This window comes from Streptomyces camponoticapitis (assembly GCF_014646115.1).
Classification (GTDB): Bacteria; Actinomycetota; Actinomycetes; order Streptomycetales; family Streptomycetaceae; genus Streptomyces; species Streptomyces camponoticapitis.
On the sequence record NZ_BMMV01000037.1, the window covers coordinates 1 to 52,625 of the forward strand.

Annotated in this window: 43 protein-coding genes; 9 read left to right on the forward strand and 34 right to left on the reverse strand. The window is 71.8% G+C overall.

The features are described from left to right. The first annotated feature begins 170 nt into the window (after positions 1–170). On the forward strand, positions 171–824 hold the full coding sequence (locus IEY79_RS34915; protein WP_229701397.1) for a response regulator: 654 nt from the start codon (positions 171–173) through the stop codon (positions 822–824). A 310-nt stretch (positions 825–1,134) separates the two neighbouring features. Further along, the gene (locus IEY79_RS34920) at positions 1,135–2,175 is read left to right on the forward strand and encodes a lytic polysaccharide monooxygenase auxiliary activity family 9 protein (RefSeq protein ID WP_189111679.1); all 1,041 of its coding nucleotides are present in this window, start codon (positions 1,135–1,137) and stop codon (positions 2,173–2,175) included. Positions 2,176–2,239: 64 nt separating this feature from the next. On the opposite strand, the gene IEY79_RS34925 is transcribed toward IEY79_RS34920, so the two are convergent. The 8 genes from IEY79_RS34925 to IEY79_RS34960 all read right to left on the reverse strand — a co-directional run bounded on the left by IEY79_RS34925 (position 2,240) and on the right by IEY79_RS34960 (position 13,936). Further along, positions 2,240–3,157 carry an esterase/lipase family protein gene (locus IEY79_RS34925; RefSeq protein ID WP_189111680.1) on the reverse strand — a complete coding sequence of 306 codons (918 nt, stop codon included), beginning with the start codon at positions 3,155–3,157 and terminating at the stop codon, positions 2,240–2,242. A gap of 175 nt (positions 3,158–3,332) precedes the next feature. Then, complete coding sequence (locus IEY79_RS34930) at positions 3,333–4,175, reverse strand: class I SAM-dependent methyltransferase (protein WP_189111681.1); 843 nt, start codon at positions 4,173–4,175, stop codon at positions 3,333–3,335. Between the two features lie 83 nt (positions 4,176–4,258). Next, entirely contained in the window at positions 4,259–5,266 is a 1,008-nt protein-coding gene (locus IEY79_RS34935; RefSeq protein WP_189111682.1) for a DNA polymerase Y family protein, read from the reverse strand. Further along, on the reverse strand, positions 5,263–8,715 hold the full coding sequence (locus IEY79_RS34940; protein ID WP_189111683.1) for a DNA polymerase III subunit alpha: 3,453 nt from the start codon (positions 8,713–8,715) through the stop codon (positions 5,263–5,265). Before IEY79_RS34940 ends, IEY79_RS34935 begins: the two co-directional genes overlap by 4 nt. Before the next feature lie 461 nt (positions 8,716–9,176). Continuing rightward, a complete protein-coding gene (locus tag IEY79_RS34945) occupies positions 9,177–10,262 on the reverse strand; it encodes a S1 family peptidase (RefSeq protein ID WP_189111684.1) in 1,086 nt (361 codons plus the stop codon). A gap of 389 nt (positions 10,263–10,651) precedes the next feature. After that, positions 10,652–11,551, reverse strand: coding sequence for a S1 family peptidase (locus IEY79_RS34950; protein ID WP_189111685.1), 900 nt, complete (start codon positions 11,549–11,551; stop codon positions 10,652–10,654). A gap of 310 nt (positions 11,552–11,861) precedes the next feature. Beyond that, on the reverse strand, positions 11,862–12,662 hold the full coding sequence (locus IEY79_RS34955; RefSeq protein ID WP_189111686.1) for a DUF1684 domain-containing protein: 801 nt from the start codon (positions 12,660–12,662) through the stop codon (positions 11,862–11,864). A gap of 41 nt (positions 12,663–12,703) precedes the next feature. Further along, complete coding sequence (locus IEY79_RS34960; protein WP_189111687.1) at positions 12,704–13,936, reverse strand: DUF5685 family protein; 1,233 nt, start codon at positions 13,934–13,936, stop codon at positions 12,704–12,706. Between the two features lie 277 nt (positions 13,937–14,213). Here IEY79_RS34960 and IEY79_RS34965 point away from each other — a divergent pair, with 277 nt between their 5' ends. Further along, positions 14,214–14,648 carry a cell division protein SepF gene (locus IEY79_RS34965; protein ID WP_189111688.1) on the forward strand — a complete coding sequence of 145 codons (435 nt, stop codon included), beginning with the start codon at positions 14,214–14,216 and terminating at the stop codon, positions 14,646–14,648. A 27-nt stretch (positions 14,649–14,675) separates the two neighbouring features. Here IEY79_RS34965 and IEY79_RS34970 read toward each other — a convergent pair whose 3' ends face one another. Together IEY79_RS34970 and IEY79_RS34975 are read right to left on the reverse strand one after the other, a co-directional pair. Further along, positions 14,676–15,920, reverse strand: coding sequence for an acyl-CoA dehydrogenase family protein (locus tag IEY79_RS34970; RefSeq protein ID WP_189111689.1), 1,245 nt, complete (start codon positions 15,918–15,920; stop codon positions 14,676–14,678). 44 nt (positions 15,921–15,964) lie between these two features. After that, complete coding sequence (locus tag IEY79_RS34975; RefSeq protein WP_189111690.1) at positions 15,965–17,698, reverse strand: MFS transporter; 1,734 nt, start codon at positions 17,696–17,698, stop codon at positions 15,965–15,967. A 437-nt stretch (positions 17,699–18,135) separates the two neighbouring features. On the opposite strand from IEY79_RS34975, the gene IEY79_RS34980 reads away from it, so the two are divergent. Next, on the forward strand, positions 18,136–19,122 hold the full coding sequence (locus tag IEY79_RS34980) for a phosphatase PAP2 family protein (protein WP_189111691.1): 987 nt from the start codon (positions 18,136–18,138) through the stop codon (positions 19,120–19,122). Positions 19,123–19,200: 78 nt separating this feature from the next. On the opposite strand, the gene IEY79_RS34985 is transcribed toward IEY79_RS34980, so the two are convergent. The 3 genes from IEY79_RS34985 to IEY79_RS34995 form a co-directional block, all read right to left on the reverse strand. Then, positions 19,201–19,416: an I78 family peptidase inhibitor gene (locus tag IEY79_RS34985; protein WP_189111692.1), complete on the reverse strand. Its 216-nt coding sequence runs from the start codon at positions 19,414–19,416 to the stop codon at positions 19,201–19,203. Between the two features lie 422 nt (positions 19,417–19,838). Beyond that, entirely contained in the window at positions 19,839–20,645 is an 807-nt protein-coding gene (locus IEY79_RS34990; RefSeq protein WP_189111693.1) for a transferase, read from the reverse strand. Beyond that, complete coding sequence (locus tag IEY79_RS34995; protein WP_189111694.1) at positions 20,642–21,925, reverse strand: glycosyltransferase family 4 protein; 1,284 nt, start codon at positions 21,923–21,925, stop codon at positions 20,642–20,644. Before IEY79_RS34995 ends, IEY79_RS34990 begins: the two co-directional genes overlap by 4 nt. Positions 21,926–22,645: 720 nt before the next feature. Between IEY79_RS34995 and IEY79_RS35000 the strand changes: the two genes are divergently transcribed. Then, positions 22,646–23,428, forward strand: a complete 783-nt coding sequence (locus IEY79_RS35000; protein WP_189111695.1) for a DUF8842 C-terminal domain-containing protein — start codon at positions 22,646–22,648, stop codon at positions 23,426–23,428. After that, complete coding sequence (locus tag IEY79_RS38550; RefSeq protein ID WP_373292688.1) at positions 23,425–24,003, forward strand: hypothetical protein; 579 nt, start codon at positions 23,425–23,427, stop codon at positions 24,001–24,003. Before IEY79_RS35000 ends, IEY79_RS38550 begins: the two co-directional genes overlap by 4 nt. 122 nt (positions 24,004–24,125) lie before the next feature. Here IEY79_RS38550 and der read toward each other — a convergent pair whose 3' ends face one another. The 5 genes from der to aroH all read right to left on the reverse strand — a co-directional run bounded on the left by der (position 24,126) and on the right by aroH (position 28,690). Beyond that, the gene (gene der, locus IEY79_RS35010) at positions 24,126–25,595 is read right to left on the reverse strand and encodes a ribosome biogenesis GTPase Der (RefSeq protein ID WP_189111696.1); all 1,470 of its coding nucleotides are present in this window, start codon (positions 25,593–25,595) and stop codon (positions 24,126–24,128) included. Positions 25,596–25,646: 51 nt separating this feature from the next. After that, positions 25,647–26,378, reverse strand: a complete 732-nt coding sequence (locus IEY79_RS35015; protein WP_373292689.1) for a lysophospholipid acyltransferase family protein — start codon at positions 26,376–26,378, stop codon at positions 25,647–25,649. Then, positions 26,336–27,061 carry a (d)CMP kinase gene (gene cmk / locus IEY79_RS35020; RefSeq protein WP_189111697.1) on the reverse strand — a complete coding sequence of 242 codons (726 nt, stop codon included), beginning with the start codon at positions 27,059–27,061 and terminating at the stop codon, positions 26,336–26,338. The genes IEY79_RS35015 and cmk overlap by 43 nt, the downstream gene beginning before the upstream one ends. Before the next feature lie 184 nt (positions 27,062–27,245). Further along, a complete protein-coding gene (locus IEY79_RS35025; RefSeq protein ID WP_189111698.1) occupies positions 27,246–28,331 on the reverse strand; it encodes a prephenate dehydrogenase in 1,086 nt (361 codons plus the stop codon). Then, positions 28,328–28,690, reverse strand: coding sequence for a chorismate mutase (gene aroH, locus IEY79_RS35030; RefSeq protein WP_189111699.1), 363 nt, complete (start codon positions 28,688–28,690; stop codon positions 28,328–28,330). Before aroH ends, IEY79_RS35025 begins: the two co-directional genes overlap by 4 nt. A 163-nt stretch (positions 28,691–28,853) precedes the next feature. On the opposite strand from aroH, the gene IEY79_RS35035 reads away from it, so the two are divergent. Then, complete coding sequence (locus tag IEY79_RS35035) at positions 28,854–29,540, forward strand: nucleotidyltransferase domain-containing protein (RefSeq protein WP_189111700.1); 687 nt, start codon at positions 28,854–28,856, stop codon at positions 29,538–29,540. A gap of 93 nt (positions 29,541–29,633) precedes the next feature. Here IEY79_RS35035 and IEY79_RS35040 read toward each other — a convergent pair whose 3' ends face one another. From IEY79_RS35040 to pyrG, 14 genes are all read right to left on the reverse strand, one after another. Beyond that, positions 29,634–30,374 carry a nucleotidyltransferase domain-containing protein gene (locus IEY79_RS35040; RefSeq protein ID WP_189111717.1) on the reverse strand — a complete coding sequence of 247 codons (741 nt, stop codon included), beginning with the start codon at positions 30,372–30,374 and terminating at the stop codon, positions 29,634–29,636. 108 nt (positions 30,375–30,482) lie between these two features. Next, on the reverse strand, positions 30,483–31,505 hold the full coding sequence (locus IEY79_RS35045) for an ADP-ribosylglycohydrolase family protein (RefSeq protein WP_189111701.1): 1,023 nt from the start codon (positions 31,503–31,505) through the stop codon (positions 30,483–30,485). Continuing rightward, entirely contained in the window at positions 31,502–32,272 is a 771-nt protein-coding gene (locus IEY79_RS35050) for an NUDIX hydrolase (protein ID WP_189111702.1), read from the reverse strand. The genes IEY79_RS35045 and IEY79_RS35050 overlap by 4 nt, the downstream gene beginning before the upstream one ends. Then, positions 32,269–33,351: an AAA family ATPase gene (locus IEY79_RS35055; RefSeq protein ID WP_189111703.1), complete on the reverse strand. Its 1,083-nt coding sequence runs from the start codon at positions 33,349–33,351 to the stop codon at positions 32,269–32,271. The genes IEY79_RS35050 and IEY79_RS35055 overlap by 4 nt, the downstream gene beginning before the upstream one ends. After that, positions 33,348–34,001 (reverse strand): nicotinamide riboside transporter PnuC, encoded by a 654-nt coding sequence (pnuC, locus tag IEY79_RS35060; RefSeq protein WP_189111704.1) that lies wholly within the window; start codon positions 33,999–34,001, stop codon positions 33,348–33,350. The genes IEY79_RS35055 and pnuC overlap by 4 nt, the downstream gene beginning before the upstream one ends. A 125-nt stretch (positions 34,002–34,126) precedes the next feature. Then, entirely contained in the window at positions 34,127–35,329 is a 1,203-nt protein-coding gene (locus IEY79_RS35065; RefSeq protein WP_189111705.1) for a pseudouridine synthase, read from the reverse strand. After that, complete coding sequence (gene scpB, locus IEY79_RS35070; protein WP_189111706.1) at positions 35,329–35,964, reverse strand: SMC-Scp complex subunit ScpB; 636 nt, start codon at positions 35,962–35,964, stop codon at positions 35,329–35,331. Before scpB ends, IEY79_RS35065 begins: the two co-directional genes overlap by 1 nt. Further along, positions 35,961–37,286, reverse strand: coding sequence for a segregation/condensation protein A (locus tag IEY79_RS35075; RefSeq protein ID WP_189111707.1), 1,326 nt, complete (start codon positions 37,284–37,286; stop codon positions 35,961–35,963). The genes scpB and IEY79_RS35075 overlap by 4 nt, the downstream gene beginning before the upstream one ends. 48 nt (positions 37,287–37,334) lie before the next feature. Beyond that, positions 37,335–37,934 carry a hypothetical protein gene (locus tag IEY79_RS35080; RefSeq protein ID WP_189111718.1) on the reverse strand — a complete coding sequence of 200 codons (600 nt, stop codon included), beginning with the start codon at positions 37,932–37,934 and terminating at the stop codon, positions 37,335–37,337. Then, entirely contained in the window at positions 37,931–39,055 is a 1,125-nt protein-coding gene (locus tag IEY79_RS35085; RefSeq protein ID WP_189111708.1) for a ParA family protein, read from the reverse strand. Before IEY79_RS35085 ends, IEY79_RS35080 begins: the two co-directional genes overlap by 4 nt. A 369-nt stretch (positions 39,056–39,424) precedes the next feature. Beyond that, positions 39,425–40,540, reverse strand: coding sequence for an alanine dehydrogenase (gene ald, locus IEY79_RS35090; protein WP_189111719.1), 1,116 nt, complete (start codon positions 40,538–40,540; stop codon positions 39,425–39,427). A 140-nt stretch (positions 40,541–40,680) separates the two neighbouring features. Then, positions 40,681–42,729 carry a tetratricopeptide repeat protein gene (locus tag IEY79_RS35095; protein ID WP_189111720.1) on the reverse strand — a complete coding sequence of 683 codons (2,049 nt, stop codon included), beginning with the start codon at positions 42,727–42,729 and terminating at the stop codon, positions 40,681–40,683. Between the two features lie 508 nt (positions 42,730–43,237). Continuing rightward, positions 43,238–43,864 carry an NUDIX domain-containing protein gene (locus tag IEY79_RS35100; protein WP_189111709.1) on the reverse strand — a complete coding sequence of 209 codons (627 nt, stop codon included), beginning with the start codon at positions 43,862–43,864 and terminating at the stop codon, positions 43,238–43,240. A 104-nt stretch (positions 43,865–43,968) separates the two neighbouring features. Then, complete coding sequence (pyrG, locus tag IEY79_RS35105) at positions 43,969–45,627, reverse strand: CTP synthase (RefSeq protein ID WP_189111710.1); 1,659 nt, start codon at positions 45,625–45,627, stop codon at positions 43,969–43,971. Between the two features lie 710 nt (positions 45,628–46,337). Here pyrG and IEY79_RS35110 point away from each other — a divergent pair. Continuing rightward, positions 46,338–48,146 carry a glycoside hydrolase family 15 protein gene (locus IEY79_RS35110; RefSeq protein WP_189111721.1) on the forward strand — a complete coding sequence of 603 codons (1,809 nt, stop codon included), beginning with the start codon at positions 46,338–46,340 and terminating at the stop codon, positions 48,144–48,146. A gap of 48 nt (positions 48,147–48,194) precedes the next feature. Here the strand turns inward: IEY79_RS35110 and IEY79_RS35115 are convergent, their stop codons facing one another. Next, on the reverse strand, positions 48,195–49,196 hold the full coding sequence (locus IEY79_RS35115; protein WP_189111711.1) for an SLAC1 family transporter: 1,002 nt from the start codon (positions 49,194–49,196) through the stop codon (positions 48,195–48,197). 293 nt (positions 49,197–49,489) lie between these two features. Here IEY79_RS35115 and IEY79_RS35120 point away from each other — a divergent pair, with 293 nt between their 5' ends. After that, entirely contained in the window at positions 49,490–51,121 is a 1,632-nt protein-coding gene (locus IEY79_RS35120) for a PucR family transcriptional regulator (RefSeq protein WP_189111712.1), read from the forward strand. A 43-nt stretch (positions 51,122–51,164) separates the two neighbouring features. Here the strand turns inward: IEY79_RS35120 and IEY79_RS35125 are convergent, their stop codons facing one another. After that, positions 51,165–52,271, reverse strand: a complete 1,107-nt coding sequence (locus tag IEY79_RS35125; RefSeq protein ID WP_189111713.1) for a glycosyltransferase family 4 protein — start codon at positions 52,269–52,271, stop codon at positions 51,165–51,167. Positions 52,272–52,625 lie beyond the last annotated feature (354 nt).

A 52,625-nucleotide genomic window follows, 5' to 3' on the forward strand; every position in this document is an offset into this window, starting at 1 on the left:
CGTCAAACGCCCCGAGACCCTCAGGGCCATCGGCAAGCCCGGAAGATCTTGGTAGATAAAGAACAAGTTAAGAACCTGTCTCTCTTCCGGAATCAACGGACGTTGTGGTCGTTGCGGTCGCGGCCTAGCGTGACGGCGTGACAAAGGTGCTGGTGGTGGACGACGACTTCATGGTCGCGAAGCTGCACGGCCGCTATGTGTCCGAGATGGACGGGTTTGAGGTCGTCGGTCTGGCGCACAACGGCGCCGAGGCGCTGCGCGCGGCCGAGCACCACCGTCCCGACCTGGTGCTTCTCGACATCTATCTGCCCGACATGGACGGGATCGCCGTGCTGCGTGAGCTGCGGGCGGCGGAGGAGCGGGACGCGACCCGTACGAGCGTGGACGCCCTGTTCATCACGGCGGCGCGGGACGCGGGCGTCATCCGCGCCGCGCTGCGGGCGGGGGCGCTGCACTATCTGATCAAGCCGTTCAGCCGCTCGGCGCTCCAGGAGCAGCTGCGGCACGTGGCGTCGGTGCGGACGCGGCTGGACCGGCTGGGCGAGGCGCGGCAGGAGGACGTGGACCAGATCTTCGGCACGCGCCCGCCGGGCTCCAGGGAGCTGCCGAAGGGGCTGGCCGCGCACACGGCGGAGCTGGTCGAGCGGACGCTGCGGCGGCACGAGGAGGGGCTGTCGGCGACGCAGTGCGCGGACGAGGGGGCGCTGTCGCGGGTGAGCGCGCGGCGCTATCTGGAGTACTTCGCCGATACCGGCCGCGCGGAGGTGACGCTTCGGTACGGCGGGACGGGCCGACCCGAGAGGTGCTATCGCTGGGTCGGCTGACGGGCCGGGTCGGTACCGGCGAGCGCGCCTTCGGGGGGCGGTTCTCGGGCCGGTCCCGGGGTCGGTTCCGGGGTTGGTCCCGGGGTCGGTCCCGGGGCAATCTCAGCGGTCTCTTAGCCGTGTCTTAAGCGGACCATAAGGATCCCCTTCACCCCGTCCCAGCAGGCCGTTCCGGGGTTTCGAGGGGCTAGCTTGCTGAGGGCCGGAGCGGGACGACAGCGGTGGCGCCGTGTGCAACGGAGGTCACGCCGCCGGGAGTTCGTCCCGCTCCGCTCCCCCAGCTCGTGCCGCTCTGAAGGAGAACGTATCCATGACCGCTCGTCGCAGGACCGCCGGGATCGTCGTGCTGGGCGTCGCGCCGCTCGCGCTCGTGGGGCTGGCCGCCGGGCCGGCCGGTGCCCACGGGTCGATGACGGACCCGGTCAGCCGTGTGTCCGCCTGTTTCGCCGAGGGTCCTGAGAATCCGCGGTCGGCGGCGTGCAAGGCGGCGGTGGCGTCCAGCGGGACGCAGGCGTTCTACGACTGGAACGAGGTCAACATCGCGGACGCCGCGGGCAACCACAAGTCGATCATCCCGGACGGCAAGCTCTGCTCCGCCGGCCGCGACAAGTACAAGGGGCTCGACCTGCCGCGCGGCGACTGGCCCTCGTCGCCCTTCACCGCGGGCAACCGCACCTTCAACTACAAGGCCACCGCCCCGCACAAGGGCTCCTTCGAGCTGTACATCACCAAGGACGGTTACGACGCCGGTCAGCCGCTGAAGTGGTCCGACCTGGAGGACAAGCCGTTCGCCAAGGTCACCGACCCGAAGCTGGTCAACGGCGCCTATGTCTTCGACGGCATCGTCCCCGCCAAGTCGGGCCGCCACCTGATCTACTCGATCTGGCAGCGCTCGGACAGCCCCGAGGCTTTCTACACCTGCTCCGACGTGGTCTTCGGCGCCGACAACGGCGGTTCGGCCGCCGCTCCCGAGGCGTCCGCACCCTCCGAGGCCGATGTCGAGGAGGGCGCGGCCAAGTCGACCGTCGACCACAACGGGCACGGCGGCGACAGCCCCGAGGAGACCGGGGGCGGCGCCGAGGTGAAGGATGCCGGAAAGGACGCCGGTGGTTACGGGGACGCGGCCGAACCCGCCGCCGAGCCCGAGGCCAACGCCCCTGAGGTGAACGGCGCCGACGCGGCCGAGCCGCAGCCGGCGGGCGGTTCGGAGAACCTCGCCGAGACCGGTGGCGACAGCACCACGCCGTACATCGCGGCGGGTGGCGCGGCGATCCTCGCCGCCGGCGCGGCCGTGATGTTCGGTACGGTCCGCCGCAAGACCCAGCCCGCGGGCGGCCGGCACAGCCGCTGACGGTAGGTACCCAACACCGCGGGGCTCCGGGCGGATCGGCCCGGAGCCCCGCGGCATGTCATGTTCAGCCGATGACCGAGGCGCAGGTCGTCGGCGTGGCACGGCCGGGATCGAGCGCGTTGGCCACCTCGTGGAAGGCGATCCGGTCGATCAGCCCGATCGCCAGGTGCTCGGAGAGGTTGACCGCGCACAGGTCCTGGAGGGTGACGTTCCGTACGTCGGGCCCGGTCAGGAACTGGCTGCGGTACGGCGTGACCACCTGGTCGTAACGGGTCGCGATGACGGTGTACTTGACCCCGGGCACCGTGTCACCGCCCGCGTTGAGCTTGGTGAGGAAGGGCGATCCGGCGATCTGGTCGGCGAGGCCCGGGGTGTTCTCGTTCAACAGGTCCTCCGCGCCCGGGAAGTGCGGCAGGAGCTTCGTCAGTCCGAGCAGGGTCGTGCCGTGGTTGTCCGGCGCGAGTCCGACGAGGGCGTTCACCTTCTGCGCCCCGCCGAGGAACTTGAGGTAGTAGCGGGGCATCATGCCGCCCTGCGAGTGGCCGACGATGTCGGCCTTCGGCGCGCCCGTGGCGGCGAGCACCCGGTCGACGTACGCGCTCAGTTGCTCCGCCGACTTGTCGATGGGGCCGAGGCCGTTGAAGAACGGCACTCCGGGGAGCTGCCCGTAGTCGAGGGAGAAGACGCAGTAGCCGCGGTTGACCAAGTACGGGGCGAGACCGAGCCAGTTGTCGACGGAGTTCGCGAAGGTGCCGTGGACGAGGACGACGGGCCGGGGGTGAGCGGTGGAGGGCTTGCAGGAGAAGTCGTTCCAGCCGCTGCTCGCGGCGGCGGCGGTGCCGGAAGCGGGTGCGAGGGCCGGGGCGGTGACGGCTGTCGGGGGCGCGGTGGGGGTGGCCGCGACGGCGGGTGCGGTGGTGGCGGCCGAAACCGCCAGCAGCAGCGCCGCCAGTGGTCCGAACGCGCGTTTCCAGGGCAGCATCGAGCGATCTCCTTGCGGCTCAAGGGAAGAGGCGAAAGCTGTCAATGCTGTGGCCCGGACCACATTGGCTGTGCTCATGCCAAGTTACGCACGGGTAGTAACTGGAAGGGAAGTTACGCGTCAGTAAAAATACTGAACGCCCGCCTGCCCGGCCCCGGTTCGGGCGGCGCCGTCGTCACCGACCGGGCGGCTTGCGCCAGGTCATGATCTCGGTCGGCGGAAGATGCTCCGCGAAACGGCCGTCGGACGACGCCTCCCGCAGCACCGCGCGCAGGTCCCGCTCGAAGTCCGGCAGCCGGTCGCCGAACAGATGGGGCGCGGAGTCCGACCGGGAGAACACCCATGCCACGACAGCGTCCGCCGGGCGGTCGACCACCTCCCCGGCCGGTACGACATGCCGCTCGAAGTCCTCGAACCCGGCCCGCGCCAGGACCAGATCCTCCCGTCCCGGCGTGCCGTTGAGAAGCGTCCCCTGCCCCGCGCGCCGTACCGGCCCCAGGTAGCGGCGCACCAACCCGGCGATCCGCTCGTACGGAGGGGCGGGCAGCGGCAGCGGCGCCGACGGGGCGGGAGGATTCTTCAGATCGCTGATGTGAACGAACGCGCCTCCCGGCTCCAGCATCCCCAGCACGGCGGCGGCGGTACGGTCGCGGTCCGTCCAGTGGAACGACTGGGCGAACACCACGGCCCGGAACTCCCCCAGCCCGGCCGGCAGCTCCTCGGCACGAGCCGTCACCCAGCGCGCGTTGCCCACCCCGCGCCGCCCGGCCCGCCGTTCCGCCTCCGCCAGCATGTCCTCGTCCGGGTCGATGCCGACCACCTCGGCGACGTACGGCGCCACGGCGAGCGTCACGATCCCCGGCCCGCAGCCGACATCGAGAAGCCGCCCCCGCCCGTCCAGCCCGAGGACCCCGGCCAGCGTGTCGGCGAAACCCGGGGCGTACGGCAGCCGCCCCCGCTCGTAGTGCGCCGCGCTCCCCCGGAACAGGGTGCTGTCCCACTGCCAGCCGTCAGGCATGCCGCTTCCGCTCCTCTCGGTGGGGTGTGGTGCGAGAACTCTAGAGTCGCGCCGCCCCGGGGCGCCGGGGTTTCCCGACGGCGCTACTCGCGGTGCGGTGCGCGGTCGTTGGCCAGGGTCGCGGGATACAGGGCGCTCGGTCCGAAACGGTGGCGGGCGCGGTCCGCGGCCTTCTCCACCGTACGGGCGCGGGCGTCGCCCGGGTCCAGGGAGAGCTGGCGGGGAGCACCGTCGGCCGGCAGCAGATCGTCGGCGCGGACCACGAAGGCGCGCACTCTCGCGCGTTGCAGCCCCAGCGCGGCCAGCAGACCGAGAAGAGCCGCCGCCAGCGCGGGTGAGTGGTCGGTCGGCTCCGGGAGCGTACGGGTGCGTGTGGTGGAGCTGCGGTCGGCGTAGCGCACCGTGAGAGCGAGCCGGCCGGTGACCTGGCTCTCGCCGCGCAGGCGCCGGCCGATCTGGTCGGCGAGCCCCAGGACCGCCCGGTGGTGCCCTTCCGGGTCGAGGCAGTCCCGGTCCAGGACGAGGTCGGCCACCAGATGTGCCGCCGGTTCCAGCGGGGTGACCGGGCGGGGGTCGTGGCCCCGGGCACGCTCGGCCAGCAGACGGGCGGGGCCGGCGCCGAGGAGGCGTTGCAGGGTGGCCGCGGGCGCGTCGGCGACCTGGCCGACCGAGTGCAGGCCGTACTTGCCGAGTGTGGTGGCCGTGGCCCGGCCGATCCCGGGCAGTCCGGTGACCGGGCGGGAACGCAGCCAGACCGCGGCCTGTTCCGCGGGTACCCAGGTGGCGTGGCCCGGCGCCGACGCGTCGGCCGCCATGGTGGCCAGCATGCGGTTGCCCGCGAGCCCCGCGCTGCTCTCGATGCCGTACAGGGCCATCAGCCGTAGCTGCGCCAGTTGGACCAGGCCGTAGGGGGACCGGTCGAAGTATCTGAGCGCGGAGGTCAGGTCGAGCTGGACGGCGTCGGGCGAGACCGTCTGGACATGGGGGGTGATACCGGTCAGCAGGTCGATCACGTCCGTGTGCTGTCCTTCGTCCGGTGGGGCGTTCAGGTGGAGATGCAGGTGGGCGATGTGCCGCGGGCGTGTGGTCATCCCGCGCTCCCCGAGCTGGTGTGGCCGAACTTCTTCAGGTCCGCCGAGCGGCTGCCGGGCGGTTGCAGATCGGCGTAGGGGTGCAGCCGCGCGCCGGTGGTGCCGTTGGCGAGGGTCCGCCGCGGCTGGGCGGGGGTCGGGTGCGGGTGGCTCGCGCCGAGCAGGGCGAGCGCGGCCTCGGGGCCGTCGTCGCGACGCGCGGCGGCGATCTCGTCCAGGTCCCAGACCATGGCGCCGACGATGGTGCGACGGGTACCGCGCACTTGTACGGTGCCGCGGACCAGCAGCAGTCCGCTGTGGAAGATGGTGTGCGCGCAGGCGGCGTGGGAGTCCTCGAAGAACGCCAGGTCGACCAGGCCGGAGCCGTCCTCCAGGGTGACGAAGATGACGCGTTTGCCGCTGGCGATCGGCGGGGTCTGGGTGGAGGCCCGTACTCCGGCGACAAGAACCTGCTGTCCCTGCCGGGCCTCGGCCAGATGTGCCGCGTCGATCGCGCCGATCTCCCGCAGCAGCCGGTGGTGGTGCTCCATCAGGTGCTTGGAGACATCGATGCCGAGCGTGTTCAGCTCCGCGCTCAGGGCTTCGCGTCCGGTCATCTCCGGCAGTCCGCTCGGCCCGGCGCCTCCGACCGCGTCCGCGTGGATGGGCAGTTGTCCCTCGCCCGCGGACCGGACGCGGGACTGCCGGTGGAGTTCGGCGATCTGCAGCAGCAGGTCGCGGCGGGTGAGGCGGCCGTCGTGGAGGAAGTTCAGGGCGCCTATCTCCGCGAGGCGTTCGGCGACCGGTCTGCTGGGACGGGCCCGCTGCCAGAAGTCGGACAGCGAGCCGTACGGCTGCCCCTCCTCGATCCGGGCGTACTCCTCCTCGCTGATTCCTCGCACGGCGGACAGCGCGAGCCGTACGCCCCACCGTTCTCCTTCGGTCCGCTCGACGGTGTGCTCCGTCCTGGACCGGTTGACGTCGACGGGCAGAAGGGGCACGCCGCGCCGGCGGGCGTCCGCGACAAGGACGCGCTTGGGCCACATACCGGGGTCGTGTTCGAGCAGTCCGGCCAGCAGGAACGCCGGGAAGTGCGCCTTCAGCCAGGCGCTCTGCAGGGCCGGTACGGCGAAGGCGACCGCGTGCGCGCGGCAGAAGCCGTAGGCGCCGAAGGCCTCGACGGTCTTCCACACCGTGTCGCGGACCCCGGAGTCGTAGCCCCTCGCGGTGGCCTCGCGGTGGAACCAGTCCTTGATCCTGGGCAGCCGCTCCTTGTCACCGAGCGCGCGCCGGGCGATCTCGGCCAGCGCGTAGTCGCAGCCGGTCATCACCGACATCGTCTGGATGATCTGCTCGTGCCAGATGGTCACGCCGTAGGTGTCGGCGAGCACCGGCTCCAGGTCCGGATGGGCGTAGCCCGGGTCGCCACCGTGCCGGGCGGCGATGTACCGCTCCGGCATCCCCCCGGCGACCGGCCCCGGGCGGAAGAGGCTGATGTCGGCGATGACGTCCTGCGGGTCGCGGGGCTGCAGCCGGGACAGCAGATCCTGCTGGCCGGGCGATTCGAGCTGGAACAGCCCCAGGGTCTGGCTCTGTTGGATGATCTTGAACGCGAACGGGTCGTCGAGCGGCACCTGCCGCTGGTCGTCCAGGTCGATGCGGTCGCCGGTCGCCCGTTCGATCTCGGTGACGGCATGGGCCATCGCGGACTGCATCCGCACTCCCAGGACGTCCAGTTTGATGTTGCCCAGCGCCTCGATCTCCTCCTTGGCCGCCATCGCCATCGGGTAGTTGCCCTGCGGGGTGGGCTGCACCGGCAGCCGGTCCAGGAGCGTCGCGTCGCTGATGACCACTCCGCAGGGGTGCATGGCCATGCCGTGGACCAGGGAGTCGAGTCCCTCGGCGAGCTCCCACAGCGGTCCGTACCGCTCCGCCTCCGCCGCCAGCCCGCGCAGTTCGGGCAGTTCGGCGAGTGCGCCGGTGATGTCCGACGCGCGCAGGTGCGGAAAGCTCTTGGCGATCCGGTCGACGTCCGCCGGTGCGATCCCCAGCGCCAGGCCGGTGTCCCGCAGGGCCCGGCGGGCCCGGTAGGTCTCGGGCATCGCGGTGACCGCGACCCGTTCACTGCCGAACCGGTCGAAGATCGCGTCGTAGCACTCCAGTCTCCTGGCGGATTCCACATCGATGTCGATGTCCGGGAGCGATGCCCTGCGCACGCTCAGGAAGCGTTCGAACAGCAGGCGGTGGTCGAGCGGGTTGGCCGTGGCGACGCCCAGCGCGTGGCAGACCATCGATCCCGCGCCCGAGCCGCGCGCCGCGACCCGGATGCCCAGTTCCCGGATGTCGGCGACGACCTGGCCGACCGCGAGGAAGTACGAGTCGTAGTTCAGCGTGGAGATCACACCGAGTTCGTCGTCCAGCCGGTCGAGCGCCGCACGGTCGCGGTCCAGGCCGCGCCGGACGAGCCCGTCCTCGCACCGCAGGCGCAGCACCCGCGCCGCGCCGTCGGCGCCGGGCCCTGCGCCGAACACCGCTGGTTCCGGAAAGCGCGGCGTGCCCAGGCTCAGGTCCGCCGCGGGGTCGACGGTGCAGACGGCCGCCGTGGCCGCGGTGTCCGCCAGCAGACGGTGCGCCCGCCGGCCGTCCGCTCCCGCGCATTCCGCGATGCGTCGTGCGATGTCCGCCATCGCTCCCTCGTCCTTGAGCCAGCGGTGCCCGCCGTCCAGGCGGCGCCGGTCGATCGGCCTCAGCAGCCGCGCGGCGTCCAGGACATCGGCAAGCCGGTGCTGGTCCGGGTCGGCGTAGCGGACCGCGTTGGAGAGGACGGCGGTGGTGCCGGTGCGGTCGGCCAGGGCCAGGGTGCGGGCGGCCAGCCGCAGTGAGCCGGGCCCGGTGCCGGACCGCTCGTGCAGGACGGTCTCCAGCCGGATCCCGGATCCGAAGATCTCCCGCCACGGCGCCAGCAGCTTCACCGCGATGTCCTCCCGGCCCTCCGACAGCGCCCGTACCGGCTCCGAGAGCGGTCCGAGCAGCACGATCAACCCGGGCCCGCCGTGCTCCCGCAGCGCTTCCCACGGCACCACCGGCGGCGTGCCGGAGACCGCGCCGACATGGGCGGCCGAGGTGATACGGCACAACCGGGCCCACCCCGCGCGGTCCTGCGCGAGCAGCACGAAGCGCAGGGGCGGCTCGATCACATGGGCGCCACCGCGGGTCGGAGTACGGCGGCGCCGCGCCGGAGGCGGCGGGGCGAGGGCCTCCACCGCCAGGTCGATCCCGAAGACCGGCCGGACACCCTCCTTCGCGGCGGCCAGCGCGAACCGCACCGCACCGGTGACGGTGTCCCGGTCGGTGAGAGCGAGCGCCGGCTGGCCCCGCTCGGCCGCCTGCCGGACGAGGTGTTCGGGGTGGGCGGCGCCGTACCGGACGGAGTAGCCGGACGCGGCGTGCAGATGGGAGAAATGCCCCATGGCGCACCTCCGTCTCCACCCCATTTCAGCCATACGCCCGATACACCTATCGCACGCCCGTTCGATTACTCTAACCCCATCATCCCTAGTCAGCGACCTGACTCGAACGTGAGAGCGAGCCCGAGACTCCGAAACGGGCGGCTTGAACAGCTATCACCCCGTCACTTGCACAGACAGAGGACGAAGTTGGCGACGGCGGCTTCCCGGCGCCTCGGCGCCCGTACTCCGCGATGAGTTTCGTCACCCTTCACGGGCCCTCGAACATGGGCTCCGGCCGTTCGACGGGCGCGGGCCGGCGCGCTTCCGGCCCCACACGGCGAAGAAGCCGCCGGGGGCTGCCCCGGCGGCTCCGCGCACACCGAGAAGCGGCTGCGCGTACACCGAAAACCCGGCCCGCCGATGACGGCGGGCCGGGCTTCTTGTCTCCGTACGGTCGGTCTGTCCGGCCGGTCGGCCGGGTGTCAGCCGATCTCGGCGCCGAACGCCGAGAGCGCCTCCGGGACCGGCTGGAAGAACGTCTCGCCGCCCGAGGAGCAGTCGCCGCTGCCGCCCGAGGTCAGGCCCAGCGCGGTGTCACCGGCGAAGAGCGAGCCGCCGCTGTCGCCGGGCTCGGCGCAGACCGTGGTCTGGATGAGGCCCTCGACGACGTCGCCGCCTCCGTAGTCCACGGTGGCGTCGAGCGCGGTGACCTCACCGTCGTGCACCTGGGTGGTGGAGCCGCTGCGCGAGACCGTCTGGCCGACGGTCGCGTCGCCCGCCTGCGCGATGGCCTGCGTGCTGCCGTCGTACAGGTCGACCTCGCTCGGGTGCTCGGTGGAGCCGGTGTACTTGACGAGCGCGAAGTCGTTGCCCGGGAACTGCGAGTCCACCATGGAGCCGATCTCGGCGCCGCCGGCGGAGTCGGACCAGGAGCTGCCCGCCGTGCCGCAGTGGCCCGCCGTGATGAAGTGCGGCTCGCCGCCGACGACCACGTTGAAGCCGAGGGAGCAGCGGCCGCCACCGGAGTGGATGGCCTCGCCGCCGGCGATGAACTTCTTGAACTCGCCCGCGGTCTTCTTCAGTTCGGCCTTGGCGCCGAGCTTCTCCACGGCCTTGGTGAGCTTGTTCAGCGCGGCGCCCTTGACCGTACGGTCCGCGGTGACGACGACCTTGTTCGACACCGGGTCGACGGCCACGGCCGTACCGGGGGTGCTCGCCTTGCCCGTGAGGGAACCGCGGGCGTCCTTCAGCTCGGCGAGGGAGTGCGTCACGACCTTCGCCTTGGCGCCGGCCTCGCGGACGGCCTCGGCGGCCGTCGCGTCGACGACGTTGACGACCAGGGCCTTGGTCTTGCTGTCGTAGTACGAGCCGGCCGCGTCCGCGCCGAGGTCGCCGACGAGGGTGGATGCGAGCTTTCCGGCCGCGGGTACCGACAGGGTCTTCGCCGTCGCCGTGGTCGCGTCCTCACTGGCGTTCGCAGTCTGGAAGGAAATCCCGGCCACGACCATGGCGGTGACGGCGCTGCCCGCGATCGCCACACGTTTCCTGGAAATGCGTCGGTGCTTCAACTGATACCTCCTGTGGGGGCCGCGTCATCGCATGTGGGGTGCGGTGACACGGAGGATGAGGCGCCCACTATTCCTAAACTCGCCAGTAGCACACAAGGTCGACTTCCGGACGTGCACACGACGGGTTCATTTCCCTCCCGCCCCGTTCACGTGGGGAGGTCAGGGGGGTGACGGTTCCATTCGTAAACACTCGGTGCAATCACTTGTTCGGCGATGGGTGAGGACTAGTCCTGTCTTGAAATCGCCCCTCTGGTACGGGGGTTCACCATGCGCGGGTTCGCCCGGAAACGCGTCGAGTCCCCGCCCGGAGCTCACGGGCGGGGACTCGTCTTGGCTCAGCCGGTCAGGCCGGCGGCCGGGGTCGTGCTCGGATCGCGCTCAGCCGGTGCTCAGGTGATGCTGACGCCGTACGCGTTCAGCGCCTCGACTACCGGCTGGAAGTACGTCGTACCGCCGGAGGAGCAGTTGCCGCTGCCGCCCGAGGTGAGGCCGATGGCGCGGCTGCCGGAGTAGAGCGGGCCGCCGCTGTCGCCGGGCTCGGCGCAGACGTTGGTACGGATCAGCCCGGAGACGACGTCGCCGCCACCGTAGTTGACCGTGGCGTTGAGGCCCTGGACGGTGCCGCTGTGGGTGCCCGTGGTGGAACCGCGACGGGTCACCGACAGGCCGACGGTGGCGTTGGCCGCGCTGGTGATGTTGATGCTGCCGACGGTGCCGGGACGCGGGACCGAGGCGTTGGAGTAACGCACGATGCCGTAGTCGTTGCCCGGGAAGCTGGAGCCCGCCGTCGGACCGATGAGGGTGGTGCGCGCCGAGTTGGTGTACCAGTTCGGGTTGCCCTCGGTGCAGTGACCGGCGGTCAGGAAGTAGTCGGTGGTGCCGCTGCGCACGTTGAACCCGGCCGAGCAGCGACCGGTGGGCGAGTAGATGGCGTCGCCGCCGGAGAGGAGCTTGGAGAGCTTGCCGGGGGTCCGCTTGATTTCCAGGGCGCCCGCGTTGGCGCCCGCCTCGCGCTTGATCTCGGCGATCTCGGCCGCGCTGACGGTGGTGTCGGCCTCGACGACGAGGGCGTTGGTCGTCTTGTCGACGTACCAGGCGGTGCCGGCCACGTCGGCGCCCAGGACGGCGTCGCTCGCCGCCGTCAGCTGGTTCACGCTGAAGGTCCCGGCCGTGTCGGCGCTCGCGGTGGGTACGGCGAGTGCGGCGGCGGCGACGAGACCGGTGGTGATGGCGATCAGTCGCGTATGTCTCGCAATACCACTGCGGGGGGTGGTGCGCTTGATCCTCACGTGTCGTTCCTCCGAAGGAATCTGGGGCCTGATTGGGGTGGTCTGGCCCGTGAGGCGCAGCCAGGGACACGTCCGTATTCCGGATATGCCGTGCCCCTGACAAGCGCTGAAGGGAGTATTGGATGGGCCAACTGACCGCGCAAGGGCGCCTTCCGGCCACCTCGGCGGCCGAAACAGCGCTTGAGCGTCCGGAAACCGCCGTCGGAGCGCGATTCATGTGGTGCCCACATGTCGGGATGAGCCGGCCGCGCGGTACGGACCAATGCCGTTCCGGAGGGCGCCGCCGGACCCGCGGCCGGGCCCGCCCGGCTCAGCGGACGACGACTGTCCGCTCCCCCGCCGCGACCTCGAACGACAGCGTGTTCCCGGGCGGCGGGAGGGGACAGATGAAGTGGTCGGCGAAGGCGCAGGGCGGTAGCAGCACCCGGTTGAGATCGACGCTCACCGTGCCGTCCGCGGCCGGCGGCGAGGGCCGCAGAAAACGGAAGCGATAGCTGGTCAGCCCGCTGGTCCCGTCGGCGAAGACCGCCCAGAGGGACCCGTCGGGCTCCACCGCGACCTGGAGCGTGTGCTCCGAATCGTCCACGGAGAAGGCGAGTTCGCCCGCGAGCCCCAGACCGCGCTCGCGCCCGTCGGCGTTCTCCACCCGTACGGTGCGGCTCTCGCCGTACGGGTGGAAGCGGCCCGGCAGCACCCATCGCTCGTCGTACGGCGTGGCCTCGACAGTCACGAACTCCCTGCGTGCGGGGGACTCCGGGTCGAAGTCACGTACCGCCCAGAGCCCTTCCCGGCGCATGACCACCAGTCTGCGTCCGCCGCGGGAGACCCGGGACCCGTCGATGGGGCCCCGGTCGGCGGCCAGCACCACCTCGCCGGCCAGTGGCCGGCCGTCGACATCGAGCCCCTCGTCCGCCGTGGCGGTCAGCACCACACCGTCGACACGTTCCCGCCACACTCCGGGCACGGCCGGAATTCGACCTTCCGGGTAGTCGGAGAGCCAGTGGGTGCCGGTCAGCGAGAGCGGTCCGTGCGGCGCCGCGACGGCGGCGACGCGGCGTTCGTGCCAGTTCGTCCAATTACGCACGGGATCCAGATCAGTGTCTGTGGTCATGCCGAAGCAGCCTTCCACACCGGCACCCCGGCGGCCGGAACTCAGCAGTCGCAGCAGTCGCAGCAGTCGCAGTCACAGTCCCGGCAGCAGCCCTCGCGCCTCTTGCGCGACCACGGGCCCTCGTACTCCTTGGCGCAGCAGAGCTTGCAGGTGCAGCAGAGACCGATCGCCACCGCGCACCCGGCCCAGAAGCCGCGCCGCTCCGGCCGGGGCGGCTGGGGGAGGGGGCCGGGCCCACCGCCGCCGGGACCGCCGGGATTTCCCCCGCCGTAGGGATTACCACCCGCCGGACCGCCTCCCCCGTACGGATTGTTCGAGCCGTACGGACTCCCGCCCTGGCCTCCGTACGGATTTCCGCCCGGTCCCCCGTACGGATTCCCGCCGCCCGGGACGGACGCCTCCCCCACGTGCGAGCAGGACGACGTCCCGAAGGCGCGGTCGACGGATGTACGCAGCTCGTGGGCGAGCAGCACATGCGCCAGCTTGTCGTCCACGAACTCCGCGTCGCGCAGCGCCAGCCGGATCCCGTGCAGCGCGTCGTCCGCGAGCCGCCGCGCCTCGGCGAGTGAGGTACCGGTCGCCGTGAGCGGGTTCCAGGCACCCGACGCGGCGTCAGCGGCCTGGTCCTCCACCGCGTCCAGCAGATGGGCGAGCCGTCCGAAGAGCCGGCCCGCCTCGGCGAGCGGCGCCATGTTGCCCGGCCGGCCGGCAAGTACGGCGGTGTGCGCGAAAGCGGCGGCCGTGGCCGTCTCGGTAGGCTCGGTGACGGTGAGCAGCGGGGTGCCCGGTCCGGCGAGCGCCTCGATGCCGGTCTGCCGGTCGACGGCGTCGACGAGCACCGCCGTGTCGAAGCCCAGCTCCGCGCCGGTCCGCGCGCCCGCGCGGTCCCAGCCGCCGGCTATCCGGCGCGCGGCGAGCGCCACCGGCCGGCGCTTCAACACCCCGTCCCCGTCGGCGACGTGGTCCCGCACCTTCGCGGAGGCGAGCACCAGGGACACGGCCGCGGCAAGGCGTGCTCCCTCACCTTTCGCGACTGGGGCGGTTCGCATGCCGCGAAGTGGGCAGGGGCCTGCTGTACGGCGCCATCCGGTGCTGCGCTCGGCCTGAGCCTCCGTCAGCACGGAGACGATCAGGCCGTCATAGTTGGTGACGATGCGGGAGAACTGTCCGTGGTCCGAGCGAAGTGCCAGGCAGAGCCCGCACAGATGAGCCATCCACTCGGTCTTGAGTCCTTCCGAGAGTCGATGGCTGCATGGCCTCACAATTCCGAACATGACGGCTCCCCCGGGGTGTGGTTCGACGGTGCGCCTGGCATCGTATCGACCGGACGATTCACTCGTACGTCCCCACCATCACCCGTCTGGCCGGACTTTCATATTTTCAGTACGTCAGGGCCCGTACACAGGAAGAACCCTGACGAATCGCCATATCTTCTGCACCAGTACCGTCACGAATCCCCTGCGCGCCGACAATCCACTTGGCGCGCAATCCGCATCATGGACAACCATAGGGATGCGGAACCACAAGCGACCGCGGTGAAAGGAGGCGTCCATGGGATCGGTGCGCAAGGCGAGTGCCTGGCTGGGCCTCGTTGAGGACAACGACGAGCGTTACTACGACGACGAGTACTCCGAGGGTGCCGAGGGCAACGACACCTGGAAGACCGATCCGCGGGTGCGGATCGCCGCCGAGTCGGCTCCCGAGCAGGACCGCAGGATCGCCACCGTCTCGCCGGAGAGCTTCCGGGACGCGCGGGGAATCGGCGAGCTCTTCCGCGAGGGCGTCCCGGTCATCCTCAACCTCACCGCGATGGAGCCCGCCGACGCCAAGCGCGTCGTCGACTTCGCCGCCGGTCTGATCTTCGGCCTCCGTGGCTCGATCGACCGTGTCGCCACCCGGGTCTTCCTGCTGACCCCCGCCGACACCGAGATCGTCAGCGGGGAGTCGAAGGCACACGGCCGGGACGGCTTCTTCAACCAGAGCTGAGCGGGGTACTCACCGGGGAACCCCCGGTCACCGGAAGGCATCGAGACCGGTGAGTGCCTTGCCCAGTACGAGCTGGTGCATCTCGACGGTGCCCTCGTAGGTGAGCACCGACTCCAGATTCGTGGCGTGGCGCATCACGGGATATTCGAGCGAGATCCCGTTGGCGCCGAGGATCGTGCGCGAGGTGCGGCAGATCTCGATCGCCTCCCGCACGTTGTTGAGCTTGCCGAAGCTGACCTGCTCGGGCAGGAGCCTCCCCGCGTCCAGGCGCCGGCCGAGATGGTGTGCGAGCAGGATCCCCTTGTGCAGTTCGAGTGCCATGTCGGCGAGTTTGGCCTGGGTGAGCTGGAAGCCGCCGATCGGCCTGCCGAACTGTTCGCGGGTCTTCGCGTAGTCCACCGCCGCCTCGAAACTGGCCCGCGCCGCCCCCATCGAACCCCAGACGATCCCGTAGCGGGCGTGGCTCAGACAGCTGAGGGGACCGCGCAGACCGGTCACCCCTGGGAGTACGGCGTCGGCCGGGAGCCGTACCTCGTCCATGACCAGTTCGCTGGTGACCGACGCGCGCAGCGACCACTTGTGCTTGATCTCGGGCGCCGAGAAACCGGGGCTGCCGGCCGGTACGAGAAAACCGCGGATGCCCTCGTCCGTCTGTGCCCAGACGACGGCGACTCCCGCGACCGAGCCGTTGGTGATCCACATCTTGCGGCCGGTGAGCAGCCAGTCGGTGCCGTCGCGCTTGGCGTACGTACGCATCCCGGCCGGGTCGGAGCCGTGGTCGGGTTCGGTGAGACCGAAGCAGCCGATGATCTCGCCGGCCGCCATCCCGGGCAGCCACCGCTCCTTCTGCTCCTCGGAGCCGAACCGGTGGATCGCGTACATCGCGAGGGAGCCCTGCACGGAGACGAGCGAGCGGATGCCGGAGTCGGCGGCTTCCAGCTCCAGACAGGCGAGGCCGTACTGGACGGAGCTGGCGCCCGCGCACCCGTAGCCCTGGAGCGACATGCCGAGCGCGCCGAGGGAGCCGAGTTCACGGCTGAGCTCACGGATGCCGGGCAGCTCGCCGCGCTCGTACCACTCGGCGATGTGCGGCATGACCCGGTCAGCGGCCCAGGAGCGCATGGTGTCGCGGACCGCCAGGTCCTCGGGCTCCAGCAGATCGTCGAGGCCGAGGGGGTCACGGGGGTCGAAGGGCGGACGTTTCGAGGAGGACGGCTTCGAGGAGGACGGCTTCGACGCTGAGCGTGCTGAGGGTGCTGAGGGTGCGGACATGAGGGCTGCCTCCGGCGGCTCGCGGACCAGTAAAACTAGCAGCGCTAGTTACGCTCGGCGCCGACATTACGGCCCAGGGCCGGGACCCGTCCAGAGTCCCCGCCGCGCGCGGACCCCCGGCCCGCGGGGACACCGGCCGCGACCGCCGTGCCGTCCGTCGCGGCGCCGTCGCGCGGTGCCGGCATGCCCGTCCCCGCCGGGTCCGCGGCCTCCTCGCGGGGCGGTGCGCCGCAGTCCATCACCCGGGGCAGCCGCAGCGCCGCCACAGCGCCGAGCAGCAGCAGGGCCGCACTGACCAGGAGCGTGACATGCAGACCGTGCACGAAGGACTGACGCGCCGCGATACGCAGGGCTTCCCCGGTCGGACCACCCAGCTGGGCGGCCACCTGGTACGCCTCCCCCAGCGAGTGGGAGGCGGCCGAACCCGCCGCCTCCGGCACCCCGTCGACCGCGCCCGACGACAGTCCGGGCGCGTACGCCGCGTTCATCACGCTGCCGAGCAGCGCGATACCCATGCCGGCGCCGAGCTGGTAGGACGTCTCGCCGATGGCGGCGGCCCCGCCCGCCTGCTCGGGCGGCGCCTCGCTGAGCATCGACTCGTACGCGCCGAAGAGCGTGGACTGAAGGCCGAAGCCGAGCAGCACGAAGGCCGTCGTCAGCAGCGCCGGCCGGTCGTGGTCGCCCATCATCACCAGCAGCAGTACGGCGCCCGCGGTGAGGACGAACCCGCAGGCGACCATCCGGCGCGGGCCCACCCTGCGCAGGCTGTACGACCCGGTGGCCCCCGCCGCCATGGCGGCGAAGGTGAGCGGCAGCAGCCGCAGTCCGGTCTCCAGCGGGCTGAGCCCCAGCACCAGCTGGAGGTACTGGACGGCGATGAGCTCCAGCCCGACCAGCGCGAGCATGGCGAGGACGATGCATCCGACGGAGGTGGAGAAGGTCGGCCGGGCGAACATCCGTACGTCTATGAGCGGATGCTTCCGGCGTTTCTGCCGCCGTACGAAGAGGAAGAGCAGGACCGCCCCGAGCAGCAGCGGGCCGAAGGTCTTGACGTCGAGCATCGAGGCTCCGGCGCCCAGGCGCTTGACCCCGAGGACCGCGCCGAGCACCCCGGCCGCCGCCGTCAGCGCGCCGACCACGTCCCAGGGGCCGTCGCAGCCGCCCTTCGACTCGGGCAGCAGGAAGCGGGCGACGGGAAGGATCAGTGCCATCAGCGGCACATTGATCAGGAAGACCGAGCCCCACCAGAAGTGTTCGACGAGGAACCCGCCGAGGACCGGCCCGGTCGCGGCGCCGACGGCGGCCACCGCCGTCCAGATGCCGATCGCCATGGCGCGCTCACGCCGGTCGGGGAAGACGGCGCGGAGGATGGAGAGCGTGGCGGGCATGATCATCGCACCGCCGACGCCGAGCAGGGCGCGGGAGGCGATCAGCATGCCGGGCGACGTGGCGAGGGCGGCGGCCACCGATGCCAGGCCGAAGATGCCGTAGCCCATGAGCAGGACCCGGCGCCGGCCGATCCGGTCGCCGAGGGTGCCGAAGAGGATCAGCAGCGCGGCGCAGACCAGCGGATAGGCGTCCACGATCCACAGCAGCTCGACGCCGCTGGGGCGCAGGTCCTCGGTGACGGCGGGGATGGCGACGTGCAGCACGGTCGCGTCGAGCGCGACGAGCAGCAGGCTGACGCAGAGGACGACCAGGACGGCCCACCGGTTGACGCCGTCACCGCCGCCGACGGCGGCACGCAGCCGCGCTCCGGCCGTGGTGGTCCCGGACATCTACCTACCTCCCAATGATTCTCGCGCTCGGAGGACCAGCCGGGGACGGTGGCGGTCCCCCGGGGCGGCCCGGCATCGGCGGGCGAGTGCCGGACAGAGTACGTCAGTTCCTCCGCACCGAACGTGGTCCAGGTCACCCGCCGGACGTCGAAGTGTGGCGTACGGGGACGGACCGAGGACGGCCGGGGGGTCACCTCGGCGCGGTCAAGCTTCGGTCAAGCGGCCGGAAAATTCCGCGCGACGCCACGGTGAACTAATTCTGTTTTGCAGATAGACAGTTACCGGGACCCCGCCACGGGCAATAGGGCGGAAGGTCACATGAAATTGCGGAACCGCCTCGGATAAACAGCGACCCGAGACACACTCCACATCACATCGTCATCACAAAGAGACTGGAACGACCGAGTCGGCCGTTCACTCGCTGTAACGTCGATTGGGTGCGTACCGACATCTTCGCCCGACTGGACCGGGAGCCGGAGCCGCCGAAGATAGAGATCCCGCGGATGAGCCGTACCCGCGCGACCCTCTTCGGCGGGACTTTGGCGATCTATCTCGCCATCGTCGTCGCCGTCCTCGCCTCGTCCTGGCTGGTGGTCCTCGACTGGAAGATCATGCTGTTCCGGCCGTACCAGCAGTGGCAGCAACTGCACGCCTTCCTCGACTACTTCGTGGTGCTCGGCCAGCGCGGCCCCACCGCCGTGATGATCGCCGCCTGGCTGGGGTGGCGGTCCTGGCGCCAGCACACGCTGCGTCCGCTGCTGGTTCTCGGCGCGTCGTTGCTGCTGCTCAACGTGACCGTGGGCGCGGTGAAGCTCGGCCTCGGCCGGCTCGGCCCGCACTACGCGACGCAGATCGGATCGGCCGAACTCTTCGCGGGCGGCGACATATTCCCCTCGGGACACACCGCGAACGCCGTGGTGACGTGGGGCATCCTGGCCTATCTGGCCACCACGCCACGGGCCAGGCGTTATCTGTCGATCGGGTCCTCCGTGGTCGCCCTCGGGGTGGGCGCGACGACCGTGTATCTGGGAACGCACTGGCTGAGCGACGTACTGCTCGGCTGGGTCGCCGGGCTGCTGATCCTGCTCGCCCTGCCCTGGTTCGAGCCGACGATCGCCCGTACGGAGACGGCGGTGTTCGCCCTGCGTGAGCAGTGGCGCGAGCGCCGCAGGACGGTGTCGGAGCCGGCCGCGGCCGGCGAGCCCTGGCCGGTGATAGTCCCCCAACTCCCGGCGCAGGAGGGTGAGGACGCCGCGCGTTCGCCGGTCGGCACGGCGCACTCGGGGCGCAACACGACGGGCAGGAACACCACCGCGCAGCTCACCCAGCCCCGGCCGCACGCCACGGCGCGCTCGGAACGGACACCGACCGCGCCGGCGGGCAGCCGCCGTCCGCCGCGCTCGCGGCCGGTGACGGGCGGCTGAACTCCCGGTCAGGAAAGCGGGAAGACCCCGGCGCGCGCGCCGGGGTCTTCCCGCTTGTAAGCCCTGGTACGCGCGGCTTCAGCCGAGCCAGCAGCGGATGACGGTGTCGTTCTCGACCTCGAAGTTCAGCCGCCCCTGCAGGAACTCCAGGGTGATGATGGCGCCCGGCGGCAGCGCCCTGACGGTGGTCCAGCCGCGCTCGCGTGCGATGCGCTCGGCCTCGACCGCGGTGAGACCCACATAGGAGTCGGGCGCGTCGTCGGGCTGCGCGGGAGGTGTCGGTATCGATGCCATACGGCTCAGCCTAGGGGGTGCCGGCGTTCCCGGCCCGGTCGGCGGGTGACGTCGGACGGTGACGGAAGCGGGGTGCCGGGCGGCGGTCCGGTCACCGTACTCACTCACTTGGGTACAACAGCGGTCACACTTGTGTCACAGGATCACGACATGTGTTCGGCGACTCCCCGCCCCCTTCCCGGGGCCGTTCACACATCGGCCGTAAGTAAGCGATAAGCAATTCGGCGGACTCGAAGATCACCGTATTTTTCATGCTCCGAATTCGCCCGTTCGACGGGCCTCCGGTAATTGACACGGGGTGTGGAATTAACCTCCGCCTCGCACAATCACGGGCGGTACGACATGTTCCGGATGTCGGCGGTCGCGGCCACTCCCGTCCCCCTTGTCACGGAGCTGTCCGCATGCCGAGCCGGTCGGAGCGATCAGTCCCGTGGGTCCAGGCGTACGTGGAGGTTGTTGTCGGCCGAGTAGCAGGGGGCGGCCAGCCAGCCGTCCGCCCGGTACGCCGGGTAGACATGGATGCTCTTGCGGTCCCATACGTCGTCGAGGATCCGGGAGAGCCTGACGGGGTCCGCGCCGTGGCCGGGCAGCAGCCACAGGTCCCACAACTGCCGTGCGGTCATGGCCGGTTCGGCCAGTTCCTCGTACGGCAGCGTGAAGCTGAAGGCGCCGTCCGCACCGCCGGTCAGGGGGACCCGGTGTGTGCGCGGCGCCACGGCGGTCCCACTCCCTGCGTCACGGCTCGCGTTCCGCCGCGCCTCGACCCCCGCGCCGTCGCCCGCCTCGGCGCCGTACAGCACACCCCGTAGGGTCATGGCGCCGTCCGCCAGGTCGATCGCGCCGGCCTCCGCGTGCGGTGCGCGGACCCAGCAGCGCAGCGCGAGACGGCCGTCGGCGGTCGGGTACGGGACACGGACGGTGACCGGACCCGCGCCGGGGACCCGGTCGACGAGCGCGCGTACGTCCCTGGTGCCGGGCCGGACGGGCTGCGCGTCGTGGTCGCCCGCCTCCGCGACATGGACGATGTCCCAGCGGCCCTCGGCGAGCGGGGTGGCGCGGTCCAGTACGGCGCGCGGTCCGGTGAGCGGCAGGCGGACCTCGTCGGCCGGCGTGGTGCCGCCGCGCCGCCGCAGCACCAGCTCCGTACCGGCGGCTTCCCTCGCTCCGGCCAGTTCGAAGGTGACGGTGCCGGCCGCGTCGGCCGTGCAGTGTCCGACAACGGCGCTCATGCGGTCCTCCCCTTGCGGACGGCTGCCGCCGCCAGTTCGCGCACCGTGTGCGCGCCTCCCAGGAGGAGGCCACGGCCGCGCCGTACGGTGCCGAGCACCGTCTCGCGCCGTCCCCCGTTCCGGCCCCGGGCGACCAGATCGGCGTACAGCGCCTCGTGGCGCTCGGCGATCCGCGCCGGATCGAACCGGGCGGACGACTTCAGGGCCGCCAGGCCCGTACGCCGCCGCAGTTCGTCGTCCTCGATCAGGGTGAGGAGTCCGCCGGCGATCGCGTCCACGTCCCCGACCGGTACCAGCCGGCCGTCGACCCCGTCCTCGATGATCTCGGCGGGCCCGTGCGGGCAGTCGGTGGAGACGACGGGCACGCCGCAGCGCATCGCCTCGACGATGGTCATGCCGAAGGATTCGACACTCGACGTCACGACGGCGATCGAGCCCTTGACCCACTCGGGCTCCAGCGGGTTCGCCGTACCCATCAGCTGTACGTGGTTGTAGAGCCCGCGCTCGTCGATCAGGGCGCGCAGCGCGTCGCGTTCGTTGCCGGTAGCGTCGCCCGCCCCGTAGATCCGCAGCCGCCAGTCCGGCCGCGCGGCCACCACCTTGGCGAAGGCCGTGATCAGCAGGTCGTAGCGCTTGACCGAGGTGAGTCTGCCAGCCGCCACGACCCACTTCCCGGCGGAGTCGGCGGGCGCGACGGTGGGCTCGGGCACACTGCCCGGCACCGCGTCGATCCGTACGCCGGGCAGCCGCAGCCGGGTGCGGTAGGCGCGCGCGTCGGCCTCGGTGACGGTGGTGACGGCGTCCAGCAGCACATACCGGTGGGCGATCTCGCGGCGCAGCCGGTGGCTGTGGGTGTTCAGCGTCAGATGCTCCTGGCCGACCCGGACCGGGCCGCGCCCGGTCTGCCGGGCGATGTGGCAGTTGAGCCCGGGGCGGGTGCCGACGACGACGTCGGCGGACAGCGACCGCAGATGCTCGGCGATACGGGTGTCGGTGAGGCGGCTGTACTGCTTGTGCCGTCCGTCGCCGCGCGGGAAGACGGTGGCGGGCCGGGCCATGTCGGGGTGGCCGAGGTCGTGGTCCGGGCTGTTCTTGCGCAGATCGACGAGATGGCGGAGCAGGACGCCTTCGGGCGGGCTCAGCGTGGGCTCGTCGCGGTGGCGGAAGACCGAGACGATCTCGACGTCGTGCCGCTCGGCGAGCGCCCGCGTGAGATTGAACGTGGTGCGGATCGTTCCGCCGACGCCGTACGCGTTGTGGAGCAGAAAAGAGATGTGCATGGGCTGCGATGTCTCCCTGGTCAAACTGGAGCGACTGTAGGCCGGGGACCGGCCCGTCCCGCCGCACGCGCGAGCGGCGCCGTCGGCCGCCGCCGGGTGCGGCGCCGTCGTCGCACCGTCGCGCAGCACGGCGGCGGCTCCCGCGCGGCGGGCCGGGGGCGGCCGGAAGCTTCACCCGTACGTGCGAGGGCCCCGGCGGAGGAGTGCGACCGGGACCCGCCGAGGCACGCGCCTTCCGGGCCGCGCGGGAGGCCGCGACGCGACCGACGCGCCGTCGCCCCGCGTCTCAACCCTCATCATCCAGGTGTACGGCTCCGGCACCCCCGCCCTCGCGTGCGCGGCCCGCACCGCTCCCACCTGCGGAGTCAGTCCCCCAAGGCCTCGGAGCCACCCCACGGCACCGCGCCGAAGCTCCACAGCGACCCCGGACGGCCTCACCGGCTTCCGGCGACGACGGACCGCTCCGAGCGCCGCGTCGGGGCGATGTCGCGGCTCGGAAAGGCGCCGGACCTGGACGCCCGCGACCGTGCCGAACCGGGTCCCCCGGCGATCGGGCCGGATCAGAGAGCGCGCGCCCGTCGAGGCCGAAAGGACACTCCCTGGGCCGGGCGGGTGGTTCGATTCGCCCGGCTTCGCGCGTGACCCCGGCGACAGCTCACCCGTTGTCTCTTTACGAGCCGGGAACAGCCCGGCCCACGCACCGAGTTCGAGGAGCCACCCGTGCCGCGCATGCTCGACGTCAGCGCAGACGTACGCGCCGAGATCGGCGACGAAGAAGCCGATCGCCTGCTCGTCGGCGAGAACTCCCCGGGCAGCTACGACTGCACCTCCTGCCGTACCCCGGGCGACTCCGAAACTGAGCGCACCAGCACGGTGCTGTTCATCGGTGAGGAGACGGCCGTCCTCGCCTTCGCCCACGCCACCTGCATCCCCTCCCAGGTCGTCAAGGTGGCCGAGGACCAGCTCCAGGGCGCCGTCCGCAGCATCACCGGCGGCGAACCCCAGGCGGCGGCGCCGGGCACCGGCGGTGACCAGGCCGTCCTCGGTGTCACCAGCGGGCTGGTCCTGATCGACAACCAGCTGCACCCCGCCCTTGTCGTCGAACCGACCGGACCCATCGCCCGGCCGGGTTCGGCCGGCACGGCGGACGAGTTCCTGCCGCTCCTGGTGGAGCAGGGCTTCCAGCCGATCGGCGATCTGGGCCGGGCTCCGCGCGCACTGGCCGGCTGGTCGGTGCTGCTCGCCATGGGCCAGCTGCACGCGGTCCTCCAGCCCGGTACGGGCGGTGGCACCCCGGTCGCCTGGTGGCAGGCCCACCAGCCGCTCCAGGTCACCAGCGACTGGCGGGCCGCCGCCAACAAGTCGCGTACGGTCCTCGTCTTCGCCGCGCCGGTCGGCTCCATCGGCCAGCAGCCGCGCGAGGACCTGCTGCGCGACGCGCTGGACAAGGCGGCGGCCAACGGCCGCCTGGTGGCGGCGGCGATGCCGTTGGCCGGCACGTGACGGACGAGGGACCAGCCCCTTCGGAGGAGTACCGGCCCGGGGAGTACCAGGCCGGGGAGTACCAGGCCGGGGAGTACCGGCCCGGGGAGTACCGGGCCGGGGAGCGCCACGAGGGAAAGCACCGCGGCGGGGAGTGGGAGCGTGCCGAGGACCCGGCCCACACCCCCGACAGCTCCCCCGCCCAGCCCTCCCGACCAGCATTTTCGCCGGTCAGGCCGCATCCGACGGACGACGGGGTCGTTGGCTCCTACGTGCACTCATACGACCGTTCCCGCCAGCAGTACCAGCCCCAGGTCCCCGCGATGCGCCCGGCCCAGGACCCTCCGGTCGGGTACTCGTCCGGATACTCGGCCACGCCGATCTACGACGCCCTGTACTCCGAGTATCTGCGGTCGTTCAGGACACTGCCGGGCGACCGGAGCGGTGAGGAGAGCCTGGGCTTCACCGCCTTCGGTACGGGGATGCACGGGTCCTCCTCCGGCCAGCAGGCCCCGTTCTCCTGGCAGAGCGGCCGGCAGTATCCGGGAGGCCGCCCGCAGATGGCCCTGCCGCCGGCGCCCCGCCGGGGCGTGTGACCGGCGGGCCCCCGGACCCGGTCGTGGCGTGACCCGGTCGTGGCGGTACGGAGAAGCCGGTGGGCCGGCGCGGATGTCGTCCGCGCCGGCCCACCGGCTTGTTCGCGCGTCGCGACCGCGCGTCACTTCTTGCGGCCGCGCTTCTCCCGCACCCGTACCGAGATGTGGATCGGCGTGCCGTCGAAGCCGAACTCCTCGCGGAGCCTGCGCTCCACGAAGCGCCGGTAGCCCGCCTCGATGAAGCCGGACGCGAAGAGCACGAACCGGGGCGGCCGGGTGCCCGCCTGCGTACCGAACAGGATGCGCGGCTGCTTGCCGCCGCGGATCGGGTGCGGGTGACCGGCGACGAGCTCGCCGAGGAAGGCGTTGAGCCTGCCGGTCGGCACGCGCGTCTCCCAGCCCTGGATCGCCGTCTCGATCGCGGGGACCAGACGCTCCATGTGCCGCCCTGTGCGCGCCGAGACGTTGACGCGGGGCGCCCACGCGATCTGCGCCAGCTCGGTCTCGATCTCGCGTTCCAGGTAGTAGCGGCGCTCCTCGTCGAGGGTGTCCCACTTGTTGAAGGCGACGACGAGGGCGCGGCCCGCGTCGACGGCCATGGTGATGATGCGCTGGTCCTGGACGCTGATGGACTCGCTCGTGTCGATCAGTACGACGGCCACCTCGGCCTTCTCGACGGCGGCCGCCGTGCGGAGCGAGGCGTAGTAGTCGGCGCCCTCCTGGAGGTGGACGCGGCGCCTGATGCCCGCCGTGTCGACGAACTTCCAGACCTTGCCGCCGAGTTCGATCAGCTCGTCGACCGGGTCGCGGGTGGTGCCGGCGATCTCGTTGACGACGACGCGCTCCTCGCCCGCGACCTTGTTCAGGAGTGAGGACTTGCCGACGTTCGGGCGGCCGATCAGCGCGATGCGGCGCGGACCGCCGACGGTGGTGCCGAAGGTCTGCTTCGGGGCCTCGGGCAGCGCTTCGAGGACGGCGTCGAGCATGTCGCCCGTACCTCGGCCGTGCAGTGAGGAGACGGGGTGCGGCTCGCCGAGACCCAGCGACCAGAGCGCCGTCGCGTCGGCCTCGCCGCTCTGGCCGTCGACCTTGTTGGCGCAGAGCACGACGGGCTTGCCCGCGCGGCGCAGCAGTTTGACGACGGCCTCGTCGGTGTCGGTGGCGCCCACCGTGGAGTCCACGACGAAGACCACGGCGTCGGCGGTCTCGATCGCGAACTCGGCCTGCGCGGCGACGGAGGCGTCGAGTCCGAGGACGTCCTGCTCCCAGCCGCCGGTGTCGACGACCTTGAAGCGGCGCCCGGCCCACTCGGCCTCGTAGGTGACGCGGTCGCGCGTGACACCGGGCTTGTCCTGGACGACGGCCTCGCGGCGGCCGATGATGCGGTTCACCAGGGTCGACTTGCCGACATTGGGGCGGCCGACGACGGCGAGGACGGGCAGCGGGCCGTGGCCTGCCTCGTCGATCGCGCCCTCGATCTCCTCGGGGTCGAAGCCCTCGTGGGCGGCGAGCTCCATGAACTCCGAGTACTCGGCGTCGCCAAGCTCTCCGTGCTCGTCGCCGGAGTCGCCGGAGTGAATGTGGTCGTTCATGAAGTCCGTACCTCGTTCATCGTGATCGGTGCACCGCGCGGACGCGGTGCACTACTCAAGTCCTGCCCGGCGCCCGGTGAGGCGCCTGGCGTGGTCCAGATGGGCGGTCAGCCGCTTCTGGATCCGCAGCGTGGCGTCGTCCATCGCCTGCCGCGTGCGCCGGCCACTTCCGTCACCGGCCTCGAACGCGTCCCCGAAGACGACGTCGATACGGCTGCGCAGTGGTGGCAGCGCGGATATCAACCGTCCGCGGCGGTCCGTGCTTCCGAGCACCGCGACCGGGACGATCGGCGCCCCCGTGCGTACCGCGAAGTACGCGAGCCCGGACCGCAGGGAGGCGAAGTCGCCCTCTCCCCTGCTGCCCTCGGGGAAGATCCCCAGGACCCCGCCGCCCGTGAGTACCCCGAGGGCGTCTGTCACGGCGGCGCGGTCGGTGGTCGTACGGTCCACCTTCAGCTGTCCGATGGACAGCAGGAACGGGTCGAGCGGACCGATGAAAGCCTCTTTCTTGATCAGGAAGTGCACGGGCCTGGGCGCGGTGCCCATGAGCATCGGCCCGTCGATGTTGTGCGAGTGGTTGACGGCCAGGATCACCGGGCCGGCCGCGGGGACCCGCCAGCCGCCGAGCACCCGTGGCTTCCACAGGCCGTACATCAGTCCGATGCCGATACGGCGGCCGACCGCCGCGCCCTTCGGGGAGGGCGCGGCCGTGCGGGACTGTTCCGTCCGGGAAGGTCCGCTCACCGAGCCGCCCGCTTCTCCTCGACGAGGGTGACGACGCACTCGATGACCTGCTGGAGCGTGAGGTCGGTGGTGTCCACCTCGACCGCGTCGTCCGCCTTGGCCAGCGGCGACGCCTTACGTGTGGAGTCGATCGCGTCCCGCTTGATCAGCGCTTCCCTGGTGGCCGCGAGGTCCGTGGCCTCCTTGCCCTTGAGTTCGCCCGTGCGGCGCGCGGCGCGCGCCTCGGGCGAGGCGGTGAGGAAGACCTTGAGGTCGGCGTCGGGCAGCACGGTCGTGCCGATGTCGCGCCCCTCCACGACGATGCCGTTCCCGGCGGCCGCGGCGATGGAACGCTGGAGTTCGGTGATGACGGCCCGTACCTCGGGGACGGCGCTGACCGCGCTGACCTTGGCCGTGACCTCCTGTGTACGGATGGGTCCCGACGCGTCCACGCCGTCGACGGTGATCGTCGGGTTCGCCGCGTCGGTGCCGGACACGATGACCGGCTTGTCGGCGGCCGTGGCCACGGCCGAGGCGTCCTGGACGTCGATACCGTTGCTGATCATCCACCAGGTGATCGCCCGGTACTGCGCACCCGTGTCCAGGTAGCTCAGTCCGAGCTCGGTGGCCACGGACCGGGACGTGCTCGACTTGCCGGTGCCCGCGGGCCCGTCGATGGCGACGATCACGGCGGCCGGGGCGGTCCTGGCGTCGGTTGCAGCGGTTTCCACGGGGGCGGACACCTTCCTGGTTCACGGGGCGCGGAGTCGTACGCGAAGTGCTTCGCGGCTGAGTCTCGGAACGTTCCGGGGGTCGTTTCCCAACGCCCAGACGTCAGTACGCCCCCGCACAAGGTTACCGAGTGCTGGGACCCTCCCTTACACCCCCGCGAAAGCCCGCCCGCGGGGCATGCGCGGGCCGCTCCCGTCAGCGGCGGATCGACCAGCCGCGCTCGCGCAGCGCCGCGCTCAGTACGGGGGCCGCCGCGGGCTCCACCATCAGCTGGACCAGACCCGCCTCCTGCCCGGTCGCGTGTTCGATCCGGACGTCCTCGACGTTGACCCCCGCGCTCCCGGCGTCCGCGAAAATACGGGCCAGCTCGCCAGGACGGTCGCTGATCAGGACGGCCACCGTCTCGTACGCCGTCGGGGCCGCGCCGTGCTTGCCAGGTACCCGCACCCGGCCCGCGTTGCCGCGCCGCAGCACGTCCTCGATGCCCTCGGTGCCGCCGCGCCGCTTGGCCTCGTCGGCCGACTGGAGCGCCCGCAGCGCCTCCACCGTCTCGTCGAGGTCGGCGGCCACGCCCGCGAGCACGTCGGCGACCGGCCCCGGGTTGGCGGTGAGGATCTCGACCCACATCCGGGGGTCGGAGGCGGCGATCCTGGTGACGTCGCGGATGCCCTGCCCGCAGAGCCGTACGGCGGCCTCGTCGGCGTCCTCCAGGCGGGCGGCGACCATCGAGGAGATCAGCTGGGGGGTGTGGGAGACGAGCGCGACGGCCCGGTCGTGCGCGTCGGCGTCCATCACCACCGGCACGGCGCGGCAGAGCGCCACCAGTTCGAGCGCGAGGTTCAGTACCTCGGTGTCGGTGCCGGGGGTGGGGGTCAGCACCCAGGGCCGGCCCTCGAAGAGGTCGGCGGTCGCGGCGAGCGGCCCGGAACTCTCCTTGCCGGCCATGGGGTGCGTACCGATGTACGCGGTCAGGTCCAGGCCCATCGCCTCCAGCTCGCGCCGGGGGCCGCCCTTGACACTGGCCACGTCCAGGTAGCCGCGCGCACGCCCGGCGCGCATCGTGGCGGCAAGGGTGTCGGCGGTGTGCGCGGGCGGTACGGCGACGATCGCGAGATCGACGGGGCCGGCCGGCGGCTCCTCGGTGCCGGCGCCGAGCGACGCGGCCGTACGCGCCCTGGCCGGGTCGTGGTCCACGAGATGGACGGCGACGCCGCGTCCCGCGAGGGTCAGGGCGGCCGAGGTGCCGATGAGGCCGGTTCCGATGACGAGGGCGGTTCTCACTGGGCGATGTCCTTGCGGAGGGCTGCCGCGGCGCCGAGGTAGACGTGCGCGATCTCGGATCGGGGGAGGTCGGACTCGATGTGGGCGAGGATGCGGACCACGCGCGGCATGGCGCCCTCGATGTCCAGCTCCTGGGCGCAGATCAGCGGGACGTCGACGATGCCGAGTCCGCGCGCGGCTGCCGCCGGGAAGTCGCTGTGCAGGTCGGGGGTGGCCGTGAACCAGATGCTGATCAGGTCGTCCGCCCCGAGGCCGTTGCGCTCCAGGATGGTCGAGAGCAGCTGGGCGACCTGTTCGTCCATGTGTCCCGGCTCGTCCCGCTCCAGCTGGACGGCCCCTCGGACAGCTCGTACCGGCACGTCGTGCTCCTCGTCCCGCTCAGTGATCGTGTGCTCCGTCCAGGTTAGACAGATGTGCGGAGGTACGGCCCGGGCGACCGTTGCGCGAGACGGCCGGGGGCCCGGGGCGGGGGTCAGGGCCCGGCGGCGGACCAGGGGTGCGGCCCCCGTAATCTCCGTGCGTATGAACCCCGAGGACCTGGTGCGTGAGCACACCGTCTACGCGTGCGTCATGGGCTCCCGCGCCTTCGGTCTGGCGACCGAGGGCAGTGACACCGACCGCCGGGGCGTGTTCCTGGCGCCGGCGCCGCTCTTCTGGCACTTCGAGAAGCCTCCGACGCATGTCGACGGGCCGGCCGAGGAGCAGTTCTCGTGGGAGCTGGAGCGTTTCTGTCTGCTCGCGCTCCGCAGCAATCCCAACGTGCTCGAATGTCTGCACTCGCCGCTGGTCGAGCACGTCGACGACACCGGCCGTGAACTCCTCGCCCTGCGCGAGGCGTTCCTCTCCCGGCGGACGCACGCGACCTTCGTGCGCTACGCGATCGGCCAGCGCAGGAAGCTGGAGGCGGACGTCCGGCAGTACGGCGCGCCCCGCTGGAAGCACGCCATGCATCTGCTGCGGCTGCTCGGCTCCTCCCGCGATCTGCTGCGTACGGGGCGGCTGGTCATCGACGCCGGTGAACAGCGCGAGCCGCTGCTCGCCGTCAAGCGCGGTGAGGTCTCCTGGGCCGAGGTGGAGCGGCGGATGAACCGCCTCGGTGAGGAGGCGGACGCCGCGCTCGCCCGCTCACCCCTGCCGGACGAGCCCGACAGCGCCCGGGTCGAGGACTTCGTGATCCGCGTACGAAGGGCCTCGGCGCTCGGTGGCTGAGGGCTGTCGTACTGGGCGTATTCGGGCGATCCGAAACGCGGCGAGGTGCCGTAGCCGACGTCGCGCGCCCGCAGGGGATCAGCGGGACACCCCTCAGCCCGTGCCCAGCCGGGTGCGCACCACGAGGTCGTGGAGCGCCTCGTATCCCGCCGGGGAGTCCGGGAGCCGTGTCTCGGCCCTGGCCTCCGCCAGGACCTCGTGGAGGGCGTCCACGTCGCTCTGCAGACGGGTCGGGGCGAGGCCCGTCGCCGCGCCGTGTTCTGCCTCGGCCTTCGCCTCGATCAGTTCGGGCAGATAGTCGGGTGCGCTCACCTCGGCGAGCAGGGTGGGCAGATGGGCCTGCACCTCGCCGCTGCGCATCAGATGGACGCCGGTGAGCAGTGCCCTGAACGTGTAGAGCAGCGGCTTGAGTTCACCGGTCTTCTCGAAGAGGCGCCACTGGGTCGCGGCGAAGCCGCGGTAGTGGTGGGCGTGGTGGCCGGTGAGCACGCCGGGCGCCAGCGACAGCAGTTCGCGGTGCGCCTCGGTCGAGTGGACGATCAGCGGCGAGTGGAGCTGTTCCAATACGTAGCCGTTGCGCCGCATCATCATCCGGACGAACTTCCGCAGGTCATGGCTGACCAGGTCCATCTCCACACCGTCGCGGTCCCACATGCGCGAGCGGGTCTCCTCGGGCTCGTGCAGCCCGATGAGTTCGGCCACCGGCAGCAGGTGGGCGCCGCGCAGGTCGACGTCGGAGTCCAGGGAGGGGAATCCGTAGAGGTGCGCGCCGGAGACGGTGGCGAACAGCAGCGGGTCCGTCTCCTCGGCGAGGACCGGGCCGAGGTCGGTCATCGGCAGCCCGGCCCGGCGCAGGCGCCGGGCGCGCTCGTCGGCGCTCTCGTCGAGGCAGTGCCCGGGAGGGCCGTCGTCGGCCACGTGTTCGTCATCCATACTCATGGATCAAGCGTCCCAGAGTGCCCCGAGTTCCAGCAGCTCCTCGCGGTACTCGATCCGGTCCGCCCACTCCTCGGGCCAGGCCGCCGCCCCGAGGTGCGCCCCCGCGAAGGCGCCCGTCAGACAGGCGATCGAGTCCGAGTCGCCCTTGGTGCAGGCCGCCCTGCGCAGCGCCGTGACCGGTTCGTCGGGGAAGAGCAGGAAGCAGAGCAGTCCGGTGGCGAACGCCTCCTCGGCGACCCAGCCGTCGCCGGTCGCCAGGCACGGGTCGGTCTCGGGGGACGGTGTGCGCAGGGCCCCCCGGAGCCGTTCGAGCACGGCCAGGCAGTCGTCCCAGCCCCGCTCGATGAAATGCTCGGGGGTCGGGTCCTGGCTGTGGGTCCACAGGTCGCCGAGCCAGCTGTGGTGATAGCGGGACCGGTTCTCGTACGCGTAACTGCGCAGCAGGCCCACCAGGCCCATCGGTTCGGTCCCGCGGGCCAGCAGGTACACCGCGTGGGCCGTGAGGTCGGAGGCGGCCAGGGCGGTCGGGTGGCCGTGGGTGAGGCCGGACTGCAACTGGGCGGCGCCCGAGCGCTGTTCGGCGCTGAGGCCGGGGGCGAGCCCGACGGGCGCGACCCGCATGTTGGCGCCGCAGCCCTTGGAGCCGATCCGGCTCGCCCGCTGCCAGGGGCGGTCGCTGTCGAGCAGCTGACAGGCCGTCATACAGGTTCTGCCGGGGGCCCGGTTGTTGCGCGGGTCGTGGAACCAGTCCACGAACTCCTCGCGTACCGGCCGGGCGAGGCGCAGCGGTCCGAGCGTGCCCCGGCCCATGGCGGTGCGCAGACCACGGCCGAGCGCGAGCGTCATCTGGGTGTCGTCGCTGACGATCGCGGGCTTCAGCAGGGGGATCTCCCGCCAGGGACCGAACTTGGCGAGGATCGACGGCACATCGTTGAACTCGGTGGGAAAGCCGAGGGCGTCGCCGAGCGCGAGCCCGGTCATGGCGCCCGTGGCGGCTCTCTTGCGGGCCGTGCCGGTGGCGGTCATGGAGTGGTCCGTCCTTCCGGTCGAAGCAGCGGCGGGTGGAGTGCGGTGGCGGCGCCGGCGCGGTAGAGAGCGGCGGGTTTGCCCCGGCCGCCGGTGCGCCGCGGCGGGCCTTCGACCGGTTCGACGAAGCCGGGTGAAGTCAGTACCTTGCGGCGGAAGTTGGGCCGGTCCAGCACCACGCCCCAGACGGTCTCGTACACCTGCTGAAGCTCCCCGAGGGTGAACTCGGGCGGGCAGAACGCCGTGGCGAGGCAGGTGTATTCGAGCTTGGCGCCGATACGGCGCCTGCCGTCGGCGAGGATCCGGCCGTGGTCGAAGGCGAGCCGACCGAGTTCGTCGTAGGGCGTCCAGCGGGCCTGGGCTGCGTCGCCGCCGCCGCGCGGCTCGGGGAGGTCGGGCACGAGCGCGGTGTACGCGACGGAGACGACACGCATCCGGGGGTCCCGGTCCGGGTCGCTGTACGTACGCAGCTGCTCGGGCCGCAGTCCGGCCACGGTGTCCGGCGACAGGCCGGTCTCCTCGGCGAGTTCACGCCTGGCCGCCTGCCCGGCGGACTCCCGGGGCCGTACGAAGCCGCCGGGCAGCGCCCAGTGACCCAGATACGGCTCCTCGCCGCGTTCGACGAGCAGGACGTGCAGCCGGCTCTCGCGGACCGTGAAGACGGCGAGATCGACGGTGACGGCGAACGGCACGAAGTCGGCGGGGTCGTAGTTCTCGGGTACACGCGGCTGTCCGGACGGCCGCCGGGGTGGCTGAGGGGATGTCATCTGTTCTCCGGCAGAGGCGCGGCGAAGTACCAACCCTGGCCCAGGAGCGCGTCCACGGCGGCCACCGCCTCGGCGAGCCGCTTCTCGCGCGGCCCTTCGAGCGCGACGAACGTCCGCCCCGTGCGGGTCAGTTCGTCCTTGAAGCGGCCGGTCATCCAGGGCCGCAGCTCCTCGCCGTCCCGCAGTCCGTCGTCCTCGAAGGGGACACCCTCGTGGCCGGTGAGCAGCCACAGATGGTGCGGCACCCGGTCGGCGACCTCCTCGACGAGCGGGTTGCGGCCCCCCACGTACCGCTCGTGCCAGACGGTGGTGGCGAAGGAGTCGGTGTCGCAGACGAGGACGGGCGAGCCGTCACGGGCGGCCTCCTCCTCCAGCTCGTTCTGCCGTCGGGCGATCAACGGGAAGTCGTCGGTGGTGAGTTCGACGTCCTCCCACCGCGCGGCCGGCCGGCGCTCGCGGAGGGAGGCCAGCTTCCGTTCGCTGAACTCCCGCCCGTACTCGGCGACACAACGCGTACGGCTCCACACACCGCCGCGCGCCCGGTAGTGCTCGGCGAGCGCCAGCGCGAGGGTCGTGGTGCCGGTGGACTCGGCGCCGAGCACCACGACGCGGCGGGTGAGCGCCGCCCGGACGGGTGGGGCGAGGAAGTCCCAGCAGCCGACGGGGTCCTCGCGGACGGCCGTGCCCGACACCGGGTGGAGCGCCCGGTCCGGGTCCACGGTGACGGACTCGGCGCCGAAGCGGCGGGCGAGTTCGTCCCCGTACGGCTCCGAGGTGAAGACGGCGTCCACGGGCTCGGGGACGGCGGCCCGGAAGACCGCCATGTGCGCGTCCCACACGGCGGGGTCGTGCAGATCCATGGGTGTGTCGTCGACGGCACCCACCACCCTGGTGTCCGGGTGGATCTCGCGCATCCAGGCGACGCGGTCGGCGAGTGGCACCGACTCGACGGAGGCGGCGCAGACGAGGACCGTGAGCCGTTCGCAGCGCTCCCGCGCGGTCCGTACGACGTGATGGTGGCCGGCGTGCGGCGGGTAGAACTTGCCGAGGACCAGGCCGTGTTCGTAAGTCCCGCTCATGCCGTGGCCTCCAGGGGCGCGGCGGGCCGGCCGGCCAGGTCGCGCGACCAGTTGCGCAGCCCGATGAGGCACAGGGTCAGGAAGCCCACGTACAGGATCGACGTCAGGTAGAGGTCCTTGTGCGCGTAGAGCGGGATGTAGACGACGTCGGCCGCGATCCACAGCCACCAGGACTCCAGCCGCTTACGGCACTGCCCGTACGTCGCCATCAGCGACAGCGCGGTGGTGACGGCGTCCCAGAAGGGGACCGTCGAGGAGGTCTGGTGGTCGAGCAGCAGCGTGAGTCCGAGAGTGCCCACCGCCCCCGCCACGAGCAGCCAGCCCCACTCGGTGCGCGTCGTGCGGCGCACCGGGAGAGTCGATGAACCTGGTCCACCCCCGTGGGTCCAGGTCCACCAGCCGTACGTGGCGAGGGCGATGAAGACGACCTGCAGCCCGGCGTCGGCGTAGAGGCCCGCCTGGCTGAACAGCAGGATGAAGAAGAGGTTGTTGGCGATGCCGATCGGCCAGTTGGCGATGTGCTGGCGGGCGACGAGCCAGACGCAGAGCGCTCCGCTGCCGAAGCCGAGCACCTCGGTCCAGCTCACCGGGGTGTCGAGAACGGTCACCAGCGGCTGCTGCAACGGGTCGAGGAAATCCGCGAGGCTCACGCCCGCCTCCTTAATAGTCACATTGACTATAAAGGCGGACCGGCGTGCCCCGCAAGCGAAAAAGCCCGCGGCCTCAAGGCCACGGGCTTCTCCCGCCTGCTGCGGTTCCGGTCGAACTGGTCTGCCTACAGGCCGACTTCCTGCATCAGCATGCCGACCTCCGTGTTGGTGAGACGGCGCAGCCAGCCGGACTTCTGGTCACCCAGCGGGATCGGTCCGAACGCCGTCCGGACCAGACGGTCGACGGGGAAGCCCGCCTCGGAGAGCATGCGGCGCACGATGTGCTTGCGGCCCTCGTGGAGGACCACCTCGACCAGATAGTTCTTCCCGGTGTTCTCCACGACACGGAAGTTGTCGGCGCGGGCGTAGCCGTCCTCCAACTGGATGCCGTCCTTGAGCCGCTTGCCCAGATCACGCGGCAACGGGCCCTGGACGGCGGCGAGATAGGTCTTCTTCACGCCGTACCTGGGATGCGTGAGGCGGTGGGCCAGCTCACCGTGGTTGGTGAGCAGGATGATGCCCTCGGTCTCGGTGTCCAGCCGGCCCACGTGGAACAGCCGGGTCTCGCGGTTGGTGACGTAGTCGCCGAGGTTCTGCCTGCCGTCCGGGTCGCCCATCGTGGAGACGACACCGGCGGGCTTGTTCAGCGCGAAGAAGAGATGCGACTGTGTGGCGACGGTCAGCCCGTCGACCTTGATCTCGTCCCGGTGCGGGTCGACACGCATGCCCTGTTCCATGACGATCTCGCCGTTGACCTCGACGCGCGCCTGCTCGATCAGCTCCTCGCAGGCCCGCCGCGAACCCATGCCGGCCCGCGCGAGGATCTTCTGCAGCCGCTCGCCCTCCTGCTCGGCGCCGGGGTTGGTCCTCGGGGTCCTGATCTCCGGCTTGTCGGCGTACCGGTCACGGTTGCGCTGCTCGATCTTGGCGTCCAGCTCGCGCGGGCGCGCGGGCTTGCCCTGGGCCCGGCGCTTGGCCGCGATGCTCGGGGCCTTGGGGCCGCCCTTGGCACCGCCCCGGGCCGCCGCGCCACGGCCGCCGCCCGACGGGCCGCCGGAGCCGCCCTGGCCGCCACCCTGGCCGGCGCCGGGACCGCCGCGCCCGACGTCGTAACGGCGCTCCTCGGGACGCGGCGTACCCTCACGCTTCGGCTGCTTGTCGCCGCGCGAGCCGGCGCCGCCGCCGCTCCCCCGGCTCCCGGCGCTCCCCCCGTTGCCGCCGCGACCGCCGCCGGCCCTCGACTGGGGTTTGCCGCCCGCGGCTCCCCGGCCGCCGCCGCCACTCCGGTTGCCGCTGCCGCTTCCGCTGTTCCTGCCGTTGCTTCGCATCAAATGTCCGTCTTGTCGTCTGCGTGAGTGTCCGGGGCGTACGGTGCGTCCGGATCGAACGACGGAACGCCTTCCAGGGTGTCGGCCTCGATCGCGTCCGCCTCCGGAAGGAAGGGCGCGAGTTCCGGAAGCTCGTCCAGACCGCGCAGGCCCATCCGCTCCAGGAAATAGTTCGTCGTCCTGTACAGGATCGCACCTGTTTCGGGTTCCGCTCCCGCCTCCTCGACCAGACCGCGCTGGAGGAGGGTCCGCATGACCCCGTCACAGTTCACTCCGCGTACGGCCGAGACCCGGGACCGGCTGACCGGCTGGCGGTACGCCACGACCGCCAGGGTCTCCAGCGCGGCCTGGGTGAGGCGGGCCTGCTGGCCGTCGAGTACGAAGCCCTCGACCGCCTCCGCGTACTCGGCCCGCGAGTAGAAACGCCAGCCGCCCGCGACGAGGCGCAGCTCGAATCCGCGTCCCTGGACGGTGTACTCGTCGGCCAGCTCGCGCAGGGCGTCCGCCACCGCCCTGCGCGGCCGGTCCAGGACCTTGGCCAGGTGCTCCTCGGTCGCAGGCTCGTCGATGACCATGAGGACCGCCTCCAGGGCGGGCTTGAGATCGAGGTCGGCGACCGTCCGTTGCTCGCTCACGCCATCTCCTCGCTCGTGTCCGTCGCGTCGTTCGTCCGCTTCGTGTCCTTCGTGTCCTTCGCATCCGTCACGGGGTCGGGCGGACGGTCGAACTCGTCCGTCACCCGCGGCGGCTCGTCGTCGTCCCCGCCCGTCCAGCGCACCATCAGTGAGCCCAGGGCCTCGTCCTGGTCGAGAGCCACCGCCTTCTCCCGGTAGAGCTCCAGCAGGGCGAGGAAGCGCGCCACGACGGTGAGCGTGTCCGGGGCGTCCTCGGCGAGTGTCAGGAAACTCACCTCGCCGGCCGCCCGCAGCATCGCCACGACGATCCCCGCCTGCTCCTGGACGGAGACGAGCGGCGCGTGGATGTGGTCGATGTACACCTGCGGCTTGGGCTTGGGCTGCATCGCCTTGACCGCGAGCCGGGCGAAGCCCTCGGGGCCGATGCTGATGACGACCTCGGGGAGCAGCGCGGCGTGGTGCGGTTCCAGGCCGACGGTACGGGGGTAGCGCCGTGACTCGGAGTCGAGCCGGGTGCTGAGGATCTCGGCGATCTGCTTGTACGCGCGGTACTGGAGCAGCCGGGCGAAGAGCAGGTCCCTGGCCTCCAGCAGCGCCAGGTCGCCCTCGTCCTCCACGTCGGCGGACGGCAGCAGGCGTGCCGCCTTCAGGTCGAGGAGCGTCGCCGCGACGACCAGGAACTCGGTGGTCTGGTCGAGGTCCCAGTCGGGGCCCATGGCGCGTATGTGCACCATGAACTCGTCGGTGACCTTCGAGAGCGCGACCTCGGTGACGTCCATCTTGTGCTTCGAGATCAGTTGGAGGAGCAGATCGAACGGCCCCTCGAAGTTCGCGAGCCGGACGGTGAACCGCCCGTCGTCGGGCTCGGGTTCACCGTCGGCCGCCGGGACGGCTTCGGACTCGGTGTCCGCGTCCGGTACGGGCGGGGGTTCCGGCTCGGACTCCGGCTCCGGCACAGGTTCGGGGGCCGGCTCCGGTACGAGCTCAGGTTCCGGCTCGGCAGCAGGCGCGGGTAGGTGCACGGCCTCCGGGTCGGGGCCCTGCTCGGCCACCGGCTCCGGCTCCGGCCCCGATACAGGTTCGGGGCCCGGCTCCGGCTCCCGCTTCGGCACAGGTTCGGGGCCCGGCTCCCGCTCGGCGGCGGGCTCGGGTACGTGCACGGCCTCCGGGCCGGGACCCGGCTCCTCCGCCGCGGGCTCCACGACCACCGGCGCCGCCGGCTCCACCGCCGTCGGGGGCTCGGCCGCCCCACCGCCCGCCCCCGGCCCGCGGCCCAGCGCGCGGCGGGGCGAGCGGGCTGTGGGTTCGTCGGTCGGCGGCATGGCGGTCCTGGAGGCGGGAGGGCGGGTCTCGGTCCGCCGAGGCTACCTTCAGCGCCCGCGCAGGCGCCGTACGAGAATGCTCGCGTCGCCGCGCGACTCCAGGTCGGCCAGGACCACGGCGACCGCCTCGCGGACGATCCGCCCCCGGTCCACGGCGAGACCGTGCTCGCCGCGCAGCACCAGACGCGCGTGCTCCAGGTCCATCAGCTCCTCGGCGGAGACGTAGACCGTGATCTTCTCGTCGTGCCGTTCGCGCCCGCTGGGGCGGCGATTGGCGCCGCGGCCCCCTCGGCGGCGCTGACCGCCCTGCTGGCCGGCCGCGGCCGTACCACCGTTGTTGCCACCCGTGCCGCCGCCGCTGTCCTGCGATCCCTGCGACCGGCGCTGCGGCTGGTCCCGTTCGGGGGTACGGCTGCGGGAGGTGGCCGACGAGTCCGCGTCGGTCGCCGAGTGCTCCTGGGCCGGCGCGGGTGCGGGCGCCGCCGCCTGCGCGGCCCCCGGCTGTTCGGCGCCCGGGTCGCTCTCCTGGGCCGGTGCCGGGACCCGCGGCTCACCGTTCGCGGTACGCCGCCGGTCTCCCGGTGAGGAGGCCTGGAGCGCCATGCCCCCGGTCGTACGGAACAGCTCGTCGGCCCCGGGCAGACTCACTCGGCGTGACACCGGGCGAGCACCTCCCTGGCGAGCTGGCGGTAGGCGGCGGCGCCGACGGAGTTGGAGGCGTAGGTGGTGATGGGCTCACCGGCGACGGTGGTCTCCGGGAAGCGCACGGTCCGCCCGATCACCGTGTGGTAGACGTGATCGTCGAAGGCCTCGACGACCCGCGCCAGGACCTCGCGGCTGTGGACCGTGCGGGAGTCGTACATCGTGGCGAGGATGCCGTCGAGCTCCAGCTCCGGGTTGAGCCGCTCCTGGACCTTCTCGATGGTCTCGGTCAGCAGTGCCACTCCGCGCAGCGCGAAGAACTCGCACTCCAGCGGGACGATCACCTTGTGCGCGGCGGTCAGCGCGTTCACGGTCAGCAGACCGAGCGACGGCTGGCAGTCGATCACGATGTAGTCGTAGTCCTGCATGAGCGGCTTGAGCGCCCGCTGGAGCGTGGACTCCCTGGCGACCTCGCTCACCAGCTGCACCTCGGCCGCCGAGAGGTCGATGTTGCTCGGGAGGAGGTCCATGTTGGGCACGGCGGTCTTCAGGAGCACCTCGTCGGCCGACATGCCCCGCTCCATGAGCAGGTTGTAGACCGTGAGGTCGAGCTCCATCGGATTGACCCCGAGCCCGACGGACAGGGCGCCCTGCGGGTCGAAGTCCACGAGCAGCACGCGCCGGCCGTACTCCGCGAGCGCGGCGCCCAGATTGATGGTCGACGTGGTCTTGCCGACGCCGCCCTTCTGGTTGCACATCGCGATGATCTTCGCGGGGCCGTGGTCGGTGACCGGGCCGGGGATCGGGAAGTACGGCAGGGGACGCCCGGTTGGGCCGATTCGCTCGCGGCGCTGTCTTGCCGCGTCGGGCGCGAGCGTGGCCGCGTACTCGGGATCGGGCTCGTACTCGGCGTCAGGGTCGTAGAAGTGCCCCTCGGGCACCTCGTCGAAGTCGGCGAAGTGGGTGGACTCTCGGCCACTCTCGTTGCCGGCCATGGCGTTCACGTGTTGGCCGTCCATCGTCTGGTGGGCTGTCGTCATGTGCTGATGGGTGGTGAAGGTGCGGACAGCGACGGAGCCGACGGCCTCTAGCCCGGACGACGGGCTCTGGTGGCCCATCGCAGGCATTCCTGGTTGACCACCCCCGGGAGTAAATGTCGACTCATTCACAAGTCGTCTTACCTCCTTGGACGTGACCAGGAAACTTATCGATAGGTCAGCGTGGCACCATGCCGACGGTTGGCGACTCTATGGCGTGTCACCACTCCGCAGCAACACAATCCGCCGGACCCGGCCCGATGTGTCGGCAACCGAACACCCTTGTGTCAAGGGCGCGCAGGGCTCCGTCGGCGCGCCTCACACGGGTGGAAAAGGGTTAAAGGGTTACGTTCGAGGCGAGTTGAACAACGGCCCGGAAGTGGCCGGACACACAGCCGGCCGGACCTTGCCGAGCAAGATCCGGCCGGGGGCGCGAGGTTGACGGGCGCCGTTGACGGGTCAGCCCAGAACCGTTGCCAGTTCGGCGTACGGAAGACCGTGCGCCTCGGCCACGGAACCGTAAGTGACCTGCCCGTCATGGGTGTTGAGGCCCTTCGCGAGCGCCGGGTCGCGGCGCAGCGCCTCGGTCCAGCCGAGGTCGGCGAGAGCCACGATGTAGGGAAGCGTGGCATTGGTCAGCGCGTAGGTGGAGGTGTTGGGGACGGCACCCGGCATGTTGGCGACGCAGTAGAACACCGAGTCATGGATCCGGAAGGTCGGCTCGGCGTGGGTGGTGGGGTGCGAATCCTCGAAGCAGCCACCCTGATCGATTGCAATGTCGACAAGTACACTTCCGGGCTTCATCTTGGCCACGAGCGCGTTGGTGACCAACTTCGGCGCCTTCGCTCCGGGGATGAGAACGGCGCCGATGACGAGGTCGGCCTCGACGACCGCCCGCTCCAGTTCGTACGCGTTGGAGACGATGGTCTGCACCTTTGTGCCGAAGATCTTGTCGGCCTCGCGCAGCTTGTCGACGTCCCGGTCGAGCAGCGTCACATGGAAGCCCATGCCGACGGCGATCTGGGTCGCGTTCCAGCCGGAGACGCCGCCGCCGATGACGACGGCGCGGCCCGGAGCCGTACCGGGAACGCCGCCGGGCAGCACGCCACGGCCGCCGACCGAGCGCATCAGGTGGTACGCGCCGACCTGCGGGGCCAGCCGGCCGGCGACCTCGGACATCGGGGCGAGCAGCGGGAGGCGGCGGTTCGCGGTCTCGACGGTCTCGTACGCGATGGCGGTGGTACGGGACTTCAGCAGCGCGTCCGTGCACTCGCGGGAGGCCGCGAGATGCAGATACGTGAAGAGGGTCTGGTCCTTGCGGAGGCGGTGGTACTCCTCGGCGATGGGCTCCTTGACCTTGAGCACCAGGTCGGCGGTGGCCCAGACGGCGTCGGCGGTGGGCAGGATCCGGGCGCCCGCGGCGGTGAACTCCGCGTCCGTGATCGAGGAGCCGGCGCCGGCGTCCCGCTCGATGGCGACCTGGTGGCCGTGGCGCACGAGTTCGTGCACTCCGGCGGGGGTGATGGCCACCCGGAACTCGTTGTTCTTGACCTCGCGGGGGATGCCGACGAGCACGATGATCACGGTCCTTGGCTCAGGGGTTACTCGGGCAATGCCCTACAAACCCATACGCCGAGGGCGCATCGGAAGGCATCGCTGACTTACGACAGAGCCAGTCTAATGAAGGACTTCTCGCTGTCTAGCCTTGCAAAGCATCAACCTTCTGCCGAGGTGCTGCGGATTTCGTAGGCTGAGCTCTCCGTGGAGAGCAGACGGGCGGAGGCTTTGCGGTGCAATCCGGCCGCCGTCGGGTCGCCGAGACGCTCCAGCGTGTCCGCGAGCCGGAGCTCCAGCGCGGCCTGGAGCCGGGTGTCGCCGGCCAGCCGGGCGTACTCCACGGCCTCCTGGCAGGTCCCCAGCGACTCCTCGGGGCGGCCCGCGTACTCCTGGACCCTGGCCGCCTCGCTGAGGGCGCGGGCCTGGCCGGGGAGGTCCTGGAGCCTGCGGAAGCCCGCCGCGGCCGCCCGCCAGTGGCGCAGCGCCTCGCCGTAACGGCCCGCGCAGGCGTGGACGGCACCGAGCCGTCCGTACAGCCGCGCCTCGTCGGCCCGCTCACCGCGGCTGAGCCGCTGCGCGAGGGCGCGGCCGTACCAGTCGGCGGCGCGGTGCCAGTCCTGGAGCTCCTGGTAGGCGCCGCCTACGGATTCCATCGCGCGGCCGGTGGCGTAGTGGTCGTTCGCGGCCCTTCCGGCGTCCAGGGCCGACCGGTACCGGGCCAGCGCGTCGTGCGTACGGCCGGTCAGGGCGTCCAGATCACCGATGTTGAGCAGCGCGGCGGCCTCCTCGCGGTGCAGGCCCTGGCGCTCGGCGACACCGAGGACGAGCTGGTGCAGCCCGTACAGGTCCGGGGCCGCCGCGTCGGTGCCCTGGTGCGCGGCGAGCGCCCTGACCAGTGCGGAGACCAGCCTGCGGGCGAGGGTGTCCAGCCCGCCGTCGGCCACGGCGAGCCGGGCGGAGGCCAGGAGGGCCGGCCTGCGGGAGCGCAGCCACTCGGCGGCGGCCGGGGTGCTCGGGAAGCGCATGGCGCGGGGCAGCGCGGCGAGCTTCTTGCGCGCCTGCGAGCCGTCGGGTTCGGTGACCGCGCGGCAGGACTGGAGCAGTCGTACGGTCCGCTCCAGCATCCGGGCCCTGGCGAGCTGCACCTCGGCGGGGCGTTCGTTCGCCTCCACCAGCGCCCGCATGAACGGGGCGAGGGAGCCGAGGACCTCGTACTGCTCCCCCGCCGGCCGCAGCAGGTTCAGCCCGGCGAGGTCCTCCAGCGCCGCCTCGGCGGCGGAGACGGAACAGCCGACCAGCGCGGACGCGGTGTGGGCGTCGGCGAATCCGGCGGGGGCGAGTGCGAGCAGTCGCAGCACCCCGGCGGTGGAGGGCGGCAGGTCCTCGTACACGAACCGGAAGGCACGCGCCAACGCGCGGGCGCCCTGCGGCTGTTCGGGATCCGAGGGGACGGTGCGCAGCCGCCTGGCGGCGTCGGCGACGGAGACCGTGGGACGGGCGGCGAGCCAGCCGCCGATGACGGCGAGCGCGGCGGGCTGGCCGCCGCACTCCTCCGCGAGCGATTCGGCGGCCTGCGGGTCGACGGTGATCCGGACGGATCCGGTGTACGTGCCGAGCAGTTCGATCGCGGCCTTCGCGTCCAGGCCGCCGAGGGTGCACGGGCGGATGTCGGGGATACCGGTGAGCGGGCCGCGCGCGACGGCGACGACGAGGCAGTCCGGATTCTCGGGGAGCAGGAGGTCGACCTGCTCGGCGTCGTGGGCGTCGTCGAGGAGCAGCAGGACCCGGCGTTCGGACAGCGCGTCGCGCACCATCTCGGACAGCTCGTCCTCACCGGCGCCCGGCGGCACGTCGATGCCGAACTCGCCGAGGAGGTCGCGCGCGGTGCGCTCGACGGGGACGGGCTCGCCACTCGGCTCGGTGAGCCGGATGTGCAGCACCCCGTCCGGATAGCGCCGCCCCACCTGCCGCGCCAACTCCCGGGCGAGCGCGGTCCGCCCGGAGCCCCGCTGCCCGGCGATGAGCAGCACACGGGTGTGGGCGGCCTTCCGCCCGGCGATGGTGTTGAGTCCGGCCCGCTCGATGTCGGTGTGCAGGCTCTTCAACTCCCGCTGCCGCCCGAAGAACCCGGGGGCCGCGAGGGCGGACGCCGGGTCGGGACGCGGTGCCGGGCCCGGCTCCGGGCGCCCGGCCCCGGCGTCCGGCACGGCCTGCGCCGGCGCTCGGGCTTCCGCGGACGCGACCGGTTCGCCGGCGGGAGTTGACGCGTCCACCCGGGTGTCGGCCCGGCGCGGGCGCGGCTCCCCGGGCGTGGGCGTCGTCGGCGGCCGGTCGTCGGCCGACGTGCGGTCGGGGACACGTCGTGCGTGGGTCGCGGACCGTGGGCCTGACGTGCCGTCAGGGACGGAGCGACGGCCGGACGCGACCGCAGGGCCGGCCGACTTGGCGTCAGGTGCCGCCGTTTCGGGCGGAGTTGAGCGTTCCGTACGCGACCGGGCAGGGCCGCCGTTCACGTCCACCGCCTGGTCCGTCACGGCCACGCTCCTTCCCCTGCCCGTCCGGCGGGGTGCGCACGAGTCGAGCCCGGCGGGTGTCCGCACGGGTGATTCGAGCCTAGTTCACGCTGCGCGACCGACCCGGAGGGGCACGGCGACAAATCCCCCAATCGGATCAGCAGTTCGTCTTACCGCACTCCCCTCACGCCCCTCAGGTGCCTCACGCCTCGAACGGCCGCGCCGGCCATTCCGCGTCCGCCGCACGCAGCGCGTCCAGACCGTCCCCCGTCAGCGCGGCGGTCAGCGACAGCACGCCCACGACGAGCGCGTTGTTGTGCAGCTCGCCCGCCAGTACGCCTCGCACCAGCTCCGGCAGCGGCACCCGCGCCTGCTCCATGTCCGCCTCCTCGTCGGAGACGTCGAAGCGCTCGCCCTCCGCCTCGGACAGGCCGCGCGCCAGGAAGATCCGTACGGACTCGTCGCAGCCGCCCGGCGTCGTGTAGACGTCCGTCAGCACCCGCCAGTCCTCCGCCTTGACGTGCGCCTCCTCGTACAGCTCCCGCTCCGCCGCGTGCAGCGGGTTCTCGCCGGGGATGTCGAGCAGGCCCGCCGGGATCTCCCACAGCTTCTGGCGGACGGGGTGCCGGTACTGCCGTACGACGATCACGCGGTCCGCCTCGTCCAGGGCGAGGATCGCGACCGATCCGGGGTGGACCTGGTAGTCACGGCGCGCCACGGAGCCGTCGGGCATCACCACGTCGTCCGTACGGACGCTGGTCTTGTTGCCCCGGAACGGAGTCTCCGTGGCCGTGATCCGCCACTCCTCGGGGGTGTCCTTGATGGCCATCGACACTTACCTCCACACACGCCCACACAGCGGAAACCGAGGTACGGTCCCGGGCTGCCGGGAGAGCCGTACCTCGGCCAACGTTATCGCCCCGGGTCCGCCGTCTACGCGTCCCGCCGGCGCTCCACCGCGGCCTTGACCAGGCCCGCGAAGAGCGGGTGCGGGCGCGTCGGACGCGACCGGAGCTCCGGGTGCGCCTGCGTGGCGACCAGGTAGGGGTGCGTCGTGCGCGGGTACTCCACGTACTCGACGAGCTTGTTGTCGGGAGAGGTGCCCGAGAAGACGAGGCCCGCCTTCTTCTCCAGCTCGGCGCGGTAGGTGTTGTTGACCTCGTAGCGGTGCCGGTGGCGCTCCTCCACGTACGGCTGGTCGTCGTAGACGCCCCGCACGATCGAGCCGTCCGCGAGCTTCGCCGGGTACAGGCCGAGCCGCATCGTGCCGCCCAGGTCGCCGGCGCCCTCCACGTACGCGAGCTGCTCCTCCATCGTGGAGATCACCGGGTGCGCCGTCGCGGCGTCGAACTCGGTGGAGTTGGCGTCCGGGTTCTCCAGGAGGTTGCGCGCGGCCTCGATGATGATGCACTGGAGTCCCAGACAGATGCCCAGCAATGGGATCTTCTGTTCGCGTGCGTACTGGATCGCCCCGACCTTGCCGGTCACGCCGCGCTCGCCGAAGCCGCCGGGGATCAGGACGCCGTCGACGTCCCCGAGCTGCCGCGCCGCGCCCGCGGGCGTCTTGCAGTCGTCCGAGGTGACCCACTTGACCTTGACCCGCGCCCGGTTGGCGAAGCCGCCGGCCCGCAGCGCCTCCGTCACCGACAGATACGCGTCGGGCAGGTCGATGTACTTGCCGACGAGCGCGACCGTCACCTCGTGGTCGGGGTTGTGCACCCGGTCCAGCAGGTCGTCCCAGACGGTCCAGTCGACATCGCGGAACGGCAGGTCCAGCTTCCGTACGACGTACGCGTCCAGGCCCTCGGTGTGCAGCACCTTCGGGATGTCGTAGATGGACTTCGCGTCGATCGCCGCGACCACGGCGGCCTCGTCCACGTCGCACATCAGCGAGATCTTGCGCTTGATCGAGAGGGGCACCTCGCGGTCGGCGCGCAGCACGATCGCGTCCGGCTGGATACCGATGCTGCGCAGCGCGGCGACCGAGTGCTGCGTCGGCTTGGTCTTCAGCTCGCCGGAGGGGCCGATGTACGGGAGCAGGGAGATGTGCACGACGAAGACGTTGTCGCGGCCCACCTCGTGGCGGACCTGGCGGACGGTCTCCAGGAACGGCTGCGACTCGATGTCGCCGACCGTGCCGCCGACCTCCGTGATGACGACGTCGACGTCGTCGGTCGCCATACGCCGGATGCGGTGCTTGATCTCGTTGGTGATGTGCGGGATGACCTGGACGGTGTCGCCGAGGTACTCGCCGCGCCGCTCCTTGGCGATGACCGTGGAGTAGACCTGGCCGGTGGTGACGTTGGCGGAGCCGTCGAGGTCGACGTCCAGGAAGCGCTCGTAGTGCCCGATGTCCAGGTCGGTCTCGGCGCCGTCGTTGGTGACGAACACCTCACCGTGCTGGAACGGGTTCATCGTGCCCGGGTCCACGTTCAGATACGGGTCGAGCTTCTGCATGGTGACCCGCAGGCCCCGCGCCTTGAGGAGGGCCCCCAGGCTGGAGGCGGTCAGGCCCTTGCCGAGGGAGGAAGCGACGCCCCCGGTGACGAAGATGTGCTTGGTCGTCGAGGAGGTCGAGGATCGGTTCGGCATGGCCAAGACGGGGCTCCCGTGGTCGCGGTCTGAGGTGCGTACCGGCGCCCCTGTCCGGTGAATCACCGGTGAGACCGGAGGATCTGGAGGGGTCGGCCGTCGCTGCGGTTCGGGGCCCCTGAGAAGCGCTGGGGGGCCATCCGTCCACGGGCCACCAGGGTATCAGCGACGGCGGGGGCACGTTCGCGTCGGCCGCCCGGGGCCCGGGCGCCGGGGCCTCGCGACGGGCGCGGGACACGGCGGCGGGCGCCGCCGGGACCGTTCACCGACGGCTGCCCCCGAAACTGGCGCCCGTGACATGCAAAAGATGCTTTCCGGCCAACCCACGCCGGGTGTTTGACGGTCCGTCGGCCCCTGCCCAAGATCACAAGTTGATCACCCCATGAGGCTTGATGATCAGCACACGGTCACCGCGCGGTCACGTCCGGGTCACCAGGCCCGTCGGCACTGAGTTGTCGCCCCGTTACCGCACGTCATCGGAGCTGCGGCGGCTTGGGTTGTGTCACTGTTGGCCAACTCGTTCGGCTCATTTGTGTTGCCTGGACACCTGCGCGGATCTCCGAAGTGCGTCGTATCCTGCTCGGACATTCGCTGCCGAGTCCGGCCGGCAAACGGCACTATCCCCGCCCGTGTTCCCGGAAAAAGAGCTCGTCAACGACCCTTGACCGCAGTAAGCGCCCCGAGGGGCGAACGTGGCCGTTCGACTGGAGATGCACGTGGCCGGGCGCATCGAGGATTACGCACTCATCGGAGACATGCAGACCGCCGCCCTGGTCTGCCAGGACGGCACAGTCGACTGGCTGTGCCTGCCTCGCTTCGATTCGCACGCCGTGTTCGCGGCGCTGCTGGGAACCGACGAACACGGTTTCTGGCGGCTCGGACCGGCCTCCCCCGCGGGGGCCGAGCCCCCGCGGGCCGACCGGCGCCGCTACGTGGGCGACTCCCTGATCCTGGAATCGGAGTGGGACACGCCGCGCGGCACGGTCAGAGTGACCGATTTCATGCCCCCGCGTGACGGCGCGCCGCAGCTGATCCGGATCGTGGAAGGTGTCAGCGGCCGGGTGCCGATGCGCTCCGCGCTGCGGATGCGTTTCAGCTACGGCCGGGTGGTGCCCTGGGTGCACCAGGTGGACAACCGCACCGTCGCCGTCGCCGGGCCGGACTCGATCTGGCTCGACACCGAGGCGGACACGTACGGCAAGAACCTGACGACGTACTCCGACTTCACGGTGGCCCCCGGCGACCGCGTCGCGTTCACCATCAGCTGGCAGCCCTCGCACCGGCAGCCTCCCGCGCTGCCGGACCCCGAGGGATCACTCACGCTGACGTCGGACTTCTGGCGGGAGTGGGTCGAGCACTGTACGTACCACGGCCCCTACCGCGAGGCCGTCGTCCGCTCGCTGATCACGCTCAAGGCACTGACGTACGCGCCGACCGGCGGCATCGTCGCCGCGCCCACGACGTCGCTGCCCGAGGAGATCGGGGGCGTACGGAACTGGGACTACCGCTACACCTGGCTGCGCGACGCCGCCATCACCCTGTCCTCCCTGCTGCGCACCGGCTACCGCGAGGAGGCCCGCGCGTGGCGCGAGTGGCTGCTGCGGGCCGTCGCCGGCGACCCCGAGAATCTCCAGATCATGTACGGGATCGCGGGCGAGCGTGAGCTGGGCGAGGCGGAGCTGGACTGGCTGCCGGGCTACGAGCAGTCGGGACCGGTCCGGGTCGGCAACGGCGCGGCGCACCAGCTCCAGCTCGACGTGTACGGCGAGGTCACCGAGGCCCTGCACCTGGCGCACATGACGGGCCTGGCGCGCAACGACTACGCCTCCCTGCTCCAGCTCAAGCTGATCGAGTATCTGGAGACGCACTGGGACCAGCCCGACGAGGGCATCTGGGAGGTGCGCGGGCCGCGCAGGCACTTCGTGCACTCCAAGGTGATGGCGTGGGTCGCGGTCGACCGGACGATCAAGCTGATCGAGTCGGGCGACGCGGACGGCCCGCTGGAGCGCTGGCGCGAGATGCGCGACGACATCCACCACGACGTGTGTGAGAAGGGTTACGACAAGGAGCGCAACACTTTCACGCAGTCCTACGGCTCCAAGGAGCTGGACGCCTCGCTTCTGCTGATCCCGCAGATGGGCTTCCTGCCGCCGGACGACAAGCGCGTCATCGGCACCATCGAGGCGATCCAGCGGGAGCTGTCCACGGAGGACGGCTTCGTCCTGCGCTACCCGACCTCGGGCGACGAGGCGGGACTGGACGGCCTGGAGGGTGACGAAGGCGCGTTCCTGGCCTGCTCGTTCTGGCTGGCCGACGACCTCGCGATGATCGGCCGGGTCGATGAGGCCCGCAAGCTCTTCGAGAAGCTGCTGGCCCTCCGTAACGACCTCGGGCTGCTCGCCGAGGAGTGGGACCCGAAGCTCCAGCGCCAGGTCGGCAACTTCCCGCAGGCGTTCAGCCATGTCCCGCTGATCGACACGGCGCTGCGCCTGACGGCTTCGGGCGCGTACGGCGGCTGAGCGTCCGGGCGGATCCCCCGTCGGCGACCTGGCGCCGGTGCGCGCTGTTCAGGTGCCGACGGGGCGCCTGCCGCCGAGGACGAGCACCAGGCTCCGGGCGGCGAGGGCGGCGATGCTCACGGTCGCCAGCGAGGTGAGGAGCCACGCCCACGCCTCGATGTCGGTGATGTGGAGGGCCGTGAGCCAGCGCATGCCGAAGTTGGTCGTCGAGGCGACGGGGAAGGCGAAGGCCCAGAACCCGAGGGTGAAACCCACTCGGCGGTAGTCGGGCAGGAGCATCAGCTGGACCAGCACCAGCAGGATGATGACGCCGGCCAGCACGTCGATGACGGGGTCCACACGGTTCTCGTGGGCGGCGAACCAGGCGATTCCCGCGGTGGCGGGCGAGGCGAGCAGCACGGAGAGCAGCGGTGTCGCCGCCGGTGGCAGAGGCTTCTGGGTGGTGAGCCGGGCGAAGAAGAGGGCGCTGAGGACGACCCAGAAGAAGAGCCCCGCGCCGACGGCGGTCAGGGCGGCCGTGCGGGCACCGATGCCGGTGAAGGCGATGCTGGTGATGGACGCGCCCGCCGCATAGGGCAGGAAGTAGCCCGGGTGGACGGCGGCGAGCGGCACGTCACCACGGAAGAGGTGGGTGAGCATGGCGGCGACCATCAGCAGCAGAGCGGCGACGAGCACTCCGCAGACCCATTCGGCCGCCGTGCGGGAGTAGAGGCTCAGATGGGGCGTCATGAGCAGCCCGACGACCGGCGGGTAGGCGGTCAGAGGCGCTGTCACGGGATTCCCGAGGTCCGCGCCGAGCGTTCCGGTGTGTCGCGGACCGCCTGTCAGATAGATGACCGTCAGGACCAGCCAGACAGCCGCGGCCGCCGCGTAGGTCGCGTCACCCACCCACTTCGGGGCGTCCACGACCGTCTGGGCCTCCACCCACACCCCGCCCAGGCCCGCGAGGCCGAGAGGCACGGCGAACAGCGTGATCACACCGGTCGGCATGCCGGCCGGTGGCGCCTGCGCGGTCTGCCCCTGCGAGCCGTCGGCGCCGCCGTCGGTCATGGGTTCTCCTGCCCTCCGGGTCGCGCCGAGCACGATGGACACACCGGCGGTCCTGCCTCGTGCGGCCCGGAGAGACAACGGACGTACGACGGCCGACGGAGCGCTCACCCATGGTGCGGGTGGCCCGGTGGAGACGCACTCCGGGCCGCGCAGGCAGGGGACGCCCGACCGGAGGACACCGTCCCCGCCGCTCACACCGGCGGACGTGGCCGCGTCGGCCAAGGTTTCGGGTCGCCACCGGACGCGGGTCCCGGGACGGACATCGGCGCGCGGGCCGGGTAGCGTCCGGCCTCATGGACGATCAGGGCGGAATCACCGTGCGGCAGGCCCTGGACCTGCCGGGGCTCCGTGCCGGGCTCCCCGAGGTCGTCGCCGGGGCGGACCGGCTCCACCGCACCGTGCGCTGGGTGCACGCGGGCGAGGTGCCGAACATCGCGTCCCTCCTCAAGGGCGGCGAGCTGCTCCTCACCACCGGCATCGGGCTGGGCACCCGCCCCGCCGAGCAGCGCGCCTTCGTGCGCGGGCTCGCCGATCGCGGGATCGCCGCCCTGGTGGTGGAGCTCGGGCCGCGATTCGGGCGGCTGCCCGCGGCGGTCGTGGACGCGGCGCGGGCGGCCGGGCTGCCGCTGGTGCAGCTGCACCGCGAGGTGCCGTTCGTCTCGGTGACCGAGGAGGTCCACACCGAGATCGTCAACGGTCACTACGCGCTGCTGCGCCAGGCCGAGGAGGTCCACCGGCGGTGCACGGACGCGCTGCTCGACGGCGGCGGCGTGCCCCAGGTGCTGCGCATCCTCGCCGACTTCGCCGGCAACCCGGTCTTCCTGGAGACCGCCGACGGGCAGCTGCTGTTCGCGGCGGCCGGTGCGGCGGGGGCGCCGACGGCCGCGGAACCGCTCCAGGTCTGGGAGGGGCTGCGGGCACAGCGGGCCGACCGCGAGGCGGGGCCGCCCGCCGGCTCGGTGCTGGTGGATGTGCCCGGTGGCGGGCACGGCGCCGGTTCCGTACGGGCCAGGCTCGTACTGCCTCCGGTGTCGGCCCCGCTGCTGCCGGTGCACCGGATGGCGGCCGAGCGGGCGGCGGGCATCCTCGCGGTGGTCCTCATGCAGGCGCGCCAGGAGGACGAACTGGCCGCGCGCGGCCGGGGCGATTTCCTCACCGATCTGGCGGAGGGCCGGGTCACGGCGGACGACGCGCCCGCGCAGGCCGCCGTGCTGGGATTCCGGCCGGGCGAGGGGCCGCTGCTGCCGGTGGTGATGCGGCTGGGCCCCGAGCCCGCTCCGCCGGGCGACTGGGCGCCGCTGGCACGGGCGGTGCTGGAGGAGCTGGGGTACGTCGGGGTGCCGGTGCTCCTGGGCGTACGTCCCGTGGAGGGCCGGATCCCGCTGCTGATCGGACTGCGCTCGGAGTCCGAGCGCGGGGCCGTGGCCGACCGGGTGGCCGCGGCGCTGCGTGCGGGCCTGGAACGGGCCGGACTGGAGCGGCCCGGCGGCCCCCGGCCCGTGGTGGTCGTCGGTGTCCCCGGCGGCTGGACGGCGGCGGGCGCGGGTCTGCGGCACGCGGCCGAGACCGCGGCGGCGGCCGGGGGTCTGCCGGAGCGGCCGTGGCACGACGCCGGACGGCTGGACATCGACCTGCTGCTGTGGCGGCTGCGGGACCATCCTGATCTGTCGGCGTTCGTGGACCGCGCGATCGGCCCGCTGCTCGCCCACGACCGCACGTCCCGCGCCCCGTTGCTGCCGACACTTGCGACGTTCCTGGACCACGCGGGCCGCAAGGCGGAGACGGCGCGCGAGCTGCATCTCAACCGGCAGACCCTCTACAACCGGCTGGCCCGGATCTCCGAACTGCTCGGGACGGACCTCGACGACCCGCACACTGTGCTGGCCCTGAGCCTGGCGCTTCGGGCGCGGCGCCACGTGCGCTGAGCGGGAGGCGGCGTGCCGTACCTCGGGCCGGCGCGGGCCCGCGTCAACCGGGCGACGGCTGGGCCAACTCGTCGTAGACGCTGAGCACTTGGGCGATCGTGTGGTCCTCCGTCGGCCATGTCGCCGCGCGGACCGGCCCGGCCGCCGCGAGTTCGGCCCGCCGTCCGGGATCGGCCAGCAGCCGTGTCACCGTGTCCGCGAGGGAGGCGGCGTCCCCGTACGGGACCAACTCCGCCGCCTCGCCGACCAGTTCGGGTACGGCGCCGACGGCCGTGGCGACCAGGGGGACACCGAGGCGCAGCGCTTCCTGGGCCAGCAGCGAGCGGGCCTCCCAGCGGCTGGGAAGAAGAGCGATGTCGGCGGCCGCGAGGAGCCCGCTCACGTCGTCGCGCCGGCCGACGAGGCTGACCGGCAGGCCCTCGTTGTCGATCCGCCCCTGGAGCAGGGCCCGTTCAGGGCCCTCGCCCGCGATGACCAGGAGCGGTTCGGGATCGAGGCCGCGCCATGTCCTCGCGGCGTCCAGCAGGGTGCCGTAACCCCGGTCGGGTACGAGGCTGCCGACCGCCATCAGCAACGGCCGTCCCACCGCGCCCAGTTCGGCGCGGGCCTTACCGTCGGCGTCGCACTCGTCCTCCGCGTCGACCGCGGGGGCCCGGCGCGGGGCCGGGACCGCGACCGGCGCGAGGCGCGCGTCGCGGGCGCCGCGCTCGCGGGCCCGGTCGACCAGCTCGGACGAGGCGCCGAGCACAACTGTCGCCGCTCTGACGGCTCTTCGCTCGAGAAGCCGCAGCAGATGGCCGCGCGGCCCGTCCGCGTGCACGCGGGTGTGCCAGGTGACGACGAGCGGCACGCGCCGCCCGCCGAGGGCGACCGCCGCGCGTACGGCCGCGTGCAGTCCGTGCGCGTGCACCACGTCGGCGGTGGCGCAGACGGCCCGCAGCGCCGCGAGGGAGACGGGGTCGCCGCGCCGGGCCACCGGCACATGATCGGCGCCACAGCCCCGGAAGTCGTACGTCCGTTCCAGCGAGTCCGGCGCACAGACGGTGACACGTACACCACGGGCGACGAGTCCGGCCGCCAGCGATCTGACGTGCGCGCTGCTGCCCGCACTGCCACCGCCGAGGACCTGGACCGTACGCAGTTGTGTCACGTGGCCAGGGCTCCTGTTTCCGGTGGTGTGTGCCGTCCCCAAGGATGCCAGCCGGTACGGACCCTCCCGCACCGAGGGGGCGTCGCGGGTGTGTCGATCGGTACGGCCCCCGCCCGATATCACTCACACGAGTGACGTCGGGGCGCGCCCCGACGTACGGTACCGGCCGGAGCGCGGGCGGCCGCGCGCCGCCGTTAGGCCCGCGACGATCCGTCGGACAGGAGCTGGGGCGGGTTTCGGAAGTAGCGTCGTCCGCCCGCAGCGCGTGAGCCGGACGGGACTTCTGAAACACGCCCTAGGCTTGTTCTTTAACCTCCGGCCGTCCCGTACCGACGCAGGTTGATCTCGGTTCAG

Excerpts from the sequence above, each read along its gene's own strand:
- IEY79_RS34965 (WP_189111688.1), top strand. The coding sequence starts at position 14,214 with ATGGGATCGGTGCGCAAGGCGAGTGCCTGGCTGGGCCTCGTTGAGGAC.
- der (WP_189111696.1), bottom strand. The coding sequence starts at position 25,595 with ATGAACGACCACATTCACTCCGGCGACTCCGGCGACGAGCACGGAGAG.
- IEY79_RS34975 (WP_189111690.1), bottom strand. The coding sequence starts at position 17,698 with ATGTCCGGGACCACCACGGCCGGAGCGCGGCTGCGTGCCGCCGTCGGC.
- IEY79_RS35100 (WP_189111709.1), bottom strand. The coding sequence starts at position 43,864 with ATGGCCATCAAGGACACCCCCGAGGAGTGGCGGATCACGGCCACGGAG.
- IEY79_RS34930 (WP_189111681.1), bottom strand. The coding sequence starts at position 4,175 with ATGCCTGACGGCTGGCAGTGGGACAGCACCCTGTTCCGGGGGAGCGCG.
- IEY79_RS35040 (WP_189111717.1), bottom strand. The coding sequence starts at position 30,374 with ATGACCGACCTCGGCCCGGTCCTCGCCGAGGAGACGGACCCGCTGCTG.
- pyrG (WP_189111710.1), bottom strand. The coding sequence starts at position 45,627 with ATGCCGAACCGATCCTCGACCTCCTCGACGACCAAGCACATCTTCGTC.
- IEY79_RS34960 (WP_189111687.1), bottom strand. The coding sequence starts at position 13,936 with ATGTTCGGAATTGTGAGGCCATGCAGCCATCGACTCTCGGAAGGACTC.
- IEY79_RS35055 (WP_189111703.1), bottom strand. The coding sequence starts at position 33,351 with ATGAGCGGGACTTACGAACACGGCCTGGTCCTCGGCAAGTTCTACCCG.
- IEY79_RS34985 (WP_189111692.1), bottom strand. The coding sequence starts at position 19,416 with ATGGCATCGATACCGACACCTCCCGCGCAGCCCGACGACGCGCCCGAC.
- IEY79_RS35050 (WP_189111702.1), bottom strand. The coding sequence starts at position 32,272 with ATGACATCCCCTCAGCCACCCCGGCGGCCGTCCGGACAGCCGCGTGTA.
- IEY79_RS35115 (WP_189111711.1), bottom strand. The coding sequence starts at position 49,196 with ATGACCGACGGCGGCGCCGACGGCTCGCAGGGGCAGACCGCGCAGGCG.
- IEY79_RS35120 (WP_189111712.1), top strand. The coding sequence starts at position 49,490 with ATGGACGATCAGGGCGGAATCACCGTGCGGCAGGCCCTGGACCTGCCG.
- IEY79_RS35075 (WP_189111707.1), bottom strand. The coding sequence starts at position 37,286 with ATGCCGCCGACCGACGAACCCACAGCCCGCTCGCCCCGCCGCGCGCTG.
- IEY79_RS34990 (WP_189111693.1), bottom strand. The coding sequence starts at position 20,645 with ATGAGCGCCGTTGTCGGACACTGCACGGCCGACGCGGCCGGCACCGTC.
- IEY79_RS34970 (WP_189111689.1), bottom strand. The coding sequence starts at position 15,920 with ATGTCCGCACCCTCAGCACCCTCAGCACGCTCAGCGTCGAAGCCGTCC.
- IEY79_RS35045 (WP_189111701.1), bottom strand. The coding sequence starts at position 31,505 with ATGACCGCCACCGGCACGGCCCGCAAGAGAGCCGCCACGGGCGCCATG.
- IEY79_RS34925 (WP_189111680.1), bottom strand. The coding sequence starts at position 3,157 with ATGCTGCCCTGGAAACGCGCGTTCGGACCACTGGCGGCGCTGCTGCTG.
- IEY79_RS35085 (WP_189111708.1), bottom strand. The coding sequence starts at position 39,055 with ATGCCTGCGATGGGCCACCAGAGCCCGTCGTCCGGGCTAGAGGCCGTC.
- IEY79_RS34995 (WP_189111694.1), bottom strand. The coding sequence starts at position 21,925 with ATGCACATCTCTTTTCTGCTCCACAACGCGTACGGCGTCGGCGGAACG.
- IEY79_RS34920 (WP_189111679.1), top strand. The coding sequence starts at position 1,135 with ATGACCGCTCGTCGCAGGACCGCCGGGATCGTCGTGCTGGGCGTCGCG.
- IEY79_RS35065 (WP_189111705.1), bottom strand. The coding sequence starts at position 35,329 with ATGCGAAGCAACGGCAGGAACAGCGGAAGCGGCAGCGGCAACCGGAGT.
- IEY79_RS34915 (WP_229701397.1), top strand. The coding sequence starts at position 171 with ATGGTCGCGAAGCTGCACGGCCGCTATGTGTCCGAGATGGACGGGTTT.
- IEY79_RS35035 (WP_189111700.1), top strand. The coding sequence starts at position 28,854 with ATGAACCCCGAGGACCTGGTGCGTGAGCACACCGTCTACGCGTGCGTC.
- IEY79_RS35110 (WP_189111721.1), top strand. The coding sequence starts at position 46,338 with ATGCACGTGGCCGGGCGCATCGAGGATTACGCACTCATCGGAGACATG.
- IEY79_RS34935 (WP_189111682.1), bottom strand. The coding sequence starts at position 5,266 with ATGACCACACGCCCGCGGCACATCGCCCACCTGCATCTCCACCTGAAC.
- IEY79_RS34955 (WP_189111686.1), bottom strand. The coding sequence starts at position 12,662 with ATGACCACAGACACTGATCTGGATCCCGTGCGTAATTGGACGAACTGG.
- IEY79_RS34940 (WP_189111683.1), bottom strand. The coding sequence starts at position 8,715 with ATGGGGCATTTCTCCCATCTGCACGCCGCGTCCGGCTACTCCGTCCGG.